Origin of the sequence: Pontibacter virosus, from assembly GCF_003096355.1 — a bacterium.
GTDB classification, from domain to species: domain Bacteria; phylum Bacteroidota; class Bacteroidia; order Cytophagales; family Hymenobacteraceae; genus Pontibacter; species Pontibacter virosus.
This window is the reverse complement of the sequence record NZ_QEKI01000004.1, coordinates 1-57,671: the sequence shown is the minus strand read 5'-3', so window position 1 is coordinate 57,671 and position 57,671 is coordinate 1. Positions and strand designations below refer to the sequence as shown.

Genomic DNA, 57,671 nt, shown 5'->3' with positions numbered 1-57,671 from the left:
GCACCCATGGTCCCATTACCAGCATGTTGGTCAGCTTTGGGTTGTTCTTTTCGATGTGCTGGTAGATCTTAAGCGGTCCGTAAAGGTCTTCGGCATCATACCAGCCACCAACCGTCATCACGGCGGTACCTTTCAGGTTTTTGAGGTGAGGCAGTATGTTGCGTTCCTGCCAGAACTTGTCGTAGTTGGGGTGTACGGCTATTTCGTTCCAGAACGCCACGTTGTCTTTGTAGTACTTTTCGTTTGCATTCTTCAGAGGACCCATGCGGATGAAGAACTCATAGCCATCCGGGGTGCCGTGGTCGAAGCGCGGGTTACGGTTCGGCGTGGGCTCCGGGCGAGGCAGACCGAAACTGGCCAGGAAGTTGAAGGCGTGCGGCAGAAAGAAAGCGCCGTTGTGGTGGAAATCGTCCCAGAACCAGTCGGCAATAGGGGCCTGTGGCGACACTGCCTTGAGGGCAGGGTGATTGCTCATCAGGCCGGCAGCGGCATAAAAGCCGGGGTAGGAGATGCCCCACTGGCCCACGCGCTTGTTGCTGTTCTTCAGGTTATTCGTGAGCCATTCCACCGTGTCGTAGGTGTCGGTACTCTCGTCTATGTCTTTCTTGCCTTTCTTGTTAGGCACATGCGGGGTCATGTTCACGAAAGTACCTTCCGACATATAAGCACCGCGCACATCCTGGTACACAAAAATGTAGCCGTCGCGCATCATTGTGGTGCTGGGACCGAGGGAAGTTTTAAAGCCTTCTTTGTACGGACCAGCTGAGTAGGGTGTGCGGTTGAGCATGATCGGGTATTTCTTGCTCTGGTCTTTGGGGGAGTAAACTACTGTATACAGCTTTTTGCCATCGCGCATCGGTATCTGGTACTCCTGCTTGGTATAATGCTCCCGGATATAGAGCGAGTCTTGGTTGACTCGCTGGGCCAGCGCCTCACCTGCATACAGCCAAAGGGCCATCAGCAGGAAAAACGCGCGTAAATAGAGGCTGTTTTGTCGCATTGGAAGATGTTAATGTTTAAGGGAAGTTATTTTCTGCCTGAATATAGACAATCCAGTGTATAAGTAATAAAGTGCGCTTTGAGATTTTGAGCACACCCATGATTAGGTATAGCCACCATCTACGCTGTTGATATTGCTGTAAACTGGGAGAACCACAAAACAGCCTTTAAAAAAGGAGTTGAAGACGCCACTGCTGATGCTGCTAAATCGATAGTAGGACTAAGTATAGAAGAGCGTAAATAGAAACTACTCGCGGACCTGCCGCATCACCACAAATGAAAAGGGAGCCCAAAGAGCGGCGCGGTGACCCATGGCTTTGAGTCCTCCGTTTACCCAACTGTTGCAGGTCTTAAAAAGGTGGAACTTGCCGTGCGCTTCGTAAAAGTTGTCACGGTCGTGGTAACCCCCGCCTTCAATCAGCAGAAACTCACCATTGAGCTGTTGCTGAAAACTTTCTAGTATATACTGCACCAGTGCCTGGTACTGCGCTTGGGTGATCAGCACGGGCTGCTGGTATTTATTTTGCCGTAGCGGCTTGGCGATATACTCCACATGCATGGCGGTGCGGGTGGGCCAGAAAAGGGAGGTGATGGCGGTGGTGAGGGTAAGGTCTTTCCACTCGGGCGTTTCCATGTAAAACTGCCGGTCGCCCCAGCCAAAACCCACGTGGGTAAAGGAACTGTCGGCGCCAGCGAAGTCCTGCACGTACAGCCTGTCTTGCCAATCTATGATATCGGTTTTAACAGGCAACACCAGATCCGTGTGCACGCCATTGTCGGTCACAAAAATCTCTATACCTTCCGTGGTTTGCGCATAGCTGCTGTTGACAGGTATACTGCCCAGTGTCAGGCCGGCCAGTACGTAGAGTACGGTCATCAGGGCCAGCCCTGCCAAAAATGCCAGGAAACCTTTGCCGGTCTTTCGCCAAAACAGATACATAGCTATAGGTACGCACATAAGTGGTTTGATGTCAGGTATAGAAAATAAACTGAAGCCTGCCTGCTAAAATTCCACCCTGACCCATCTCTTCTTCTCCAGATCATTGTATAGACAGTCTTTGCAGGTATAAAATTGTCAAATTCAGCTTTTTTGCGCAGATTGTACCTTTATTTCCTATACCTCTTACATACCCTCTTAAAAGAGATAAACCATGCAAAACACAATAAAGCGATTGTTCGCTTTTGCCTTCGTGTTGCTGAGTTTGCAAACGGCCATGGCACAGCAGGCCCTGCAGACACCAGCGCAATTTTTGGGCTATACCCTGGGCGAAGAATTCACAACGCATGCCCGCATCACCGACTACGTAAATTACCTGGCGCAGCAGGCCCCAAACCGCATTCGAGTGCAGGAGTATGGCAAAACCTACGAAGGAAGACCTCTGCTGCTAGCCTATGTGGCAAGCGACGAGAACCTGCCACGCCTGGAGCAGATACGCGAAAACAACCTGCGACAGGCAGGTATAGCCGACGGACAGGTGCAGGGCAAACAGCCGGCAATCCTCTGGATGAGCTACAACATCCACGGCAACGAGTCGGTGAGCAGCGAGGCGGTACTGCAGGTGCTCTACGACCTGGTAGACCCAAACAACCAACAGACCAAGAAGTGGCTGGAAAACACTGTGGTGATCCTGGACCCCTGCGTGAACCCGGACGGACGCGAGCGCTACGTGCAGTGGTACAAGCAAGTGCAGAACCGCGGCGGCAATGCGTCGCCTTACGCATGGGAGCACTACGAGCCATGGCCGGGTGGCAGACCCAACCACTACTACTTTGACCTGAACCGCGACTGGGCCTGGCAGACACAGATCGAGTCGAAGCAGCGTATGGCGCAGTACAACCAGTGGCTGCCGCAGGTGCACGCCGACTTCCACGAAATGGGACCGGAGCAACCTTACTACTTTTCGCCAGCCGCCAAGCCACTGCACGAGAGCATCACGCCCTGGCAGCGCGATTTCCAGTACACCATCGGCGATTACAACCGTCAGTATTTCGACCAGAACAACTGGCTCTACTTCACCCGCGAGAACTTTGACCTGTTCTACCCCAGCTACGGCGATACCTGGCCTACCTTTAACGGTGCCATCGGGATGACCTACGAACAAGGCGGCTCCGGCCGTGCTGGTTTGGCCTATAAGAAACAGGACGGCGACACCCTTACGTTGACTGACCGTATCGCCCACCACCACATCGCCAGTCTGGCCACGCTGCAGGCTACGGCCGAAAAAGCGGACCAGCTTACGCAGGAGTTTCGCAAGTACTACGACAACAACCTGAAAAAGCCGGGTGGGGCCTATAAGACATTTGTTTTTAAAGCAGATGATCGCAGCGTGGGCAACCTCAAAGCCCTGACGGACTACCTGGATCAGCAGCAGATCCGCTATGGGTATGCAGGCAAGAGCAGCTCAAGCAAAGGCTTTAATTATGCCACCGGCAAAGAAGAAAGCGTGCGGGTAAATCAGAATGACCTGGTGGTGAGCATGTACCAGCCAAAGTCCACACTGGTGAAAGTGCTGTTCGAGCCTTCATCTAATCTGGAAGACTCGCTTACCTACGATATCACCTCATGGGCCATGCCTTATGCCTTCGGTCTGCAGGCCTACGCTTTGAAAAGCCGTTTGGATGCAAATAACCAAAAGCCGGCTAAAGCAGCCAACCCAATCAAAGTAGAGCGCCCTTTTGCCTACTTGGCCCGTTGGAACAGTTTGCAGGACGTGAAATTCCTGACCGACCTGATGGCGCAGAAAGTGAAGGTACGTATGTCGGAGAAACCTTTTGAGATGGAAAACCGCCAGTACGAGGCAGGCACCCTGATCATTACCCGCACCGGCAACGAAGCGATGGGCGATAAGTTGGATGCTGTAGTACGTGCCACGGCAGAGAAACATGGCGTAACCCTACAAGCCTCCACGACAGGCTTCGTGAGCAGCGGCGCCGACTTCGGCTCGGGCAGTGTGCGCTTTCTGAAAACACCGAAAGTGGCTCTAATGTCAGGTGAGGGCGTGTCGCCTTACGCCTTTGGGGAGATCTGGCACTACTTTGAGCAGCAGATCGGCTACCCGGTGACAGTGCTCGGCACAAGCTATTTTGGTAACGTGCCGCTGCACGAGTTTGATGTGCTGATTTTGCCAGCCGGGTCTTATGGCCGTGTGCTGAACGAGCAGGCACTGGAGCAGGTGAAGAATTGGGTACGTGGCGGCGGTAAGCTGATCGCTTTGGAAAGTGCCGCAGGCTTCCTGGCAGGTAAAAAGGACTTCAATCTGCAAAAGAAAAACGGAGACGAGGCAACTGAGAAGGAGAAAGCCAAAGAAACAAAAGAAGACCCTTACCGGCTGCTGCGTGTTTACGGCGATCGCGAGCGTGATGCCATTTCTGAAGACGTGCAGGGCAGTGTGTTCCGTGTGAATTTAGACAAAACGCACCCCCTGGCCTTTGGTTACGGTGATACCTACTATGCCTTGGTGCGCACCTCCGATACTTTCAGCTTCATGAAAGACGGTTGGAACGTGGGTGTGCTCAAGAAAGACAACTATGCTACTGGTTTTGTGGGTGCCAAGGCAAAAGCACGACTGAAGGACGCCCTGATCCTGGGTGCTCAACCGATGGGTAGGGGACAGGTGATATACCTGGCCGACAACCCCCTGTTCCGCGGTTTCTGGCACAATGGCAAGCTGCTCTTCGGCAATGCCGTGTTCCTGGTAGGGCAGTAAGCTTACAACAGGACCATACGTTCATGCAAGTGCTAAGACAGCGTATTTTATAAAAAAAGCAGCGGCCTGGCTATCCGAAGTCAGGCCGTTGCTTTTTATAGTGAACCCTAACCTGTATACGCGTATAATTTGTACCTTCACGTATACCTATTATCCCACTACCAGAACTTAAAACTATGGATAAGATCATCAGTGCGCCCCATCCAGCTGAATACGACGAGTTTTTTAACAGCTACATCAGCAACGCCAAAACCGACGACCTGCTGCCTGCCCTGGCTGCAAGTGAGGAATACATCGTCAATTTCATGCTCTCACTCAAAGAGCAGCAACTGAAACACCGCTACCAGCCCGGCAAGTGGTCCATTAAGGAAATGCTGGTGCACATGGCCGACACAGAGCGTATCTTCGCCTACCGTGCGCTTTGCTTTGCCCGCAACGACAAAACTGAACTGCCTGGCTTTGATGAGAATGCCTATGCAGAGCATAGCAAAGCCGATATAAGACCCATCACGTCCATACTGGCTGAGTATGCTGCCGCCCGTCAGGCCACCATTGAACTGTACAAAGGATTTGATGACGAAATGCTTGGACACACAGGTATAGCCAGTGGCCGAAGTGTATCGGTCAGAGCACTGGGCTTTGCAATTCTGGGGCACGAGATCCATCACCTCAACATTATCCGGGAGCGCTATTTGGTTTAGCACAGACTCATAAAGTTTGCAACAGGTATAGGAGTCTCAAATTTTCTGGTACTAGGTTTTAGCTCAACGGTTTCTGCTGGTTTATAGCTATATTTATATCCATGACTTTTACCAGAAGAAACATTGGCTTGCTGTTGGCTCCCTTGCTGGCCGTGATGATGTGGTGGCTAACGGATGGACTTGAATCTCAGGCCCGCACGGTTGCGACCATCATGGTTTTCTGCCTCGTTTTTTGGATGACGGAGGTAATCCCGCTTTCGATGACAGCCTTCCTGGGCGTGATCATGGCGATACTGACAGGTATAGCCGATATCAATACGGCTTTCCAGAACCTTGGCCACCCGATCATCCTGCTCTTTATCGGTAGTTTCCTGCTGGCCCGCTCCATGACCCGCCATGGCCTCGATAAACGTCTTGCACTCTTTATTTTGTCACGCCCTATTTTTCAGAAGAGTCTGTTCAGCATGTTTCTGGGCTTCTCGCTGGTTTCGTATGTACTGTCGATGTGGGTGAGCAACTCTGTAACAGTAGCCATGCTGCTGCCGCTCACGATTGGTGTGTTACAGTTGATACAGGACCCAGCGGCAGGCAAAAGTTCTGCGCCATATTTTCTGTTGGGTATAGCGTATAGTGCTTCCATCGGGGGCGTTAGTACGATCATTGGTTCGCCTCCTAACCTGATCGGTGTAAATTACCTGGCTAAAGAAGGCATCAGCATTGATTTTCTGCAATGGATGATGATGGCCATGCCCATTTCGCTCAGCATCTATGCGTTTATGTTGGTTTACGTACGCTGGTACTTCAAAAAATTTAACTTTAGTTCTGCAGGTATAAGGGCCTACGTCGAAACGCAAAGTCGTCAGCAGCCCCCCATTTCGAAAGGTGAGCTGATCACGATGGGTGTGTTTATGGTGGCGGTGGTACTGTGGCTGACTCCGGGCGTGTTTAACCTGTTGGGCATGGAAGCGGCTTATACCTTTATGAGCACCTATTTTGCCGAGAGTACGGTGGCTGTGTTGGCTGCTCTGTTGCTGTTTGTGATACCGCCCGGCCAGGAGAATGGGGGAGAGGGGACGCTCACCGTATCTGATCTGGTTCGCATTGATTGGGATACGATTCTTTTGTTTGGAGGAGGGATGGCGCTGGGGCAACTGGTGGTCAGTTCCGGTCTGGCCGACGTAATAGGTGCCAGCATTACTTCTTTTGTTGATCCGGGCCAGCTGCTCATACTGGTGTTTGTGCTGGTCGCTGGAGTGGTCATGATAACTGAAGTGAGTTCCAATACAGCCATCGCGATCACGTTTGTACCGATCATCATCGGTATTCTCAATCAGCTGCAATTGCCGGAGCTATACCCCGTGCTGGGGGTCGTGATTGCCTGCAGCATGGCCTTTATGCTGCCCGTAGCAACACCACCCAATGCCATCGTGTATGGCAGCAAGCAGGTGCCCATCGGCACAATGGCACGCACAGGCATGCTTCTTAATCTGGTAAGTTCTGTCGTTATTACAGCCTGGGTTATTTTCTATATGTCCCGCTAATTTTAGACCTGTTAATTTGCACTCATAATTAGTTACTTATGCCTAATCAACGAATATTTAGAATTTTGCTCGCCATCGCCTGCTTTGTATTTGCAGGTGTAAAAGCCTGGCAGATCATGCAGGGGGAATACGAGTGGATAGATATTTTCTTCCTGATCGCTTTCCTGGGTTTCGGGATCATGTATGTGGTGCTGCTGAACAGAAACAAGCCGCAGGAGTAGGTTAAAAAGAGAAAAACCTGAAAGTTTAAAAATATCTTGTAGACATTCCAAACTTTCAGGCTTTCAACTTTTAGCCAAAGGTACTCTTTATACGCCCTGTTTTTGGCAGGGTTACAATTGCTCCAGAAAAGTGAAATAATTTTTCGAGTAGTTCGTTAGGCAAAGTTTTTCAAAAAGGAAATTGCACTCATTTTTCTAATATTTCAGGTGGAGCTTGAGAAAAGAGGAGGAGTAGCCAGTATATTTCTCTTGAAACTCATTTGTAGGTAAGTCTTACACCTGAAGGAGTTTAAGCCATTGTTGATTTTTAGTATAGCTTCGTACCGTTTGCAGTTAAGACTCCCTCTGATTTAACACACCCCTGACCCTTTCCCCCCAAGGGGGATTTTAGCTAAACCAGTTTCTCTTTGTCATCCTGAAAGGATCTTGGTTAAAGGGAGGACAGGCAGTTGCTATAACACACCCCTAACCCTCTCGAGAGGGAATTTTTTGCAGCTGCCATTTGGCAGGTAAGAGCTTTGTTATTGCAGCAGTTCCCTCGCGACACGGAGTCCAACCACCCCTGCCCCTCCTTATCCAAGGAGGAGAGCTTCTGCCGCTACTAGTTTACAAGTATAAGCTCTGTCGTTTCTGCCACAAACTACTGGTAGGTATAGGAAGACTAACTTGTCCCGGAAGCTATGAAACTGATCACCTGAGCCAGATGCACCTTTTGGCGCTCCACTGTTGGGGGTATAGGGGTACTCCTGTCAAGAGCGATCAGCGAGTGGGGTAGGGGCCCTCTGTTTGGAGCGTCTTGATTTTTTGCCCTAATAGGATTCGGGATGTTCCACTTAATTTTTATCAAGTCGAAGATCCCGAACTTGATTCGGGATAAAAAAGTGAGTGCCCGCCGCACAGGCGAAGCTATAGAACAATATCCTTGCTATACCTGCAACAGCTGTAGCTATACCTAAAAACGAGTCCCGTCGACTAGGCAAAACCCGCTATACCTACAAAAATCAAAATTGAGCTAAAACGAATTAAGCCGGATCCACATCCGCTACAACCCGCACCCCTTTAAAATCAGGCAACAGGTACAGCTGCTGTATCACCTTAGAAATAGCCTGCTTAGCGGCTCTGAGGTTCACATTCTCACGAGGCAGCTTCACGTGTATCTCGTTCAGAAAAAGGTTTCTGATCTTGAAAATGTAAGGCACTTCCGGCCCCAACACCAGTTGCGCCCCTAACTGATCGGTCAGATCCTTAGCAAGCACAATAGCAGCGTTTTCTGATACCTTCTCGTCAATGTGCTTCACGGTGATGCGGATCATGCGGGCGAAAGGAGGGTATCCGAAGCGCATGCGTTCCTCAATCTCGTGCTCGTACAGCGAGGTATAATCGTTGCTGTGCACCTTTCGGAAGATCGGCTGCAGCGGGTCCCGAGTCTGGATCAGTACCGTACCGGGCTTGCCTTTGCGGCCGGCACGACCGCTGACTTGCACAAATAGCTGATAGGCCCGCTCGTGCGCCCGGAAATCAGGGAAATGGATGATGCTGTCGGCGTTGAGTATACCTACCAGGCTTACGTTCTCGAAGTCCAGGCCCTTGGTCACCATCTGCGTGCCGATCAGCACATTGGTTTTGCCGCTCTCAAAGTCGGCGATGATCTGTTGGTAGCTGTTTTTCTTCTTGGTCGTGTCCAGGTCCATGCGCTGTACCTCAGCGTTGGGCAGCATCAGTTTCAGGTCGTCTTCCACCTTCTCGGTGCCGAAGCCCATGCTCCGGAGCGTGGTAGCGCCGCAAGCCGGGCAATCGTGTGGCATGCGCTCGTGGTAGCCGCAGTAGTGACAGCGCAGCTCATTGTTATACTTGTGGTAGGAGAGACTCACAGCACAGTGCTGGCACTTGGGAATCCAGGAGCACTCGTCGCAGCTGATAAAAGGCGCATAGCCGCGGCGGTTCTGAAAAAGGATCACCTGTTCCTGCCGCGCCAGTCGCTCCTCAATGGCTGTGACCAGCTTGCCCGAAAAGTGGTTGTGCATATTCTTGCGCTGTTGCTCCTCGCGCACGTTGATCAGCTCAATGGAAGGCATCTGCGCCTCCCCGAAGCGTTTGCTCATGGTCACCAAACCCCAGCGGTCGGTTTTGCAGTTGTAGTAGGTCTCGATGGAGGGCGTGGCGGAGCCGAGCAAGGTTTTGGCCCCCTGCAGATGCGCCATCATCAGGGCCGTTTCGCGGGCGTTATACCTCGGAGCAGGGTCGTACTGCTTGTAGCTGGGCTCATGCTCTTCATCTACTATCACCAGCGACAAGTTATGGAAAGGCAGAAACACCGCCGAGCGCACTCCCACTACCATCTGGAAGCGACCCGAGAGCACACCCTGCCATACCTCAGCCCGCTCATTGTCTGAGAACTTAGAGTGGTAAATGCCCAGCTTATCTCCAAACACCTTGATCAGGCGGGTTACGATCTGGGCGGTCAGCGCAATTTCAGGAAGCAGGTATAGCACCTGTCCGCCAGCCTCCAGCGCATGTTTGATCAGGTCGATGTATACCTCGGTTTTGCCGCTTCCCGTCACGCCATGCAACAGCACGGTGTCTTTCGCTTTGAAGAGGCCCAGTATTTCATCTTTGGCCTGTTCCTGGTGCTCCGACAGCTTCATGGGCTGCAGCGGCACGGTGTTGTCAACGGGGAAGCGCGAAATGATCTGGTCAAACTGCTCGAACACGCCTTTTTTGATCAGCGAGTCGATGGAGGACTTGGAAAGGTGCGGGTTATTGGCCAGCACACTCTTCTCTATACCTGCAGCGTTAAGGTAGATGTTCTGATGCACCGGCACCTTTTGCAGGTAGTTGAGCAGGATGTCGAGCTGCTTAGGCTTGGTGGCGAGTTGGTTGAAGAGCTCCTCCAGCATCCCTTCTTCCTGCACAAAGTGATCTGTCAGACGGATCTTCTTGACCACTTTAGGCGAAAAACGGTCGCTCACCTGCTCGAATATGATGATCGCCTCTTTCTGTATAAGCGATTTGATGTACTTGTGATAGCTCTTCACCTGTAGCAGATTGCCTACTTCTGTAAAGGTAAGGGCCGGGTTTTGCTGCAGGGCGTAGATGATCTTCACTTCCTGCGAAGCCAACGGAATGTCGTCTTCTTCCGGATTGAAATGCGGGTGCAGCTGTATGCGCGATTCGCTGCTGAGTTTGAGCGCCGATGGAAGCGCTGCATTGATTACCTCGCCGATGGTGCACATGTAGTAATCGGCGATCCAGCGGAAAAGTTTGAGCTGTGGGGCTGTTACGATGGGCTTGTCGTCCAGTACATCCAAAATATACTTGGCCTGGTAGTCAGCGGGCGCGTTTTCGTGGATGTCAGCCACAATGCAGCTGAGCACCCGCTTGGCACCAAACTGAACAATTACCCGGGCACCCACCAGCACCTCGTCGTTCATTTCGAAGGGAATGCGGTAGGTATACAGCTTTGGAAGCGGCAAAGGCAGAATCACGTCGGCAAAAAGCGTGACGCGGTCCACGGCCGGCTCCGGTGGGTAATTGAAATTGAGTAACTCAGACAAGGGCGCAGGTATAGGTTGTCTTGCAAATGTCGCAAAAAAGCATGTAAATCCCGAAGGCTTTCAGGAAGGTATAGTTATACCTTTCGCATGACTGCATGTCGAACCATAGCAGCACGTTGCTAATCTTTCAGCAAAATATAGCTATACCTACAGTGACGGGAATTTCGACTTTTCGCTATTACCGTTTTGAAGTTGATCCAACGCTTCCGCGGCAGTATGCACGGGTAGCTGGCAGGTCCTGTTATAGCACACATACACGGTAGTTTTCCCACTGATGGCGCTGCGATCTTTTAGCAACGGTAGCTCGCTTTGATTTTCTGTGCCAGCCAGCAGCATGTTGGGGATATAAAAAGAGCTGAGTTCAGAACGCATCTCAGGTGCCTGATGTCCCACAATGGCAACTTCGGCGGTAGGCTGCAGTTTGTGAAAATACAGACTGGCCCAATTGCCCATGTGGCCCGGTTCTTTTACAACCAGCTCCTTTACCTGCGCCAGCATTGCATCAGCGAGTTGCTGGTAACGCTCTTCGTTGAAGTAAAGCCCCAGCAGGTATAGGTTGGTGGCCATCACTGAGTTGGAAGAAGGAATCACGTTATCGAGCAGCTCTTTTTTGCGGGCCACCAGCTTTTCAGCGTTCTGGTCAGTGAAGAAAAACAGCTGCTCCCGGTCATCAAAAAAGTTGACTAAGGTATACTCTGTCAGTTGCTTAGCCTCCTGCAGGTATTTTTCGTCAAACGTAATTTCATATACCCGTATCAGCGCCCTTATCAGCAAAGCATAGTCTTCCAGGAATCCGTTAATAGAAGCTTTGCCATCTTTATAGTTATGGAGTAGTCTGTCGTCCTGCTTCAAATGCTTCAGAATAAAGTCTGCATTGCGGATGGCCATGTGCAGGAAGTGCTTGTTGCCAAAGGTATAGTAAGCATCCGCCAGGCCCTTGAGCATAATGGCGTTCCAGGAGCAGAGAATCTTGTCATCCAGTCCGGGGCGAACTCGCCGTGACCGGAGTTCCATCAACCTCTCTTTCCAGGTCTTCACCATCTCTTCCAGCACTTCCAGTTCCAGCTCATTTTCTTTGGCAAAATGCGCGTCGCTGATGCGGCGGTGCAATATGTTCTGCCCGTGCTCAAAATTACCGGTCGTGGTTACGTGGTAGTATTTAGAGAGGATGGGCTCCTCCGCTCCGAACAGGTCTTGCAGTTCCTGGCGGGTGAATACATAGAACTTTCCCTCCACACCTTCGCTGTCTGCATCGAGTGACGAGTAAAAGCCACCTTCTTCGCTCATCAGCTCACGCTCCGCAAAAGAAATCGTTTCGTACACCACATCCTTGTAGAGCGACTCCTTGGTGAGCAAATAGGCTTCGGCGTATACACTGATCAACTGTCCATTATCATAGAGCATCTTTTCAAAGTGGGGCACCAACCATTTCTCGTCAACGGAATAGCGGGCGAATCCACCGCCGATCTGATCGTAGATGCCGCCATAAGCCATCTCGTGCAATGTAAGATTGATGTGTTTCAGGGCAGCTGCATTTTCTGTGTGAGCGTGATAGCGCAGCAGGAACATCAGGTTGGCGGGCATCGGAAACTTTGGAGCAGGTCCAAAACCGCCGTGCTTTTTGTCGAATTGCCTGGCTAAGTTCTTGTACAGCTCTTCAAAGTCTTCTTCGTTCACTTCCGTCTGACTCTGCTGCAGCCCGAATCGTTGTAGCTCGCTCAGGTTGAGGTGCTGCACGAACTGCTCAGCTGACTTGTCGAGTCTCTGCCGGTTTTTTATGTAGGCCTCGGCGATGTTTAGGAGGAGCTTCACCCATTGCTGGGGCGTGAAATAGGTGCCGCCATAAAACGGCTTGGCTTCGGAATTCAGGAATACATTCAGGGGCCAGCCTCCCTGCACGCCCATGGCCTGCAAAGCGTCCATGTGCACGGCATCTACATCCGGACGTTCCTCACGGTCCACCTTGATGCATATAAAGTGCTCGTTCATGACGTTGGCAATCTTCTCGTTCTCGAAAGACTGGTGCTCCATGACGTGGCACCAATGGCAGGCAGCATACCCAATGCTTACCAGGATAGGCTTGTCTTCCTGCTTTGCCTTCTGCAACGCTTCTTCACCCCAAGGGTGCCAGGCTACTGGGTTATAGGCGTGCTGCAGCAGGTAAGGGCTACTTTCATTGATCAGTTTGTTCGGTATTTTCTTATGCTGGGCCATGGTCGTCGTATTGCAGGCTTCTGGAACTCTATACCTACGGACAAGGCCGGCAAAAGTATGCTAACGACCCGCTGATTGGTAGACGCAAAACAGTGATGAAGAACAAGGCATATACCCGGGCTTATGTAATAAGCTGTTGCTTCAGGGCCTTTTCTTCTTCTGAAATATCCAATTTATACATGTTGGAAAGGTCCTGCAATTGGCGGAGGGTGGTTTTCAAAAAGCTTTGATGCGCTTCAGATGCAGGGTGGAAAGGTCTGTGGGCAATGGCGCGGCGCATTTTCTCCCAAACCTTCAAAAAATCCCTGAAATCCTGGCTCAGGTATGCGTTGGCAAATTTATCCCAAATGTAATCTTCGGCAACTTCCGTCGGGTGCACCATGTCGCGGCCATAGAAGCGGTAGTCACGCAGATCGTCCATCATAAGCTCGAAGGCAGGGAAGTAGTGCGCCTGCTCGGAGCTTGTCGTGATGTCGTGGCAAAGCATCCGCAAAATGGATTTGCTGACGCTGTTCACTTCAATCGTCTCCTTGATGTGGCGTACGGGGCTAACGGTGAACAACACCTGCAAGGAAGGGTTGAATTGCCAAAGCTCTTCCAAGCACTGTTTCGTGTCAGAAAACAATGTGCTCAGAGGCAATAGTTCGCGACTAAACTGCCGGGCGGGTAATTTATGGCAATTCGCCACTACTTCGCTAGAACTCTGCAAACGATAGCCCACCGCCGTTCCAAGTGTAATGATCAGTAGGTTGGCTTGCTGTAAGGCATTTCGTGTCAAGGCAAGTCGCTCCCTGATGTGTTGCAGCAGCGTGTCGCGGGAAGGGGAGGAGAGGGAAGAGTGCAGGTCGTAGGCATACCAGATGCCGTTGTGCTGCACCAGATTGTCAGCTATTGGATTTGAGTCGTCGAGAGAAGCCCGCAGTAGCTTGTTTACGGATAATGGGTTAAAGATCGTTCCGAAAGGGTTTACCAGTACCTGCGCTTTATTTTCCTGCAGCTTACGGCCAATGACTTCAGCGAAACAGGAGCCAATGGTCAAAATGCCACTCGACAAATTCAGGTCGAGGCCACCGGCGGGTATATGAAGTTCAGTCCGGAACATAGGTATAGGTATAGGTATAGGTATAGCGCAAATTAACCGGAAGCTGCAAATAAAAAAAGCGTCCTGCTTTTAGGGCAGGACGCTTTCTATGCTTGGTAGTGGCTAAAATTACTCAGCTACTACATTGAAGCGGATCTGGTGCTTCACTTCTTTGTGCAGGTTCAGCGTAGCAGTGTACTCACCGGCTGTTTTCACATCCTGATCAAAAGAAATACGCTTGCGGTCTACATCGTGACCTTTAGCCTTAAGGGCTTCAGCAAGCTGGTTTGTTGTAACAGAACCGAAGATCTTGCCAGTCTCGCCTACTTTTGCAGGGATTTCCAGCGTGATATCGCCGATCTTGTTTGCCAATTCCTGCGCATCGTTCTGGATTTTCTCCAGTTTGTGAGCAGCCTGACGTACGTTCTCAGCTACGATTTTCTTGTTCGTCTTGTCAGCCAAAACAGCCAATCCTTGTGGGATCAGGTAGTTACGGCCATATCCTGGCTTTACAGTAACGATATCGTTCTTGTAACCAAGGTTCTTAACGTCATCTTTAAGTATTACTTCCATGTTCGTTACCTCCTTATTTTAAAGAATCAGTTACATAAGGTAAGATAGCCAGGTGACGTGCGCGGGCAACGGCCTGAGCAACTTTACGCTGGAACTTCAGGCTAGTGCCTGTCAGTCTTCTTGGAAGGATCTTGCCCTGCTCGTTTACAAACTTAAGCAGGAAGTTGCCATCCTTATAGTCGATATACTTGATACCGCTCTTTTTGAAGCGGCAGTATTTCTGACGATTTTCTTGCTTGTGTACTCTTTCGTTAACTAGGCTCATTATGCTTTAACCTCCTCTTTTTTAGCCTGTGATTTGAATTCACCTTTTCTTCTGCGCTCGTTGTAAGCAACTGCGTGCTTATCAAGTGCTGTTGTCAGGAAGCGAACAACTTTTTCGTCGCGGCGATAAGCCAGCTCAAGCACATCAATTACAGTAGATGGAGCCTTAAACTCGATGAGGTGGTAGAAACCAGTAGATTTCTTCTGGATTGGGTAAGCAAGCTTACGCAGACCCCAGTTCTCTTCGTGGATAATGTCGGCGCTATTTTCCTTAAGCACCTGTCTGAACTTCTCGACCGTTTCCTGCATCTGCGTCTCGTTCAACAGAGGCGTCAGAATGAAGACCGTTTCGTAATTTTTTAATTCCATTTGGTTATGAGAATTTTTTGTTTTAGGGTGCAAATATACGGCAATGATTCTGTATTACAAAAACTTGCCTCAAAATAAAATGCTTGGCAGGGTAGTGTGTTACCTCCATCAATCGCGAACCGGAAGTGTCGCTGCAAATGATAACACCAGATATCGATGGCGCTTCAGCATCTTGCTTATACTATATATATAATAAAGAGTGCAAAAATGCAGGACGTGCAGATGAAAATTAACAGCGGAAATAAATAAAGGCTAACGACAACAAAGTCAGCCATTTATAAGTTCAAGAGTGGGTGTGCTTGACTTTCGGCATAAAGCAAGAAAAAACTGGACAATTTTATGCTGAAACTATTGCTATAGATTCAGCTTATTTAGAATAATTTTAAATAAAAATGTGGATTCTGCTAAAGCAACGCAGAAAATGGTCTGTAAGTGATTGTACTTAAGGGGTTATGTCGCATAGGGGCAAAAATAACCATATAATATTTGATTAATGGGTTTCGAGTAGTAGATTTGTGCCCGTAAAGTAAATTCACCATTATACTAAACACAAGCGTCCTGGCTATGATTAGCTGTATACAAAGAGCAAAAACCAAATTCTTGATTGCCTTCTTGTTTGCCTTGGCGGCCTCTTTCGGGGTGTCGACCAAAGGGTACGCGCAAGGCGCAAGTCTGCCTGTAGATGATGCAGGTATTGTAAGTGCAGGCGAGTCCCTGTACAAGAACAACTGCGTGGTTTGCCACTCTGTGGGAAGCGATGTAGTGGTTGGTCCAGGTATGAAAGGCATCAATGAGCGTAGAACGCAGCCATGGCTGATCAGTTGGATCAAAAATTCGCAGGCTTTGATTGCTTCTGGCGACAAAGACGCGGTTGCCGTTTACAACCAGTTTAACAAGCAGGCAATGCCATCGTTCGCTTTCTCTGACGATGAGATTGTGTCTATTCTAACGTATATCAAGTCTGCTGAATCTGCAGCTGCTGAGACCACCGGTCCTGCAGGTGGCACAGAGGCTGCTCCAGGTGCGAATGTGGGAACTGACGCCGTTGGCGCAGTTGGAGGCTACCTGGATATTGTATTGGTGGTGCTTATTATTGTGTTGATCGTGCTGGTAGTGACGCTTCTTTTGATCACATCGGTACTGAAAAACTACCTGAACAAAAACAAGCAACTGGATGAGTACGATGCTGAAATTGTAAACCAGCGTTTCGATTTCTCTAAGATATACAAGTCTAAAGCGGTGCGTACGCTGGTTGTGCTGATCTTTGTGGTCGTGCTGATAGATCTTACGCTGGAAAAAGCGATGGGTATTGGCATACAGCAGGGATATGCTCCAACGCAGCCGATCGCTTTCTCTCACAAACTACACGCTGGTGAGCATCAGATTGACTGTAACTACTGCCACACAACAGTATACGAAAGCAAGAGCGCCAGCATCCCTTCAGCTAACATCTGTATGAACTGCCACAGCCAGATCAAAGCAGAGTCCCCTGAAATTCAGAAAATTTACAAAGCAATTGAGCGTAACAAGCCAATTGAATGGGTGCGTATCCACAACCTGCCTGACCTGGCCTACTTTAACCACGCACAGCACACGCAAGTGGGTGGCGTAGAGTGCCAGACCTGCCACGGTCCTATCCAGGAAATGGAAGTAGTGTACCAGTACTCACCACTCACAATGGGCTGGTGTATCGACTGTCACCGCGAAACTCCTCTTAACACAGAAGGAAACGCATACTATGACAACCTGGTGAAACTGCACGAGTCTACTACGAAGAGTGCTTTCACAGTGTCATCAAATGGTGGTGCAGAGTGTTCCAAGTGTCACTACTAATCAGTTATAATTAAGGATTCGAGTTTTCTAGATATAACATGCAAGACAGAATAAAATACTGGAAAGGAATAGAGGAGCTTGAAAATACTCCTGAATTCGCGAAACACGCTCATAATGAGTTTCCAGAATACCTGCCAATCAATGAAGCAAAAGGTGAAGGGGAGTCTGCAGGCATGACTGCCCCACGCAGAGACTTCCTGAAACTGTTAGGCTTTGGTCTGGCTGCCGCTACATTGGCTTCTTGTGAGGCTCCTGTAAGAAAGGCAATTCCATACCTGAACAAACCAGTGGATGTGGAGCCAGGCGTGGCGAACTGGTATGCATCTACTTACTTCAACAACGGTGACTTCAACAGTATTCTTGTTAAGACACGTGAAGGTCGTCCGATTAAAGTAGAGCCAAACCCTAGCTCCACGCTTACGCCAATGGGTACAAGCCCTAAGGCGCAGGCTTCTGTGCTGAGTCTGTATGATAATAACAGACTTCGTACGCCACTCATCAAAGGCAAAGAAGCGAAGTGGGAGCAGGTTGACAGCGAAATCCGCGCAGCACTTGCCAGAGTAAACGGCAAAGTAGCTTTCGTTTCTTCTACTGTTATCAGCCCATCCACCAAACAACTGATTAATGAGTTTGGCGCGGGACTTGGCAGTTTTGAGCACGTAACATACGATCCAAACTCGGCTTCGGCCCTGATTGGTGCCAATGGTGGCGTTGTACCTGGGTACGATTTCAGCAAAGCCAACATCATTGTAGGTATTGGCGCTGACTTTCTGGGAACATGGGTTGCCCCAATTCCATTTGCGAAGCAGTACATCCAAAACAGAAAGATTACGGCCGAGAACTCGAATATGTCGCGTCACTACCAGTTTGAGACAATCATGTCGCTTACCGGTGCCAACGCTGACGTACGTGTTCCTATTAAGCCATCCGAAGAACTGGCAATCGTTACAGCACTGTACAATGGCCTGTCAGGTCAGGGCGTAAATGCTCCTGCCAACATTGACAAGAAGGCTTTGGAAAACGCGATCAGAGACCTGCGCGCCAACAACGGCCGTGCCCTGGTAGTGTCTGGCTCAAACGATCCAGCTGTACAAACGCTTGTAACAGCAATAAACAAATCGATCGGCGCAGAAGGCACGACCATTGATACTGCCTCTCCATACCTGGTGAAGCAGGGTAATGATGCCCAGATGCTACGTCTGATCGAGGAAATGAACAATGGTGGCGTAGGAGCAGTGTTCTTCTACAATGCCAACCCTGTTTATGATCATCCGCTTGCAGACCGCGTTAAAACTGGTCTAGCGAAAGTAGCTCTGAAAGTTTCTTTTGCCGATAGAGTAGAAGAGACGGCCGCTCTTGTTGACTACGTAGCACCAGACAGCCACTACCTGGAGTCTTGGAACGACTACGAGCCGAAGAGAGGCTTCCTGAGCCTGGCACAGCCAGTGATCAGCCCAATCTTTATGACGCGTCAGGCACAGGACAGCTTGTTAGCCTGGAGCGGTAACAAAACGACTTTCTACGATTACATCCGCAATAACTGGAGAAAAGGTGCCGCCGGCACTGATGCGCAGTGGGAGAAAGCTGTGCACGACGGTGTATTGGAGAACGGAACCAGCATGCTGGCTCTGAACCCGGCATCTGCCAGCGCAATGACTGCTTCAGACGCGGCAGGTAGAGCGCCAAGAGCGGTTGCAGGTGGTAGCGTAGAAGCTGTAGTGTATGAAAAAGTAGGTATCGGTACAGGTTCAGAATCCAACAACCCTTGGTTGCAGGAAATGGCTGACCCGATCACAAAAGCAACCTGGGATAACTATATCACGATGCCACGCAAAATGGCAGAAGAGATGGGTGTTGCACAAGGTAATGTACTGAAAGTAACTTATGCAAATGGCAAGACACTGGAGCTTCCAGCTTTGATTCAGCCAGGACAGGCACAAGGTACAGTAGGTATAGCCATGGGCTATGGCCGTGAGCTGGACTCTATGCCGACTGCTAAAGGACGTGGTGCTAATGCCTTCCCGGTAGCTACTGTGGCTGACAATAGTATCCTGTTCACAGGAGCTGTGCAGTTAGAGAAAACTGGTTCTACGATTGAGATTGCCCAGACACAAACGCACCATACTATTATGGATCGTATTGTGGTACAAGAAAACACATTGGCGAACTATAAAGCCAACCCGAAAGAGGTAACGAAGTATGTGCGCATTGCTACGCACGAAGGTCCTGCAAAACCAGCTGCCATCTCTCTTTGGGACGACTATGAGTACAAGAACCACCATTGGGGTATGGTCATTGACCTGAACTCCTGCATTGGTTGCGGTGCTTGTACTGTAAGCTGCCAGGCTGAAAACAACATTCCGGTTGTAGGCAAGGAAGAAGTACTGATGCGTCGTGAGATGCACTGGATGCGTATCGACCGTTACTACAGCGCCGTGGAACACGAGGCGAAAGATTACAAGACAATGGAAGATCCGGCGGAGAATCCAAGTGTAATCTTCCAGCCAATGTTGTGCCAGCACTGTAACCACGCTCCATGCGAGACAGTGTGCCCGGTAGCTGCTACCATGCACAGCTCAGAAGGTCTGAACCAGATGGCTTATAACCGTTGCGTTGGTACTCGTTACTGCGCTAACAACTGCCCATATAAGGTTCGTCGTTTCAACTGGTTCGCTTATTCAAACAACGATAAGTTCGACTTCAACATGAACAACGACCTGGGTAAGATGGTGTTGAACCCAGATGTGACTGTTCGTTCACGAGGTGTGATGGAGAAATGCTCTTTCTGCGTACAGCGTATTCAGTTGGGCAAACTCGAAGCCAAGCGTGAAAGCAGAAGACCAGTTGATGGTGAGATCGTGACAGCCTGTGCGCAGTCGTGCCCTACCGAAGCGATCATCTTCGGTGACATGCTGGATCCGGAAAGCCGTATCACTAAGATGCTAGCCCGTGAAAAAGGTGAGCGTGCCTTCCACGTACTGGAAGAACTGAACGTACAGCCGAACGTGACATACCTGACAAAAATTAGAAACTTAGCTTAATTTATAAACTAGATAGCGCTATGCAGCACGTATCTCCGATAAGAGAGCCTCTGGTAACGGGGGGTAAAACATACCACGATATCACCGAAGATGTCTGCAGACAGGTGGAGGCCAAGCCCAACATACGTTGGGCCGCTGCCCTTGCTGTAGCTCTTGTGGGCCTTGCTATTTTTATCTATTCGACATACCGTACCCTTTGGTATGGTATCGGTGAGTGGGGGCTTAACAAAACTGTAGGCTGGGCATGGGATATCACCAACTTCGTATGGTGGGTAGGTATCGGTCACGCCGGTACGCTTATCTCAGCTATCCTTCTTTTGTTCCGTCAGAAGTGGAGAACCTCTATTAACCGTGCAGCTGAAGCGATGACGATCTTCGCCGTAATCTGCGCCGCGATGTTCCCGGTTCTGCACATGGGCCGTCCTTGGTTAGCATACTGGGTACTTCCATTGCCAAACACATTCGGTTCGCTTTGGGTTAACTTTAACTCGCCACTACTTTGGGACGTATTCGCGATCTCTACTTACTTCTCTGTTTCGCTTGTTTTCTGGTACATCGGTCTGATTCCTGACTTTGCTACCATCCGCGACAGAGCAACCGGCCCAATCGCCCGTAGAGCGTATTCTTTCCTTTCATTCGGCTGGACTGGTTCCGCCAAAGCCTGGTCTCGCTACGAGACTGTATCACTGATTCTTGCTGGTCTTGCAACACCACTGGTACTTTCTGTACACACGATCGTATCCATGGACTTTGCAACATCCGTTATCCCGGGATGGCACACGACTATCTTCCCTCCATACTTCGTGGCAGGTGCGATCTTCTCTGGTTTCGCGATGGTACTCACACTGATGATCATCACGCGTAAAGTATTCAAGCTGGAAGATTACATCACGCTGGAGCACGTGGAATCCATGAACAAGGTAATTATCCTGACAGGTTCTATCGTAGGTGTGGCTTATATCACAGAGTTCTTCATCGCATGGTACTCAGGTGTGGAATACGAGCAATACGCATTCATTAACCGTGCAACGGGTCCTTACTGGTGGGCATACTGGGCTATGATGACGTGTAACGTAATTACACCGCAGCTATTCTGGTTCAGAAGCATCAGAAGAAGTCTGACTGCTACCTTCATCATCACCATTTTCGTGAACATTGGTATGTGGTTCGAGCGTTTCGTAATTATCGTGACCTCTCTGCACAGAGACTTCCTGCCTTCTTCATGGGCAATGTTCTCACCAACCATCATCGACATTGGTATCTATGTAGGAACAATCGGTCTGTTCTTCACCCTGTTCCTGTTGTTTGCCAAGTTTTTCCCTGTAATAAACATGGCGGAGGTGAAGGCAATTCTGAAGTCTTCTTCAGAAGTGAAGCACCACCCACATGGCACTATGCACGGTACTGATAAGGATTCGCACACTAATACACATCCATAGCAATGACTAAAAAATTCGTTCTAGGTATCTACGATGATGAGGATGTCCTGCTGCAGGCCATCGAGAACGTCCGGGCTGCCGGTACTAATATTTACGAAGTTTTTTCGCCGTACCCGATCCACGGAATCGATGATGTATTAGGTATAAAGCGTTCAAGACTCCCAATCGTAGCATTCTTCTGCGGTCTGTTCGGAACATCATTTGCACTCTGGATGCAAATCTGGATGCTTGGTTTTGACTGGCCAATGATCATCGGTGGTAAGCCGCACATCGCCTTGCCAGCATTTATTCCTGTAACTTTCGAACTTACCGTTCTATGCGCTGCATTCGGTATGGTGATCACCTTCTTTATTGTCACGAAGCTGAAGCCTTCATTCAAGGTGAACGTTTTCGACAAGCGCTCAACAGACGACAAGTTTGTAATGGCGATTGAAGTTAAAGAAGGTGTGACAGACATGCCTGCCCTGAACGATCTGCTTCGTTCTAATGGTGCAATCGAAGTAAACGAGAAGGAGGTAATCAAATAATGAAAGGTCTACTAAATTTAGGTTTCAAAGCCTCTGCCATACTATTCTCAGGTGCCATGCTGGTAGCTTGTAGCAATGAGAAGGATCCAGGTCTTGAATTCGCTCCAGACATGTATCACTCTATACCTTTGGATCCATATTCTCAGGTAAAAGAGAACCTATACAACCCAGGTGGCATGAACATGCGTGAGCCAGCACAGGGTACCGTAGCTCGCGGCAAAATGGGTTACAACATGTACCTGTCCAAAGACGAGGCTGAAGTAGCAGGTGTTGAGCTAAAAAATCCACTGGAAAAAAATGAGCTTAACCTGGCAGAAGGCCAGGTGCTTTACACAAGATTCTGCGCTCCTTGCCACGGAGATCAGGGAGATGGTCAAGGTCTGGTAGGACAGAAGTTTAAGGGTGTTCCCTCTTACTCAGCTGGTCGCGTTGCAACACTTCCGGAAGGCCACATTTACCATGTGATTGCAAACGGACGCGGCCGTATGTTGCCGCATGGCTCACAGGTTAACCCAACAGAGCGTTGGAAAATTGTGATGTATGTGCAGCAACTGCAGGGTGGCGAAGTGCCAGCTCCGGCAGCGGACGAAGCTGAGAATACGGAAGATTCAGGTACTACACCTACTAACTAAGTCTAAGGCATAATATCAAAAGGATAATGACAGAAGAAAGACTCATCATTTCCAGAAAAACGAACAACAAGTTTTTCTTGATGATAGCTATAGGTGTTGTATTGCTTATAGCTGGTATAATCATAGCTGCACTCAGCGGAGGTGGCCACCACGCCGAAGGGCATGGTGAAGCGGCCGCCGCAGGCCACGAGGCAGCTCATTGGTCCAAAAGGCTCTACATGAACCTTTGGTTAAATAACGTTTACTTTACAGGTATAGCGCTGGTAGGCGTTTTCTTCGTAGCCGTTCAATATGTAGCGTATGCAGGATGGTCAGTATTGATCAAGCGTATACCTGAAGCGATGGGTTACTACCTGCCAATTGGTGGTGTCGTTATGCTGATTACTTTCCTATTAGGTGGTCACGACATCTTCCACTGGACGCACGATTATCTGTACAACCAGTTCCTGGAAGACGGTGTTACACCAAATCCTCAGTATGACCCAATTATCGCAGGCAAGGCGCCATACCTGAACTTCTGGTTCTTCCTGATCAGAATGATAGCTTACTTCGTTCTGTGGATTCTTTTCTTTAACTGGTTAAGAAGAAACTCAATTGGAGAAGACCTGCACGGAGGCACAAACTACTATCACAAGAGCATCAGAATATCTGCCATGTTCCTGGTAGTATTCGGTGTAACTTCTTCTACTTCCGCATGGGACTGGGTGCTTTCAATTGACACGCACTGGTTCTCTACCATGTTTGGTTGGTACGTGTTCGCTAGCTGGTGGGTATCTGGCCTGTCTGTAATTACGCTTACTGTAATTATACTAAAGCAGAATGGCTACCTCAAATTGGTAAACGCAAACCACATCCACGATCTGGGTAAGTTTGTATTCGCTTTCTCCATCTTCTGGACATACATCTGGTTCTCTCAGTTCATGCTAATCTGGTATGCAAACATTCCGGAGGAATCTATTTACTTCATTGAACGCTTGGGTGGAAACGGCGGACATTTCAAGTGGATTTTCTTTACTAATCTTTTGATAAACTTTGCATTCCCTTTCCTTGTTTTGATGACAAGAGATGCAAAGCGTCAGATGATCATGTTGAAAATCGTTACGATCGCGATCCTTATTGGCCACTGGCTGGACTTCTACCTGATGATGATGCCGGGCACAATGCGTACAGATGCCGGTATCGGATTTATTGAGATAGGCACTACACTGATTTTCCTGGGAGTATTCCTGATTACATTCACAAAAGGTTTAACAAAAGCCTCTCTTGTGCCGGTAAATCACCCGTTCCTGGAAGAAAGTGTTCACCATCATGTTTAGAGATCATACTAAAAGCATTATACAATGATTACGTTAGCCATAGGTTTATCCATCGTACTGTTACTAGTAATCCTGTTCCTATTATTCCGGATCGGGACCCTAGCCTCCATCTTTAGAGGATCGACACAGCGCGCAGTTGGAACCACTAAAACAAGTAACAAAGTAAACAGTCTTTTGATGCTCCTCTTCCTGATTGTTGGAGGTGCAGCGTTTGCCTGGTCCTTTGCTGATGCATGGGACGACATGAACCAGCCACTTGCCTCTGTGCACGGTGGATGGACGGACAGTCTTTTCTGGACTACCATGATTGTGATCGGTATTGTGTTTGTGATCACGCAAATCCTGCTTTTCTGGTATTCTTATAAATACCAGCATAAAGATGAAAAGCGTGCTTACTACTACCCTCACAACAACAAACTGGAGATTGTGTGGACTATGATTCCAGCGGTTGTTATGGCGCTGCTTGTATTTGCAGGCTGGAAAACATGGGCTAACATTACCAGTGCAGCCCCAGCTGACGCAGTAGTAATAGAGGTTATGGGCAAGCAGTTCAGCTGGCTTGTTCGCTACCCAGGTCCTGATGGCAAACTGGGAGAAGCCAATGTACATCTGATTGATGCTACAAACGAAATAGGTGTGGACTTCAGCGATCCGAATTCGATGGATGACTTTATGCCACGCGAGATACACGTTCCTAAAGGCAAGCCTGTCCTGCTGAAAATCAGATCACGTGATGTGATTCACAGTGTGTTCCTGCCTCACTTTAGAGTGAAGATGGATGCTGTGCCCGGTATGCCAACTAAGTTTTGGTTCGTGCCTACTAAAACAACAGCAGAGGTGCGTACTGAAATCGGAAACCCAGATTTTAACTTTGAACTGGCCTGTACTGAGATCTGTGGACGTGGTCACTTTGCGATGCGTTTTATCTTAGTTGTTGACGAGCCTGAGGAATATGAGGAGTGGTTAGCTTCACAAACACCTTTCATCGAGCAGAACCCACAGCTTCTAACTAAGTTTACCCACGATGCGAAAGAGCAAGTGGTTCTTGAGAAGAGTGCAGAAGAAGTAAAAACAGAGTTGTAGCATTAAATAAAATCAACAATGGCGAGTACAGATATCTCTCTAAATAAGGATGTGCATCACGCTCACGACGAGCATGATCATCATCACGACCAAAACTTCTTTGAGAAGTACATCTTCAGCCAGGACCATAAAGTAATTGCCAAGCAGTTTTTGTTTGCCGGTATCTTCTGGGGCTTTATAGGTGGCTTCCTGTCTATTATTTTCCGTCTACAACTTGGCTGGCCTGAAGCTACGTTTACTTTCTTAGAGCCAATTCTGGGTAACTGGATCGTAAACGGCAAACTTGACCCAGAATTCTACCTGGCGCTGGTTACCATGCACGGTACGATCATGGTGTTCTTCGTGCTGACAGCTGGTCTTAGCGGTACATTCAGTAACTTCCTAATTCCACTGCAGATTGGTGCGCGTGATATGGCGTCTGGTTTCATGAATATGCTTTCCTTCTGGATATTCTTCCTGGCAAGTGTGATCATGTTCTGGTCTCTTTTCATTGAAACAGGTCCTGCAGGTGGTGGTTGGACAGTATACCCTCCGCTAAGTGCGCTGCCACAAGCCATCTCAGGCTCAGGCCTAGGTATGACGCTTTGGTTGATAAGCATGGCGTTGTTCATCGTATCGCAGCTGCTAGGTGGTGTAAACTACATTACAACTGTGATAAACCTGAGAACAAAGGGTATGTCGATGACGAAGCTTCCTTTGACTATCTGGTCATTCTTCCTGACTGCCATTCTGGGTCTTCTTTCTTTTCCAGTACTGTTTTCAGCTGCATTGCTTCTTATTTTCGATCGCAGTTTCGGTACGAGCTTCTTCCTTTCTGACATCTATATTGCAGGAGAGGCGCTGGCAAATACTGGAGGTAGTGCCATCCTGTTCCAGCACTTATTCTGGTTCCTGGGTCACCCAGAGGTATACATCGTAATCCTTCCAACTTTCGGTATCGTTTCGGAAGTAATTGCAACCAACTCGCGTAAGCCAATTTTCGGTTACAGAGCGATGATCGGTTCAATGCTAGGTATCTCATTGCTGTCTTTCGTAGTATGGGCACACCACATGTTCGTGACAGGTATGAACCCGTTCCTGGGATCTGTCTTCATGTTCCTGACACTTATTATTGCTGTACCATCTGCGGTAAAAGTGTTTAACTGGATTGCAACACTATGGAGAGGTAACATCCGTTTCACAACGGCTATGATGTTTGCGGTAGCTTTCGTATCGCTTTTCATCTCTGGTGGTTTAACAGGTATTATCCTGGGTAACTCGGCGCTGGATATCCAATTGCATGATACCTACTTTGTAATTGCTCACTTCCACCTTGTGATGGGTGCTGCTGCCTTCTTTGGTATGTTCTGCGGTATCTATCATTGGTTCCCGAAGATGTTCGGTCGCATGATGGATGAGAAACTAGGATTCGTTCACTTCTGGTTGACATTCCTCTCTGCTTACCTGGTGTTCATGCCAATGCACTACATCGGTATCGCCGGTTTCCCTAGAAGATATTACTCATGGACAGGCTTTGATGCGTTCAATACCTTCACAGACCTGAACAGCTTCATCAGTTTAGCGGCAATCCTGGGCTTTGGTGCACAGTTGATCTTCTTGTTCAACTTCATCTACAGCATCTTCAAAGGACGTCGTGCAACTGCTAACCCATGGCACTCCAACACGCTTGAGTGGACAACTCCTGTGAACCCAGGACACGGTAACTGGCCGGGTGAGATTCCAACTGTTTACAGATGGCCTTACGATTACAGCAAACCAGGTGCTGCAGAGGATTATATCCCTCAAAACGTACCGTTCTCTCAAACGCAGTCTTCAAACCTGCCTTACGAGAGAGATTTAGAATAGCTTAAATGATAGATAAATCTTTTCCTTACAAAAGGTTTAGAAATATTGGAGTACTTACAGTATTAGCTGTATACTTTCTAATATTAGTTGGAGGAATCGTGCGGAGCACGGGCTCAGGAATGGGATGTCCGGACTGGCCCAAGTGTTTTGGCAGTTGGGTTCCTCCAACTGATGTTAGCCAATTACCAGATGATTATCTGGAAGTCTACAAGGAGCAACGTGTAGATAAAAATAAGAGACTAGCAGGGTTTCTGGACAAGATAGGTTTTGATAAAGTAGCAGGTCAGTTACGCGATCACCCACTGCAACACATAGAAACAGATTTCAATGTGACTAAGACATGGATTGAATATATCAATCGTCTGGTAGGTGTAGTGATCGGTATACTGATTTTCCTGACAGTGCTTTATGCTATACCTTATCTTAAAACCGATAAGTCTGTTTTTTATCTCTCGCTACTTAGTTTTGTGTTAGTGGGGTTTCAGGGATGGTTAGGTTCTATTGTAGTCTCTACAAACTTACTTCCTGTAACTATTACAATACACATGGCGCTGGCTCTGGTGATTGTAGCCTTACTGCAGTATGCGGTTATTCGTTCGCAAGCTGCTTTTATTACCCCACGGTTTGAGGCTTCTAAGCACCTGTTAACGGTCATCGGATTGGTGGCAGCAGCTACCTTTGTACAGATCCTGATCGGAACACAGGTTCGTGAGGAAGTCGATATCGTGGCATTTGAAATGAATGGAAGTAATAGAGACCTTTGGGTGGATCAGCTAGGATTAAGCTTTAATATCCATCGCTCTTTCTCTATTTTGTTACTGGCGCTACACCTATACATGGCTTATTTAATTTATAAGCTCAAGGATCGTCAGTTGAATATGATGGTAAACTGGATGATGGTGCTGCTTGTTGCTGAAATCGCATTTGGGGTAATCATGGCATACTTTGCTATACCTGCTTTTCTGCAACCGTTGCACCTGACAATAGCTACTTTGCTATTTGGTGTTCAGTTTCTGATTTTGATTTTTTATTACTACGCCTCTAAAAAGGCGGTCGAAAAGCCGGTAGTGGTTCTTAACTAATGATTACAGATAGGTCAGAATCGGTAGTGTCCCTCGCTAGTACAGCAGAAAAGGCATCAGCATACTTTAAGCTCCTGAAGTTTAGACTGAGTTTTACAGTTGCTTTCTCAAGTGCCATAGGCTATATACTGGGACATCCGGGTGGAAGTTGGATTCAGATTGCATTAGTGATGCTGGGTGGGTTAATGGTTACAGGTGCGGCTAACATTGTGAACCAGATCCTGGAGAAGGACCTTGACAAATTAATGAGGCGCACCGCAAACAGGCCGCTTCCAACTAACACGCTTAGCGTGACAGAGGCTGCCATTTATGGTGTGCTGTTAGGGGTTGGTGGTTTGTTAATCCTGGGCAGTTTCTTTAACATGTTGACAGCTGCTATAGCATTGTTGTCACTTATTCTATACGGATTCATTTACACGCCACTGAAGCGTATCAGCCCAATTAATGTTTTTGTTGGTGCTATACCTGGTGCGTTACCTCCGCTTATTGGTTGGGTGGCAGCAACAGGAGTAGTGGGTGTAGAAGCCTGGATTCTTTTTGGGATACAGTTTATCTGGCAGTTCCCACATTTCTGGGCGATTGCCTGGGTGTTGGATGATGATTATAAAAGAGCTGGATTCAAAATGCTTCCAATGGAAGGAGGTAAGAACCTGAAGACTGCCATACAGATCATGATCTATACCTTAGTGCTAATTCCGCTTAGCCTACTGCCTTTGCAATTTGGAATGACAGGTACTACCTCAGCACTAATTGCGGTTATCTGTGGAGTTTTGTTTTTAGCTCAGACTTTTCATTTGATGCGCACTTGTACAAACAAGGCGGCTATGAACATTATGTTCGGGTCTTTTTTGTATCTGCCTATTGTGCAGATAGCTTTTGTTTTAGATAAAATTTAAGATATGGATATGGTTGCCAAATCATTGGGGGAAGAGAACAACACAGGAGGTATACATCCATTAAAGTTTACACTGTGGTTGCTTATTATTAGTATAATTATGATGTTTGCAGCCTTTACGAGCGCATATTTAGTGCGTCGCGCAGAAGGCAACTGGTTAGAATTCGACCTGCCAAATATCCTGTTGATTAACACAGTTCTGATTGCTTTGAGTAGTGTGACCATGCAACTTGCGCACAATGCTGCAGCTCAGGACAACATTGGCAGACTGCGCCTCATGCTGTACCTGACATTCGGATTAGGCATCGCCTTTCTGATTGGTCAGTGGAACGGATGGGCAGAACTGGTGAACAATAATGTGTACTTCGGGGGTGAAGCTAGTAACCCTTCAGGTTCATTCATGTATGTATTAACAGGTGTACACGGTTTTCACCTGATTACCGGCCTCATTTATGTGGCAGTGGTAATAATGTCAAGTTTACGTTACAAAGTTCACTCGAAGAGCATGCTGCGAATTCAGTTATGCACCATTTATTGGCACTTCCTGGGTGGTCTTTGGCTATACTTGTATATATTTTTGAGATTAAATCACTAAACACGTTTTTTTCAATACTAAACTATGTCTACATCAACTACGCTGGAAGAACCTAAAACAGGTACATGGGATGGTGGTAACGAACCACTAAAAGCGAGCTATGGGAAACTCATGATGTGGTTTTTCCTGCTTTCTGATGCTTTTACTTTTGGTGCATTCCTGATAGTTTACGGTCTGTCCCGTCACAGCCACCTGCCTTACAACGGTCGTCCAGAAGACTTTCAGTTCTCTACCGAATGGTGGCCTATACCTGAGAAGGTGTTCAATGCTTTCCCTGGTTTCCATGGTGTAGATCTGCCGCTTGCATTCGTGGCCTTGATGACCATGATCCTCATTTTGAGTTCCGTAACGATGGTACTGGCTGTGGAAGCCGGTCACCGTATGGATAAAAATGATGTTCAAAAGTGGATGCTGTGGACGATCCTGTTTGGCTCTATCTTCTTAGGTTGCCAGGCATGGGAGTGGGCTCACTTTATTACCGGTACTGATGAAGGTATGCTGTTAGCTGACGGTTCACGTATTTATGGGGCGAACATGACGATGAACCAATACGGTCCACCTTTGTTTGCTAACCTTTTCTTCTTCATCACGGGTTTCCACGGTACGCACGTTTTCACAGGGGTAATCCTTTTAATCATGGCGTTCATCAACACTGTGAATGGCGTATACCACAAACGTGGCCATTATGAAATGGTAGAGAAAGTTGGTCTTTACTGGCACTTTGTAGACCTGGTATGGGTATTCGTATTTACCTTCTTCTATCTGATCTAATTCATAAACTATAAACTAACACTGCTGCAGCCCTCGCTTAAGGCGGGGTTGCCTCTTAAAAAATAAAGCATACTATGGCAGCTCACTCGGATCACTCCAACGATTTTCACCAGGCAGGTGAAATACCTAAAGCGCAGACAAAGGTTATCTGGAAAACGTTTTTTATCCTGGTAGCATTAACAGCGGTTGAGTTCCTTTTCGCCTTTACAATGGATGCAGGTACGCTACGTAATGCGATCTTCATTATCTTAACCATCTTTAAGGCGTTCTACATTGTGGCTGAGTTCATGCACTTAAAGCATGAAACGAAGGCTTTGATTTGGGCTATACTTATACCTATGGCCCTTATTATATGGCTTATGGTAGCACTAATTTCGGAAGGAAGCTACTACTTCGATTCGGTAAGAAATTACTTCAACTAAGTACACTGATTATGAGTAATTTAAAGGCACTAATATTAGGGATCCTACTATTAGTGCCTCTTCTTATTTTTATATTTATCGGCAGCTTTGGTGAACACCACTACACACTCCGTAAATATTTTCCTCAGGTAACTGCCACTGGCGAAGTCATACGCGATGCCCAGGGCGATACACTTTTTAACCAGGTGCCTGCTTTTGAGTTTACTTCGCAGCAGGGTCAAACAATCTCTCAGAACGAGTTGGATGGTAACATCTATGTAGCTGACTTTTTCTTCGCGACTTGTCCTGATATTTGCAAAGCCATGTCCTCGCAGATGGTGCGTGTTCAGGAGGCATTTCATGACGAAGAGCAGGTCAAACTGGTTTCCTTTACAGTTAACCCGGAACATGACACACCAGAAGTGTTGCGAGAGTACGGAGATCGGTATAATGCCGATCCTGCGAAGTGGTATTTTCTGACTGGTGATCGCGATCGTATCTACAACTTAGCTCAAAAAGGCTTCTATTTGCCAGTCATGAAAGTAGAGGGCCAGCAGGATTTCATACACAGCGAGAAATTCATGCTCGTGGATAAAGACAGGTATGTAAGAGGTATTTATGATGGTACCGATAAAGAGGACGTAGATCGCCTGATACTGGAAATTAAAGTTCTTTTAGATGAATACAGCAAATCAAAATAGTCCAGCTACTGGCAAAGACAGAAAATTCTTGGTGGTAATAGCTATTTTGTCTGTTGCCATACCTGTGGTGGTGGCGATGCTGTTCTTCATGCCAAAGGAAGGGTCAAGCACAGCTGATGTATCTTTTCTGCCAACCTTGCACGCCATTTTGAATTCTATTACAGCCTTTGCCCTGGTAATCGGTTATTATAACATCCGCAAAGGCAATATAAAGGTGCATCGTGCGGCCATGGCAACAGCCTTTGGCTTATCTGCTATTTTTCTAGTATCCTACGTCACTTATCATTTTCTCGGAGAGCGAACTATATATGGTGGCGACGGCTATTTGAAGCTCTTCTACTATTTCATTCTCCTGACACATATTGTGTTAGCTGTGGTGATTGTGCCGCTGGTACTTCTGTCCATGTACTTTGCCTTGTCTAATCAGTTTGCACGTCACCGTCGTATATCAAAGTGGACCTTTCCGATCTGGCTTTATGTAGCCGTGACGGGAGTGCTTGTTTACATTATGATATCTCCGTACTATTCTTAGAACCAGGAACAGTAAATGCTTGTTTTATGATCATGAAGAGCCAACTATTAAGAATATTTTTTGCAGGCCTGCTGATGCTTACCCTTAGTTTAGTATCTACAGAGGCCTACAGCCAGTGTGCGATGTGCCGCGCCACGGTAGAGTCTAACGTCGGAACCGGGAGTACTGACTCCGACTCACAGGTAGGAGCAGGCTTGAATACAGGTATACTTTATCTCATGTTAATTCCTTATGTGCTGGTAGGTACAGTAGGTTTCTTGTGGTACAAGAGCAGCCGACAGAAAAAAGCTAAAATGGCTTAATCGAAAAGCTCTTTTGGAACTGCCTGGTTAACCAGGCTACCTATTAAGATTTGAGCATGTGACTCAACATTAAAACCACTTGCAGGCTTTGTAACCTGTATGTGGTTTTATTTTTTAATTGTCTTCTGAATTCTGGAGTGAATTTTGATCCGTTTTGTTCATGTAATTCGCTGTGGTTCCAGAATTAATAATGACTTGGGGCTGTTGCTTACATTTTAGCTGCTTATAAGTCATGCTCTTATAACGCGAATTGCTTAAATTCGTGGATAATCCTTGCTGCATTGAACCGGAATATTGCCCCAATAGTCTTATTTGTCCTTGCTGTGCTGTGCTTTGCGGCAACAGCTTTTTTGCATTATAGGGTGCCGGCCTCCTGGCTTCAGGCAGATAAGGAGCAAACTCAGCAGCAGATAGCGCAACGTGTGCAGGCGCTGTTATTAGATGCACAGGAGGAGGCAACCCAACTGAGTGGTCAACTGCAGAAAGACCAGATAAGCTTTTCAGAGCTACTCTCCAAAACGCATTATCCTACTTTTGTATACAAGAATGGCCGCCTGGTGTACTGGTCAGACCACACGGTTATACCTGACCTGGATCTGCCGCCAACACTTCGTTCCATTTCCACCATCCGAAACAGTTACGGCATTTTTGTGGTCATGCCACATCGTGTTGGTGACTATCATATTTTCACCTACATACCATTGCATATTGACTATGGTCTAACCAATGACTACCTGTCATCAGGTTTGCAGAAAAGCATTTTTGGTAAGGCAGAGGTGCGTCTGGTATTAGACAATCCCGGGCAATTGCCACAAGTGAAGACCGCTAAGGGAGAGTTTCTTTTCGCCGTGGACCATGGATCAGATAGGATAGACGCAGGTTTTGACAACCTGCAACTTATTCTACTCACCTTAGGGATCATTTTTTTTGTCTGGTTTAGCATTTCATTCAGCAGGATCTTTTTAGAGCGTCAGCGCTATACGGAAGGTATTGTGCTCCTGTTACTGCTACTGGTAGGTTTCCGGTTTACGCTTTTATTCCTCAACCTCCCGTTTCTGATCGTAGAGACGGAGTTGTTTGATCCGCGCCTCTATGCTGCCTCTTTCTGGTCTCCCTCGGTGGGTGATCTCGCACTGAATGTATTACTGCTCGTCGTAGTAGCCTGGGCTGCTTATTACTTATTCCATAAGAACGAAGTTTTATCCACTGTCAAGTCCTACTCGCCGCAAAAGAGCAAACTTGTGCTTGGGATTGCCATGCTTGCCTTCTTTGTCTTGCTGGCTATTCTGTTCCGCTTCTACTATGGTATCTACCACAACTCGCCCTTGGCACTCGACATCAACCAGTCTATTGCGCTGGAGCGGTATAAGCTGGTGATGTATAGCCTCATGTTTTTGCATACTGTGGCGCTAAGCTTCTTTGCCTTCATGCTGGCCTCGGTAGTCAATGTACTGTTGCGGAAGTCAAGTGGCTGGTGGCCTTATAAAGTTTTGCTGGGTATAGCAGTTGTACTGACGCTGCTGGCACTTGTATGGGGTGTGCGTTGGATTCCTGTGTTGCTCATCGGTACTGTGTTCTGGATCATCATTCTGCTGGCAGCGCAGCATCGGCAGGCGATTAGTTTGCCTTACCGCACCTACCTCTTTTTCTTTTTGATCATCGCCGTCAGTAGCCTGACGGGTGCTGCCTCGCTTTACACACACTTCCAAAGTGAGTTGTTGGCTTATAAGCAGAAATTTGCCTTCGACCTGATGCAAGGCAACGATGTGTTGGCTGAGTACCTGCTGGAAGAAGATGTGGCAGTGCGGGTGTCAGAGGACGTGTTGATCCAATCGAAAATGAAGGGCCCCTATGTCGATGCTTTCTTTATCAAACGTAAGATATCGCGCCAGTTTCTGCCAGACTATTTTGATAAGTATGAAGCCAACATTCTTTTGTTTGACAGCCAGGGCCGCACACTCGAGAGCGCCGATACGACAGCAGCCACACTGGATGAACTTCGGCAGAAATACGCAACCGCCCGTAACAAGACAGAATACGAGAACCTATACCTGGTTAATGACCCGGCACGTCCGCACACCCGTTTTTATTTAAAGCTGATCGAAGTGCCGCTGGGTACGCAGTTGTATGGTACCATCGTGCTTCAGTTGAGTCTGAAAGAGCTGCTCCCAAACAGCTTGGTGCCGGAGCTACTGGCAGGACAACAGCATCAGCAGCCGTTTAGAGCAGATATTCTGAGCTACGGCATTTATGAAGAGGGCAGGCTGACTTACAGCGAGGGGGAGTTCGACTATGCGACTAATTTCGACCGAAATCAACTAGATCAGAATGAGCTGTATCGTCAAGGGGCAACCGAGGAGGGCTTTCATCATTTGGGTGTAAGCACCGATTCCGGTCCCACCGTGATCATCACAACAAGTAAGTACGGAGCCCGCGAAGTGCTTTCGAATTTTTCATTTCTGTTTCTATACTTTACCGCCTGTCTGATCGTGGTGGCCTTGCTGTACATTTTGCTGAACAGGGAACGCCTGCGTGATTTTCAACCGAACTTCAGTACCAAGATTCAACTTTTCCTGAACTTCGGTATACTGCTCCCTTTGATGCTGGTGAGTATCGTGACGGCCAGTTTGGTAACGGGCTCTTACAAGAAAGACTTGCTTTCGTCTTACGAGAAAAAGGGAGAGGCCATTCAGGACCATTTGAGCAGGCCAACAACGCTGGAAGTGTTGCCAGATCGTAACCGCCTGCTTCGGCGTGTGGCCTCTATCGCGGCATTGTCCGAGGCCGATGTCAGCCTCTATGATCGTAACGGGCGCCTACTGGTAACCAGCCAGCCACTCATTTTTGAGTCGGGTCTACTTTCTAAGCTGATTAATCCATATGCTTACGCAGCTATATCAGAGCGGCAGGCCTTGCGGGTGCTGTTCGATGAGCATGCTGGTAATCTGAGCTTCAACGCGCTATACCTGCCACTGCGCCCGGACAACGATCCTGAAAAGCTGATCGGCTTTATTGGTATACCTTTCTTCGATTCGGAGCGACAGCTTGATCTCAAACTGATTGAACTGATTACGACGACGATGAACATCTTCACCGTGATGTTCATCGTGTTCATCATCCTGACCTTCTTTGCCTCCAGAGCCCTGACGGTACCGCTGCGCATGCTGGCCGACAAGCTGAAGCACACCTCCCTGACGGGCAAGAACGAGATGCTGGCTTATGAAGGGGCCGATGAGATCGGAATGCTGGTGAATGAGTACAACCGCATGCTGCTAACGCTGGAGCAGAACAAGGTAGAGCTGGCGATGCGCGAGAAGGAAGCCGCCTGGCGGGAAATGGCACGTCAGGTCGCACACGAGATCAAAAATCCGCTCACGCCGATGAAGCTTTCGCTGCAGTACCTTCAGAAGGCCATTGCAGAGAAGAACCCGAACACGGAGCAGATGATCAACAAGATCTCGCATACGCTGATCACGCAGATCAACATCCTTAGCGACATTGCAACGTCATTCTCCAACTTCACTTCTATGCCCGAGCCAAAAGCCGAGCTCATGGATTTGGGAGCTGCGTTACACAAAGCCGCTGACCTGCACACAAATCCAGCTTCCGTGAAAACGAAACTGCGTATGCCGGAGGAGCCGGTAATGGTGATGGCCGACGAGGCGCTGATGGTGCGGACCTTCAACAATTTGCTGCTGAACGCCATTCAGGCGGTACCTGCCGACCGGAAGCCTATGATCAAAATAGACTTGAAGGTGGATGGGAATAATACGGCGCTGGTGTCCATCGCCGATAACGGGAGCGGTATACCTGCCGAAATTCAGCACAAAGTATTTATACCTAACTTCAGTACCAAGTATACGGGTTCAGGTATAGGATTGGCTGTTGCCAAAAAAGGAATTGAAAACGCTGGCGGTCGCATTTGGTTTGTGACAGAAGAAGGAGAGGGGACGACGTTTTACATTTCTTTACCGTTGGCCACCGCATGATCCGGTGTCTGGTTACCGGCATCCTGCTGTTGCTGCTGTGCCTGCCTGTGCTAGCCCTGGCCCAGGCCCCCATGAATAACCGACACTGTAAGTGGCTATACCTGACTGACTACCCGCAGCAGCTTGATACCCTGACCATTGACGTTAACACCATTACGCTGGTGGGCCCTTACAAAGATCAGATCAAATTTGACTACAACTATTATACGCACGAGTTCAAGCTAACTGAGTTTCCGGCTCCCACTTACCAGATCATCGATACACTGGGGACCATGGTTCCCATACCTGACTCGGTGCTCGTGTGCTACAGAACGCTGCCGCTGAGCCTGGCCAAACCCGCATACCGACGCGACATCATGAAACTGGACCGGAGCGGTTCGCCTAAAGAGCTGTACAAAGAGGACTTTGCGCAGCGTGAAGAAATCTTCAAGACTCCCGGGCTGAACAAAACGGGCAGCATATCACGCGGTATTTCCTTCGGTAACACACAAAACGTGTTTGTAAACTCAGCCCTGAACCTGCAACTCGATGGTAAACTGACTGACGACATTGAAATTACGGCAGCTATTACCGACCAAAATATACCTTTTCAGCCGGAGGGCAACACGCAGCAGTTAAACGAGTTTGACCGGGTATACATCACGCTCAAGCACAAGCAGTGGCAGCTGTCGGCGGGGGACGTGGTACTGCGTAGCAAGCCGTCTTACTTTATGCAGTTTTACAAAAACGTACAGGGCGGTGCCTTTGAAACTACTTTTGGAAAATCACCGGAAAAACTGGGCACTACCACAGTCGCAGCCTCAGTCTCGAAAGGAAAGTTTGCCTCGCAGGCCGTGGAGGCATTGGAAGGCGTGCAGGGACCCTACCGACTGCGAGGGCCAAATAACGAGCGATTCATCATCGTGCTGGCCAATTCGGAACGTGTCTTTCTGGACGGCCGTCTGCTGACCCGCGGCTTCGACTTTGATTATGTGATCGACTATAACCAGGCTGAGATCACCTTCACGACACGCCACGTCATCACCAAAAACTCCCGTATTCGGGTAGACTTTGAGTATTCTGACCTGAACTACAGCCGTAGCATTTACCACGCCAGCCACTACCAGCAACTGGGCAAGATGCAGGTATACGCCAACTACTACAACGAGTCCGACAATCCGAACAACCTCCTGCACCTCGACTTACGGGACGATGAAAAACGCCTGCTCGCAGGTATAGGCGACAGCCTGAACATGGCCGTTACTCCGGGAGCGACACAAGTGCCTTTCGATCCGGCGCAGGTGCTGTACGCGCAGCGCGACACTTTGGTGGATGGTATACCGCAGCAGATGTATATGTTCTCCAGCCATCCGGATTCAGCCATATATAATGTGCGGTTTTCGGAAGTGGGGACGAACAGAGGCAACTATGTAGCGGCCAATAATGCAGTGAATGGCAGGGTATACCGCTGGGTGGCGCCGGTCAATGGCGTGGCGCAGGGTAACTACGCGCCCGTGCGTATTTTGCCTACGCCTCGCAAGAAACAGCTGATCACGCTGGGTGGTAACTATGAACTGGAGAAAGGCGTGAATTTCTTCCTGGAAGGTGCCGCTTCGCAGAATGACCTCAATCGCTTCTCCCGACTTGATGCCATGGATGATAATGGGGCCGCCATGCGGGTAGGGTACGCTGTGCAGGACCGGCAGCTTTCGCTCCTGGGTAAGTACCGCCTCAACAGCACGCTCAACTACGAGTATACGGATGTGAACTTTGAGCCCATTGACCGCTATCGTCCCATTGAGTTCGACCGCGACTGGAGTCTGGGCAACCCGAATCAGAAAGCCGAAGACCATATCTTTCATTTTTCGGTAGGAGCGGTGCGGGATCCGCAAAATCTGATCAACTACCGCATCGGCCGCCGCTACCGGCACCAGCAGGTGGATGGTACCCAGCACCAGCTGGATCTGAACCGTGCGTTTGGCAAGCTGGAATTGCGCAACAGCTTCTTCATGCTTAACAGTGACCAGGCCACCCGTGAGTCGGAGTGGTATAGGGGCGATGTGGGGGCCAGGTATAAACTCGGCAAAATTGAGCCCGGCTACGTGTACCGCTTCGATAAAAACAAGCTCACTGCCCTTGGCACCGATTCGGTGACGGGTTCCGCCATGTACTTTGACGAGCATGTGTTTTTTGTGGAGAGCCCTGATACTGCCAAAACCCGCTTTCGGGTAGACTACAGCTACCGTACCGACCTGCGCCCGACGGTGCAAGGAGAGATGGGTACGCCGGAAGTAGGCCAGACCTACAACGCCATGCTCCAGCGCAAATATGGCCGCGACAGCGACATCGCCCTGCAGGCCACTTACAGAAATCTGGAACTCGAGCAGGGGCAGGATGAAGAAACCGTGCAGTCGCGCATAGACTGGAACACCTCTTTTCTGGATGGCAGCTTCCGATCCGAAATGAGTTACTCAGTAGGCACAGGTCGTGAACTGAAGCGCATCTTTGTTTTCCGGGAAACCATGCCGGGGCAGGGCACGCACTACCTCCGCGATGAGGGCAACCCGAATGACCTGAACGACTACCTGGAGGCCCAAACAGTAGATCAGCGCCGATTCGTTAAAGTGTTTTTGCCAACAGATGAGTACATCAATGCCTATACCAACCGCTTCACCTACCGCCTGAACAGCAACGTGCCCCGCAGCTGGCGTAGCGCCGAAGGCTTCAAGGGCTTCATGGCTAAATTCTCAGCTCTGAGTTTTGTAAGCATCGACAAAAAGACGACGGATGATGAAGTGATGAATCGCTTTAATCCGTTCAGCGAAGATTTCGAGGATGAGTTTCTGATCTCCCTGATCAAGTCATTGCGCAATACATTCTACTTTAACCGGAGTAACCCTAAGTATGGCCTGGAATATACGGTGCAGCAGAATCAGCAGAAGTCGCTGTTGGCGAACGGTGCCGAAACCCGAAGCGTGGGCAACCACCAGCTAATCGCTCGCTTGAACCTGAACGAAGTGCTGAGCTCCAAGATCAGCCTGGCCCAGAACGTGCGCGATAACCGGTCTAATTTCCTGAGCTCGAAAAATTTCAGTATTGTATCAAATGAGCTTACGCCGGAGCTGGCGTATCAGCCCAATGTCAAGTTGCGTTTCACGGGCACCTACCAACTGGCCCTGCGCGAAGACAAGCTATCTCCCGCAGATGCGGAGCAGCAGGCTACCTTCCATGAACTGGGAATGGAGACAAAACTAAGCCAGGTGAGCAAGCGCACCGTATCCGGTCTCGTGCGCTGGGTGAATATCGAGTTCGACGGTGATATGAATTCCTATGTCGGGTATGAGATTCTCAATGCCCTGCGTCCAGGTAACAACCTGACCTGGTCCTTTAACGTGCAGCAGCGACTGAGCAACGGCCTCAATATCTCACTCAACTACGACGGTCGTAAAGCCAACAGTGTAGGAGCGGTACACACGGGGCGCACACAGGTGTCGGTGCTGTTCTAGTTTACCCGCTTACTTTTAAGTAGCCTGGCATTGATCAGATCCATCAAAGTAGCCCGGTAGCTTGACCCCATCGGCACTACGCAGCCATTACTTAGCATAATCTGGTTTCCCTCAACGGTCTTGACTTTGGGTAGATGCACAATGAAGGATTTGTGTACCCGGACAAAATCTGTAGCGGGCAGGTGCTCTTCTACTTCCTTCATGCTCAGGTAGGTGGTCAGCTTTTCGGTTGCCGTTTGAATACGCACGTAATTTTGCATCGCCTCCACATAGCTGATCTCTTCAAAATTCACCCGCACAAACTTGCCTTTCACATCCGTTTTGATGAAAAAGTAGCCATTACTCTGTTCTGCTGCAGGTATAGCCTGCTTTGGCTGCTGGTTTTCCTTCACCTTGGACACAGCTTTGAGAAAGCGCTCGTAGGAAATGGGCTTGAGCAGAAAATCAACCGCATTCTTTTCGAAAGCCTGGTAAGCATAATCCGGGTAGGCGGTGGTGAAGACAACTGTGGTGCGGCTGTTGATCAGGCCGGCCAGGTCCACACCCGAGAGTTGGGGCATGTCGACATCCAGAAACGTGATGTCGGCTGTCAGTTGTCCTGAAATAATGGCATCGAGGGCGAGTAGCGGGTTCTCCTCGGCGCCTAACAGTTGCAGACCGGGTGTGTTTTGAATATACCTCGACAGTACCTCAAGCGCATGGCGCTCATCGTCTACTACATAGCATGTAATCATGTCAGCTTTATTTTAAGGTGCACAGCATGTCGATGCTCGTCTTCGTCTATGGTCAGGGTATAGTCCTGTTCATCGTAAAACTCACTGAGGCGGGTTTTAGCATTTTGTATACCGATGCCATACCCACGTCCGCCGTGGTGTTTGCGCTTTTTGTTGCTGGTGTTGAAGTGGAGCATATCCTGTTGATGCGCAACCGAAATGCAGGCAGCCTGACTAGGGTCAGTGAGATCGCCGTGCTTGAAGGTGTTTTCTACGAAAGTGAGCAGGAGCAACGGAGGAATCTTGCCTTGCAGCCTGCCACTACACTTCATTTGCAGGTGAAGTGGGTAGCTGAAGCGAAGCTGGTTGAGCGCAATGTATTTCTCGATATGCTCCACTTCATGCTGCAGGTCGGTTTTCCCGTCATCGTGTACACGCTGCAAGGCATAGTGCATCACCTCTGAGAGCAGCAGTACCCCTTCCGAAGCCTTAGGCGAAACATCCTGCACCGAATTGTAAATAAAGTTGAGCGTATTGAAGAGCAGATGTGGACTGATTTGAGCCTGCAGCAAAGCGTTTTGGGAGCGAATAAGTCCTTTTTCAAGTTCGGCTTTTTCACGCTCAGCCTGCAAACGCTCCAGCTCCATCTGATTAATGCGCTTTTGGTTTTTGATTGTCTGGCGCAAAAACCAGTAGGCTGTGCTGAAACTCAGGAAATAAAAGCAACGCCAGGTAACCCGAAGGTACCAGATTTTGTCAGGGCTAAAGCCCCGGGGAGTTTCACGTAAGGGGTTAACAAGTTTCTCTATACCAAACTGCATGAGGAGGTAGGCGCCTATAATGGCAGGTACCAACTCAAGTAACAGAAGAAGCTTGTTGTGCCTGAGTGTATAATGTAGGACAACGTGTGCGAAAAAATAAAAGAGGCCAATATTGAGCGTATACCAAATCATCCACTCCCACAAAGCCGTGATGTTAGGATTGATGAGCGTGACCAGCGATACCTCATAAAAAATGAAGACGGCCCAACCTAGGACGTGGTATAAGATGTGGCGGTATTTTACCCTTTTAAGCATCCCTAAAACAACGCATTACTTTGCTAACACACAACACGATTCATCTACAGCAAATGTCTATTCGTATAATATTCTTCCATCCCGATATATTAATTTATAAATTAGTAGAGAAGATATTAAAGTGAGTCTGATCATCTGGGAATGTTTGGACCTCAATACTGACTTTCGCTTATACACATAATCTCTCGACGCAAACAAACATATGAAGAAGCTATTGCTCGTTTTATTTATTATGCCCCTCTTTATCGCCTGTAAGAAAGAGGATGTTGCAGAGCCATTGTCACAGTTTCACTTCATCAATTTCGTAGATGCTTCCGGCGAAAATGTGTTTGCAACAAGTAAGATCGATACCGCTGAATTCTTTTATATGTTTGGGCAGACCAGCATCCCGTGGGAAGGTATGATGGAGGACAAAAATTACATTCTCTCCCGCTCAGGTACCTTGCTTGGAGATACAGCCATACAAGTATCGGAAATAAATCCTTTTCTACTATTAGAGGATTTCCAGGGAAACCGGGAGCGAACTTTTTTAATTAGTGGACAGACGCATCATTTTAGATTTTCACCTTTGCAGGATGGCTTCTTTCAGAATGGTGTGAAACTGGCCGCAACAACCGAGGTGATAGAGGAAGGGAAACTATACCTGCACCACATCATTATCGTGGATTAACCTGCCTTACCTTCACAGACAATCCAATTATTCAATAAATCCTGCTATAACTGTCTTACCTATGAAACAGCTTTTAGCCCTTAGGTATATTTTGCCTTTACTTTGCTTTTTCATACTGTTTTCTTCCTGCAAAAAAGAGCTGGAGGAGATTGAGATAGAACCTGTTGTTGCCTGGGAAGCGCACAATAAGTTCCTATACAACCAGCGGTTCATTGTAAACCTCCATGCTGCTCAGGCTGAAGACAGGCTCCAGGTTTTAGGGATGTACTTATTTTCCAAAATATCTCATGCAAGGAAAGGGGCAAAGGTGAGCAACTATGTACACCCTTTCAAAAACCTGTCGCATAACAAGTATCCCATGAACTCCAGCATATTTGCCGGTACAGAGGACGATGTTCTATATTTCAGGACAGTCAGTGATCCGGTGACTAGCGGGGCCGGGCTTAGGCTTGATGCAAAGGAGATTGACCCTAGCTTCCTTGGTTTTGAGTTGATCATGTCCAACACGCTGGAAAGCATGGCTATCTCTGAGAACAATGTTGTTTTGGTGCCATACAAGTACCTTAATGAGGAAAGCGGAAGAGCAGAGTTGCGCTATTTTTTGTTCAAGCTAGGGATTGACAAAGCCAATCAGAGTTTTGCTAAGATCGTATTGGAAGAGACAAAAATACTTACACCAGTGCAGGTAGGCGGTTATGTCCGGTACATACGCTCACATCACAATAATTTTTACGTTGCCACCGACTGGGGCTTTTATAAAATCACAGAAGAGGGTGAGATTGATTTCCAGATGCCTGACCAAGTGGCTTATGCTACCTTTGAGCACAAAGGCGATCTCTATACCATTGCCAGACATGGAAGGCGTCAAACGCATGCTTTGTTCCGGGCTGTTTCAGGACAAACCTGGTCGCTGGACGCGCATGTGGGAGGTACAGCTGAGTGGTTATCCTATCATGCCATCAGCGATGAAATATTGTTAGCCAGTTACAACAGCCAAATTTTCGAAGTGGAGCCAGGTATAGACAAGCTGCAATTAAGAGAGCTTGACAATACAGGCCTGGAAGGCCATAGCATTACTTCCATCGCAAAGGTAAGTGACAAGGTATACATTGGTACCCAATCTGGTTTATTTAGCAAAGCGGCAGAGCATTTGCTGACTTATAAGGAAGAAGAAAGCAAATAGCAATTGAAACTACTTGAAAGCACAAGGCCCCGCCTATGGAATCATAAGCGGGGCCTTGCTATACCTGCTGAACCATTCATCATTCAGCATTATTCATTCCTCGTTAATAATACTTTCCCTCCATCAGGTAATTCTGGACATAGTCTTTCACACCTTCCTCTAAGGTATAGAACGCTCGATCGTAACCAATAGAGCGGAGCTTGTTCATATTGGCTTCGGTAAAGTATTGGTAGTTGTCGCGCAGGTTCTCCGGCGTATCCATAAAATCGATGTTGGGCGTTACACCCATGGCTTCGAATGTGTTGAGCGCCAGTGCCATAAAGGTGCGGGCCTTGCCGGAGCCGAGGTTGTAAATACCGGAGTTTTTTCGGTGCTGCATCAGGAACATGCACACTTCTACCACATCCTTCACATACACGAAGTCACGCATCTGCTCGCCGTCAGCATAGTCGGGATTGTGCGAGCGGAAAAGCTTCATGCTGCCCTTATCTTTGATCTGGTTGTAGGCATGGAAAATAACAGAAGCCATTTTGCCTTTATGGTACTCGTTGGGACCATATACATTAAAGAACTTGAGACCCGCCCAGAAGAAAGGCTTTGCCGTTTGCTCCAGCGCCCACTTGTCGAAATCGTTTTTGGAGTCGCCGTATGGGTTGAGCGGCTGCAGCAACGGGATGGTGGCTTCTTCGTCGTCATAGCCGAGGGTGCCGGAGCCGTAGGTAGCCGCTGACGAAGCGTATACCAGCGGAATTTGGTACTCGCAGCAGGCGTTCCATACCTGCTTGGAATAGTTCAGGTTGAGCAGGTCGAACACGTCCTTGTTAAACTCGGTGGTATCAGTGCGGGCACCCAGGTGGAAAATGAATTCTACTTCTTCGTAGTTATCGTCCAGCCACGCAAAGAAACCATCACGGTCTACATACTCCTTTATCTTTTTCCCTTTCAGGTTTCCTTCTTTTTTGGCGACAGAGAAATTGTCCACCACCACGATATCATTAAAGTTAGCTGCGTTGAGCCTGCTTACAAGGCAACTCGCAATAAAGCCGGCAGCACCAGTTACAACGATCATAATTCAGATTTGTAGGCTGTAAAGTTATATTGCGTTAAATTTACGAAAATAAACGGAGCCGAAGCGCACATCGCCCTGTCGCTCCTTCAATCAGAAACCGAGCTATACCTTGCACCCATACCTGAACAAGTTTTTGGCAGTATGCCTGCTGATCTTTTGCTGCGCCTGCGGTTCCGGGAAAGAAGAAAAGACAGGGGAGGAACTGGTGCTGCAGGACGACCTGGGGCGTGCAATAAAGTTAAAGGGACAGCCTGAACGGGTAATGGCCTTTGCCTCATCCATGACCGAAATGCTCTTTGCCGTTTGCGACACGGCTTCTATTGTCGGGCGCACCCCCCAGTGTGACTACCCGGCTGCCGTATACAGTAAACCTGTGGTGAGTAACTACCCGGTTGATCTGGAGCAGGTGCTGGCCCTGAAGCCTGACCTGATCTTTACCGTGGAAGGTATAACCCCTCTGGATATGGCCGCCCGATTGGAGGAACTGGGTATACCTGTTTACTACCAGAAGTATCGCAGTGTAGCGGATATTCTGAAAGGTATAGAAGACCTCGGTCGCATCATGGGCCGGGAGCAGCAGGCAAACCACTTGGCCGACTCGTTGCGCCAACAGGTGCAGGCGATCGAGCGCAGGTATAGCGGACAGACACAACAGCAGCGCGTACTGGCTATTACCTGGAGTGACCCGATCTACGTTTATGGACAGAACACTATCCTGACAGACCAGCTTCGTATACTCGGTGCCCAAAATGCCGTGCAGGAGGTGTTTGACCAGCCATACCCGGCACTCACCCGCGAATATATTCTCAAAATGAACCCGGATGTGCTGCTTGGTGGAAGTATAGAGCGACTGGAGCGGGAGTTCTTCAGTCTATACCCGGAGCTGCGCAAAATTGCCGCTTACCGGAATAAGCGCATCTACCAACCTACTGGCAACCTCATCGAGCGGCCTAGCCCTCGGGTAGTAGAGTCGATCCGTGAACTTGAAAGCTTCCTATACCCATGAGAAGCACTTTATACTTTATGGGGGCGATCCTGCTGATCCTGGTCACGCTGGTGCTCGGGTTACAGGTAGGTACTTTCGAAGTGGATTTGTCAACCATCTGGCAGGCCATTTTCCATTATGACCCTGATAATACCACTCACTTTGCCATTACACACCTTCGTTTGCCCAGGCTGCTTTTAGCACTGGTGGTAGGGGCTTCGCTGGCTTTTTGCGGTTACCTCATGCAGGCCATGGTCAACAACGGACTGGCTGACCCCTACCTGTTGGGTACGGCCTCGGGTGCTTCATTGGGAGCTGTGATCGTGTTCTTTGGTTTTGTTGAAGTATCGATCGGAGGCTTTTATATGCCGCCTGTGTTTGCACTGATAGGAGCCTTTGTGGTGACGCTTGTCGTCGTGATACTCGGCTACCGAAAACGTCAGCTTATACCTGCGCAACTGCTGTTGGCAGGTATAGCCATCAGTTCACTGGTAACGGCCATGGTCGGACTGCTCACTTTTCTGTCTGATTCCGAAGGGAAACTTAAGTCGGTTATATTCTGGTCGATGGGGAGTTTTGAGCGGGCGAGCTGGTCGCTGCTGCCATACCCGGCCACGGCATTGTTGGTGGCGCTTTTGCTTTTCGCTTTCCTACAGAAGCAGCTCAACATCTTGCTACTCGGGGCCGACCGGGCACAGGCGCTAGGCGTGAATGTGGCGCGAACCCGTTGGGCGATTCTGGGTACGGTTTCTGTCGTAACCGGCTTTGCTGTGGCCACCTCCGGGCCTATTGGCTTCGTGGGACTGATCATTCCGCATGTCACTCGTGGGTTAATGGGAGCGACGGGCAGGAGCAACCTGCTTTTCTGCGCTTTTGTGGGCGGTCTGTTCATGCTGCTCTGCGATCTCCTTTCCCGGATTTTATATCCGCCAGCCGGGCTTCCAATTGGAATCATTACATCGTTCTTTGGTGTTCCTTTCTTCGTATATTTGCTGTCTCAAAAGAATTATAAGTTTAGCAGTTAAATGATTTACGTAAGCAGATTAGAGCATTTCAATGCAGCCCACAAGCTGCACAACCCGAACTGGTCGTTGGCGAAGAATAAGGAGGTTTTCGGGCCGTGTGCGAACACCAACTGGCATGGGCACAATTATGAGCTAATCGTGACCGTAAAAGGAAAGCCGGACCCGGATACCGGTTTTGTAATTGACCTCAAAAAGCTGAGCACACTCATCCGCAAGAATATCATCGAGAAGGTAGACCACAAAAACCTTAACCTTGATGTAGCCTTTATGGAAGACAAACTGGCCAGCACGGAGAACCTGGTAGTGGAATTTTGGAAAATTCTGGAGCCTAAAATCGCTGAAATTTCCCAGGCCAGGCTGCATAGCCTCAAATTATATGAAACCCCACGTAACTACGTGGAGTATTTTGGCGAATAAGCAATTATAGCTATCTGGCTATACCTATTCCATTGCTTTCTTCGTTCCTGCCATATCAGGCAGGCCCAAACGCATACACATTAAATGAAATATTACATTATAGCCGGCGAACGCTCAGGCGATCTGCACGCTTCTAACCTCATCAAGCAACTACGGAAGCAAGACCCGGAGGCTGAGATTAGGGGTTGGGGGGGCGATATGATGCATGAGGCCGGCATGCACCTGGTCAAGCACTACCAGGAAATGGCCTTTATGGGCTTTGCGGAGGCTGCAACCAATTTCTTTAAGATTCTGGGCTTTTTGCGTGAATGCAAAGAGGATATCACGGCCTTCAAGCCGGATGTGATCATCCTGGTGGATTATGCCGGTTTCAACATGCGGATTGCCAAGTTTGCAAAAGAGCATGGCCTGAAAGTTTTCTATTACATTTCCCCTAAAATCTGGGCCTGGAACCAGGGCCGCGTGCACAAGATCAAGCGCCTCGTGGACCGCATGTTTGTGATCATGCCATTTGAGGAAGAGTTCTACGGCCGTTTTGACTACAAAGTAGACTATATCGGCAATCCGGTAGCTGACTCAGTGAACGACCATGTTGTGGCGCCTGATTTCAGAGTGCGGAACCATATTCAGAACAACAAGCCCATTATAGCATTGTTGCCTGGCAGTCGCAAGCAGGAGATCGAAAATATGCTGGAAGTAATGCTCAGCGTGCTGCCTTCTTTCCGTGATTACCAGTTTATTGTAGCCGGCGTATCGAACTTCTCAAAAGAGTATTACGAGCAGTACAACAAAGACCCGAACATCAAGATTGTCTACGACCAGACCTATGATTTGCTTTCGTATGCGAAAGCTGCGCTCGTTACGTCAGGTACAGCCACACTCGAAACCGCACTATTTGACGTGCCGCAAGTTGTGTGCTACAAGACCAGCGCCATCTCTTATGCTATTGGCAAGCGTGTGATCAAGGTGCCTTATATCTCGCTCGTGAATCTGATTGCCGACAAACCTATCGTGACAGAGCTGATTCAGGATGATTTCACAGCCAAAAAGATTGTAGCTGAGCTGAAAAACATTCTGTTTGATAAGTATGCCATGCAGAAGCAGCAGGAGGGGTATGCACTCGTAAAGAAAAAGATAGGGGAGCACCGTACTGCCGAGCGTGCGGCAGAACTGATGGTAGGCTATCTGAAAGAGACAGTATAAAGGCAGATAGTTTAGCGTAGTAGCTATACCTATAAAGGAGAAGGCCTCAGCTTTATGCAGCTGAGGCCTTCTACTTTTAGCGTCTATACCTTAAGCAACACGTAGCTGCTTTAAGGGTGATTTGTCAAATTTATCGCGGGCATACTCACCAGTGATCACCAATTCTTTAGCACCTTCCTCAGACGGCAGTTCAAACATGGCATCCGTCATAATGCCTTCGCAGATAGAGCGCAAACCACGTGCACCTAATTTATACTCTGCTGCTTTCTCTACAATGTAGTCCAGCGCATCGTCATCAAAGCTGAGGCTGATGTTCTCCATCTCGAACAGACGTTTGTACTGTTTTACGATAGAGTTCTTAGGCTCCAACAGGATCAGGCGAAGTGTATCTTTATCGAGTGGGTTCAGGTGCGTTAGTACTGGCAGACGACCGATCAACTCAGGTATAAGTCCGAAGTTTTTCAGGTCTTGCGCAGTCAGGTAACGCAGGAAGTTCTCTTTCTCCTCTTCATCGTCCTGCTTGGACTTAGAGAAACCAATCGGGCGGGTATTCAAACGGTTTTTGATCAGACGGTCTATACCTACGAAGGCACCACCGCAAATGAACAGGATATTCTCTGTGTTCACCGTGATCATTTTCTGCTCCGGGTGCTTACGACCACCTTGTGGCGGTACGTTTACTACCGTGCCTTCCAGCAGTTTCAAAAGTGCCTGCTGTACACCCTCGCCACTCACGTCGCGGGTAATGGATGGGTTATCGCTCTTACGGGCAATCTTGTCGATCTCGTCAATGTATACAATACCGCGCTCTGCAGACTCTACATTATAATCAGCTGCCTGCAGCAAACGGGTCAGAATACTTTCCACGTCTTCGCCCACATAACCAGCCTCTGTCAGCACAGTCGCATCAGCAATACAGAAAGGCACCTGCAGGATACCAGCCATCATACGTGCCAGGTAGGTCTTGCCTGTACCTGTTTCGCCTACCATGATGATGTTTGACTTTTCGATCACCACATCATCTTCGTTGGTGCGCTGCATCAAGCGCTTATAGTGGTTGTATACCGCTACTGACATCACTTTCTTCGCCTCGTCCTGGCCCACCACAAACTGATCAAGGTATTCCTTCATCTGTCGCGGTTTCATCAGGTTAAATTTCGGCGTGCGGCTGTTGGCGCGTATCTTGTTTTCCTCATTCAGGATTTGCTGTGCCTGCCCGATACAACGGTCGCAAATGTGCGCGTTGATTCCGGATATCATCACAGATACGTCTTTTTTGTTCTTGCCACAAAATGAGCAGGTAATTTCAGCCATAAAAAAGTTTGTTCAGAAGATTTTATTGGCCCTCGCGGGTGTAATACAAAAGCAAAGGTACAAAATTGAAACCTTACTAAGGTAGTATTTTAATTCCTAAAATGTTGATATGGTTATAAAAAGTAACCATAAATTAAAAAATTGCTATTACTGTATCTTGGATTAAAACGCTGATATTCACCTTTTTGAGGGCTTTTGATGTCCACATCTGCCTGTTGATAAATTTTTGGACACAGACCGACTTTTGTGGAGTTATATGATAATGGTGCAATTCTTTCTTGCTAAATAAAATAGCAAAGCCCATGCCTAGGTATAGGATGGGCTTTGCTATCTAGTTTAAAATGAAATGCCTGCTTAGTCTTTCTTGCGGTGCAATACTTCGTCAATCAAGCCATACTCTTTCGCTTCTTCGGCTTTCATCCAGTAGTCACGATCAGAGTTATCGTATACCTCCTGATAAGTTTTGCCTGAGTGCTCTGCTAGGATTTCATACAGTTCTTTCTTCAGCTTCAGGATTTCACGTGCTGTGATCTCGATATCAGAAGCCTGACCCTGTGCGCCACCCATCGGCTGGTGAATCATAACGCGGGCATGCGGTAGGGCAGAGCGCTTGTTCTTAGCACCACCTGCCAACAGCACAGCACCCATCGAAGCGGCCAGACCGGTACAGATCGTCGCTACATCGGGGTTCACATACTGCATGGTGTCGTAGATGCCAAGGCCGGCGTATACCGAGCCACCCGGGCTGTTGATGTACAGCAAAATGTCCTTCTTGGCATCAGCTGACTCCAGGAACAGCAATTGGGCGGTAATAATGTTGGCAATAAAATCGTCTACCTGTGTGCCCAGGAAAATAATGCGGTCCATGATCAGGCGAGAGAACACGTCGATCTCACGGAAGTTCGTCGGACGTTCCTCAATTACAGAGCGGGTCATACTTTCAATGGTATGCATAGCCCGTCCTTCTACGTGACTAATATATTGATCTACGCCCAGGCCACTCATGCCCTGGCCCTTTACGGCAAATTTCCGGAACTCGTCTTTGTTAAACATCATCTTGTTTAGATTTACGGTTTGGTCAAAAATAAAAAAGTCCTTTAAATAATAAAGGACTTTTTAAGTTAAATATTATTAATCGTTCTGATTACGACAGGTTCTTGAAGTCCTCTGTAGAGATTGTCTTCTCTACAACAGTCATCTTTTCTTTTAGTTTAGCGAGCACCTTCTCGGCCAGCAGTTGCTCGTACTCATTAATGTAGTTACGGCCATTGTCCTGCTGCAGATACTGGTTAGCATAGTTATTCATGCTCTCTACCAATTCCTCTGGAACTTCTGGCATGTTGAACTGAGCCAACATCTTCTCTTTCGTGCTGCTTACCACCTCTTCGTTGGATACTTTCAGCTCGTTTTCCTCCACCACTTTGTTTTTGATCATCGACCACTTCAGCTCCTTCAGGTACTTATCGAAGTTCTCTTCGATCTGCTCCGTAGTCAGGCGACCTTCGTTAGTCACTTGCAGCCAGCGCTTGAAGAACTCTGTAGGAAGTTCTGCCTCTACGTTGTCTACTAATGTATCGATGATATTGCGGTACAGCAGGTTGTCTGCCTCACGCTCGTAGTTTTCTTTGATGGTCTCACGGATCTTAGCGTCGAACTCTTCTTCTGTCTTCACCTCGTCCTTACCGAACAGCTTGTCAAACAGCTCCTGGTTTAGCTCAGCAGCCTCTGTGCGGTTGATTTTCTCTACCGTAAATTCAAACTCACCGTTCAGGTCAGCTACAACGTCTTTGCTCAGGCCAGTTACGTGAGCCAGCGCGCTGTTGTCATCACCAAATGCTTTACGGATATCGAAACGAATGGTATCACCGGCTTTTACGCCCATGAACTGCTCTTTGCCTTCTACTACACGGCTTGTAGGGATTAGCGTCTTAGACTCGAACTCACCATCCACTTGCTTCAGGTCACCGTAGATAAAGTCACCTTCTTCAGAAGTCTCTGGATTTGTTGTTTTGCCGAACTGGCGCTTCAGGTTTTCGTAAGCCTCGTCCACCGTAGTCTGGTCCAGCTCTACAGTGTAACCCTCTACGCTTTTATCCAGCGGAAGGTTAAAGTCTGGCAGCAGACCAACTGCGTACGTAAATTCAAAATCTTTCTGGTTGTCCCAGTCGATGTTCTCCTGGCTTGGCTCCGGAAGCGGCTCACCCAGCAGTTTTACATCGTTGTCCTTGATATACTTAGAGATCTCCTCCTGAAGAAGTTTGTTGATTGCCTCCACCAGTATGCTCTTGCCATACATCTTCTTGATAAGTCCTGCAGGCACTTTACCAGGTCTGAAGCCTTTGATCTGGGCTTTCTTGCTGAATTCTTTTACTTGCTGGTCAACTTTAGGAGCATAGTCTGATTCTTCCAGAACTACCTTGAGTTGCGCGTTAGTGCCGTCGGTTTGATTTAATGTAATATTCAAGGCTTACAAAAATTTTAGTGATGATACATCTAGTAAAAACAAACCCCCAACATGGGCTGTTGAGGGTTTCGTTTGTGTGCGGATGGAGGGACTCGAACCCCCATGCCTCGCAGCGCTAGATCCTAAGTCTAGTGCGTCTACCAATTTCGCCACATCCGCATGTGTGCTTGTTTGTAATGATGGTGCAAATTTACGAACGCTATTTTTAAATGCAAGAGTCACGCCTAAAAAAAGCTAATATTTTTTCTCCTTTTTCTCGGGTAATGCTGCAATTAAGTGCTTAACTACTCAGCATCAACAAATTGCACGATTCGTATGGCATTGTGTGTATGAAAGCGGATATTCGTGTATATTTGAAACTTAAAACGCCACTGCCTCACTTATACCTATAGATAGTAGCATAAGTATGGCTGCAGGCTTGCCCAGCCTGAGCACCCAATACTTTCTAGCTTTAGCATGAACATGATCGATCCAGAAGCAGAACGCAAAGAGATCCTTAGACACTACCGCAGATTACTTAAGCACGCCAAACCTTTCCTGAAGGACAACGATGCTAAGATCATCAAGAAGGCATTTAATACATCTGTAGAGGCCCATAAAGACATGCGCCGCAAATCAGGGGAGCCTTACATTCTGCATCCACTGGCTGTGGCACAGATCGCCGTAGAAGAGATTGGGCTGGGTACTACTTCTATCGTAGCCGCTTTGCTGCATGATGTGGTAGAGGACACCGATATGGAGGTGGACGAAGTCGAGCGTGAGTTCGGCCCAAGTGTAGCGCGGATCATCGAAGGACTGACCAAGATATCTGGCGTGTTTGACTATGGCACTTCGCAGCAGGCCGAGAACTTCCGCAAGATGCTTCTGACCTTGTCAGATGACGTGCGGGTGATCCTGATTAAACTGGCCGACCGTCTGCACAACATGCGTACGCTCGACAGCATGCCGCGCCACAAGCAGCTCAAGATCGCTTCCGAAACCATGTACTTGTACGCACCGCTGGCGCACCGCCTAGGGCTTTATGCGATCAAGTCAGAGCTGGAAGACCTATACCTGAAGTACACTGATACCGATACCTATAAAGACATCTCAACGAAGATACGGCAGACCCGTAGCGCTCGTGGTAAGTTCATCAAGGACTTTATCTCTCCGATAGAAGAAGAGCTGCGTCGGCATGGATTTAAATTCAACATCAAAGGCAGGCCGAAGTCAATCTATTCTATCTTAAAGAAGATCAAGAAACAGAACATCACATTTGAAGAGATCTACGACCTGTTCGCCATCCGCATCACGCTGGATGTGCCCCTTGAGCATGAAAAGGCGGCCTGCTGGCAGGTATACTCTATTATAACGGACTTCTACCAGCCAAACCCTGACCGTCTGCGTGATTGGGTGAACACACCAAAGGCCAATGGATATGAGTCATTGCATACTACTGTGATGAGTAAATCCGGCCAGTGGGTGGAGGTGCAGATCCGTACCAAGCGTATGGATGAGATTGCAGAACGCGGTTATGCGGCGCACTGGAAGTACAAGAGCGATGGTAGCGGAGGCGAGTCCGGCCTGGAAATGTGGATAAACAAAGTGCGCGATATGCTGGAAAACAATACAGCTAACGCACTGGAGTTCATGGACGAGTTCCGCAAGAACCTGTTTGTAGAGGAGGTATTTGTCTTTACTCCCAAAGGGGAACTGCTTATACTTCCTGATCGGGCTACTGCCCTTGACTTCGCGTTTGAGATTCACTCCGAGATTGGCTTGCACTGCCTCGGGGCCAAGGTGAACCAAAAACTGGTACCGCTCAGCTTCCGGTTACGCAACGGTGACCAGGTAGAAATTCTGACGTCGCAGAAGCAAAAACCGAACGAAGAATGGCTGGACTATGTGGTGACTTCCAAAGCACGCTCCCGTATTAAGGAGTACCTGCGCGAAGACCGCAAAAACAAATCGGAGCAGGGAAAAGCGATGCTGGAGCGCCGCCTGGTTTATCTGAAAGTGCCCGAAACGCAAGGGAACCTGAACAAACTGATGGCCTTCTTCAACGTGCCATCGGTGCAAGACCTGCATTACCGCATCGCAACCGGTCATATAGATATCAAGAATATTAAGGAGGTTATCTTTTCTGCACAGGCAGAGCGGGGTGCCTCTATGCTCGAGCCTAAGTCCTTTGACCGGGAGGTGCAGAAGATACGTGGTGTCACTTCCGACATGCTGGTGATAGGGGAGAACACCTTTAACATGAATTACAAGGTAGCGACATGCTGCAATCCTATACCTGGCGACGAGGTGTTTGGCTTTGAGTCGGAGGAGGACGGCATTGAGATTCATCGCACCAACTGCAAGAAAGGTATAGAACTGATGTCGAACTATGGCAACCGCATTATCAAGGCCAAGTGGACTGATCAGAAAGAACTGGCTTTCCTGGCAGGTATACGCATTAAGGGAACAGACCGTGTTGGTCTGGTGAATGACCTGACCCGCATTATCTCAAATAGTTTGCGGGTAAACATGCGCTCGATCACAATAGATTCGCATGATGGAATCTTTGAGGGGAACATTATGGTTTTTGTTAATGACACCGGCCACCTGGATAAGTTAATTCAGCGCATGGGTAAGGTAACAGGCGTGTTGACAGTTGAGCGTTTCGACTAAGTCTCTACACCTATTATATATAAGAGAGGAAAGACATGGTAACAGACCTGCAGAGTAGAATAGAACAAGTAAAGAAGATTTTCACGGCTTACCTGGAAAGCAAGGGCCTTCGCAAAACGCCGGAGCGCTATGCCATCTTAGAAGAGATATACTCTCGTTCTGGCCACTTTGATGTGGAGTCACTCTACATCAGCATGAAGAATAAGAACTACCGCGTGAGCCGGGCAACTGTGTATAATACCCTGGATCTGTTGGTGGAGAACGATTTGGTGAGCAAACACCAGTTTGGCCGCAACCTGGCGCAGTACGAGAAATCGTACGGCTACCGACAGCACGACCACGTGATCTGTACGGAGTGCCACAAGGTGGTAGAGTTTTGCGACCCTCGTATCCATAATATACAGACCATGGTGGGGGACCTTCTAAATTTTCATATCTTGCATCATTCCCTAAATCTTTACGGGGTATGCGGCGATTGCCGCGCCAAAAAAGCAACCGAACAACCGCATGAAGTATCAGACAGAGCTAAAAGATGATATCCTGTTCATCAGGCTGGAGGGAGACCTGATTGCAGGGCCGGATACACAGCAGTTGATGAACGTTGCCGAAGAGCAAGTTGAAAATAAAGTCATGCTGTGCGCTGTGGACCTCTCCAATGTTCGTTTCATGGACAGCAGTGGCATGGGCGTGCTTGTTTCGCTTCTTACAAAGTTTCGGAACAGGGGAGGAGAGTTGGTTTTGATCAAGCCATCCGATCATATTCGCAAACTTTTGATCGTTACAAAGCTCAATGCCATTTTTACCATCGCAGAAAATGATAACTTCGCAGCTCAATTCTTAAAGGAATCAATTTACTAACTTATAAATGGCAGTTGACATACTTATAGGTCTGCAGTGGGGCGACGAAGGCAAAGGCAAAATCGTCGACGTACTGGCTCCTACCTATGACATTGTGGCCCGTTTCCAGGGAGGCCCTAATGCAGGACACACACTCGAATTTGAAGGCACAAAGCATGTGCTTCACCAAATACCTTCCGGTATATTCCACCCGCATATTCAGAACATCATTGGCAATGGCGTAGTACTTGACCCGATCGTGTTCCGCACCGAGATGCAGAAACTGCAGGATCGGGGTGTAGATGCATCCCAGAACCTTTTTATTTCTAAAAAAGCCTCGCTTATCCTGCCATCGCACAAAGTACTCGACAGAGTATCGGAAGAAGCGCTGGGCACTGGCAAGATCGGTTCCACACTGAAAGGTATAGGACCAACTTATCAGGATAAAATAGGCAGAGTGGGCCTTCGTATCGGCGACATCCTGGCAGACGATTTCCAGGACCGTTATACTAGACTAGTAGACCGCCACCGCAAAACGGTGGAGTTTTATGGTCAGACGCTGGACCTCGGAGATCAGGAGCAAATTTTCTTTGAAGCAGTTGAATACTTGCGCACCCTCAAGTTGGTGGATAGCGAGTATATGATCAACGATGCTTTGAATAGTGGAAAGCGTGTACTGGCTGAAGGAGCGCAAGGCTCATTGCTGGATGTAGACTTTGGTACGTATCCATTTGTAACGTCTTCCACTACGTTGGTAGCAGGAGCCTGCACAGGGCTAGGAGTGGCGCCGCGTCACATTGGCGAGGTATACGGCATTTTCAAAGCATACTGCACTCGGGTAGGTAGTGGACCCTTCCCAACTGAGCTACTGGATGAAGTAGGCGATCAGATTCGTAAAGCAGGTAATGAGTTTGGTTCTACAACTGGCCGTCCGCGTCGCTGTGGATGGGTAGACCTCCCAAGCCTAAAGTATTCCATTATGCTCAATGGAGTGACGCAGCTTAATATGATGAAAGCTGACGTACTGACTGAGTTCGATACGATCAAGGTATGCACACACTATAAGTTAGCGTCAGGGGAAGTGACGGATCAATTGCCACACTCATTTGATACAGAAACAGTAGAACCGATTTACGAAGAATTGCTAGGTTGGAAAGTAGATCTGAATCAGATTGACACAGTAGAGGCATTGCCGGAAGCATTCAATAATTACATGACTTTCCTGGAGCAGCATCTGGAGGTGCCGATTACGATTGCATCAGTAGGACCTGACCGAAAGAGTACACTAAGAAGAGAAAAGGCAAGCGTATAGCAAAGCAACCTAATAAAGAAGAAGGCTTCACTCCATAAGAGTGAGGCCTTTTTCATGTTAGGGAAAAAGGAATAGCTGCAGAACTACAGAGGAATGTCGATAGTTAATGCCTGAAATATAATCTAAGAGACAAGCGCTAGAAAGAATTAAAAAAATTAAACGGTGTAGGAACTTCTGAAAGCAAGAAGGGTGTTACACTTAAGCCGCCGGTCGAAAGACCCATAAAATTGTGGAGATCACCACGGGCAAATGCACATGCAGCCCCTTCACAAGGCAGGCATAAACAAGCATTCACGTGATGAGTGCAAAAACCCGGAATTATTTTTCAAAGTATTCCCTGTGCGCTTCAGGCACTTAGGCGGAACCGCCGGGGAAGCGGGGCCGAAGTTGACCCAGGGTGCTTGCGGTTCCGGAAAATTTGTGGACCTTTGCACTCCCGACACGGTAACGCGGATAGGGGAAACGAAGTAGAGAGGGGCAGCCGGCAGGGCGGCCGTCGGATGCAGGAAGGAAAGCTCGAAGCATCTGATCGATTACTAAAAAAAACTTTTGCCTTAGGTATTGCAAGTTGGAAAAAGCTTGCTACCTTTGCAGCCCGCTTCAGCCGGGAGCTTTCGAAAAAGACCTTGGTAACAGGGGCTGACAGAAAAAGGAAAAAAAGTTTTGGCAGGTGTTTGGAGATTGAAAAAGTCTTCTTACCTTTGCAACCCGCTCCGAAACGAAGGTTTCTGAGTAGAAAACGAAAGAGTGCTGATCGGCTGAACGGGCCGAAAAGAGAGAAAAAAAGATTGATAGATTGCTTGCGAATCCGGAATTATTTCCGACCTTTGCACACCGAAAACGAGCAACGCTCGGACGGGAAGCGCAAGCAAGCACCCGCCTTCAGATGGAAGGCGCTAACCTGAGGGGGTAGCCCGACGGGAAAGTTCTTTGAGAGATTGTTGAGACAGAAAAAAGAAAAACAAGATAGGTACATCCGCGCGGGTGTGGAGCAATCCACCCACCGCGTCAATTCAAGCACGTGACTTGTTCACGGGAATTAAAAGGAAAAGGCCACG

At 48.3% G+C, this 57,671-nt stretch carries 47 protein-coding genes and 1 tRNA gene (1 of these 48 running past the window's edge); 33 read left to right on the top strand and 15 right to left on the bottom strand.

Going from position 1 to position 57,671, the window contains the following annotated elements:
- On the bottom strand, nt 1-1,000 hold the 5' portion of the coding sequence (locus C8E01_RS07420) for a CocE/NonD family hydrolase (RefSeq protein ID WP_116542739.1). Its footprint begins 890 nt before the window's first position; 1,000 of the gene's 1,890 nt are visible here — the first part of the coding sequence; its start codon is at nt 998-1,000; the stop codon falls past the left edge of the window.
- A gap of 246 nt (nt 1,001-1,246) precedes the next feature.
- Complete coding sequence (locus C8E01_RS07415; RefSeq protein WP_165820588.1) at nt 1,247-1,939, bottom strand: TIGR02117 family protein; 693 nt, start codon at nt 1,937-1,939, stop codon at nt 1,247-1,249.
- A 211-nt stretch (nt 1,940-2,150) separates the two neighbouring features.
- Between C8E01_RS07415 and C8E01_RS07410 the strand changes: the two genes are divergently transcribed.
- From C8E01_RS07410 to C8E01_RS21440, 4 genes are all read left to right on the top strand, one after another.
- Nucleotides 2,151-4,706 carry a M14 family metallopeptidase gene (locus C8E01_RS07410; RefSeq protein WP_116542737.1) on the top strand — a complete coding sequence of 852 codons (2,556 nt, stop codon included), beginning with the start codon at nt 2,151-2,153 and terminating at the stop codon, nt 4,704-4,706.
- A 176-nt stretch (nt 4,707-4,882) separates the two neighbouring features.
- Nucleotides 4,883-5,407 (top strand): DinB family protein, encoded by a 525-nt coding sequence (locus C8E01_RS07405; RefSeq protein WP_116542736.1) that lies wholly within the window; start codon nt 4,883-4,885, stop codon nt 5,405-5,407.
- Between the two features lie 101 nt (nt 5,408-5,508).
- Nucleotides 5,509-6,948, top strand: a complete 1,440-nt coding sequence (locus C8E01_RS07400; protein ID WP_116542735.1) for an SLC13 family permease — start codon at nt 5,509-5,511, stop codon at nt 6,946-6,948.
- A gap of 38 nt (nt 6,949-6,986) precedes the next feature.
- On the top strand, nt 6,987-7,169 hold the full coding sequence (locus tag C8E01_RS21440; RefSeq protein WP_133242739.1) for a hypothetical protein: 183 nt from the start codon (nt 6,987-6,989) through the stop codon (nt 7,167-7,169).
- 1,022 nt (nt 7,170-8,191) lie between these two features.
- On the opposite strand, the gene priA is transcribed toward C8E01_RS21440, so the two are convergent.
- From priA to rpsF, 6 genes are all read right to left on the bottom strand, one after another.
- A complete protein-coding gene (gene priA, locus C8E01_RS07390) occupies nt 8,192-10,723 on the bottom strand; it encodes a replication restart helicase PriA (RefSeq protein WP_116542733.1) in 2,532 nt (843 codons plus the stop codon).
- Nucleotides 10,724-10,870: 147 nt separating this feature from the next.
- Nucleotides 10,871-12,937 (bottom strand): thioredoxin domain-containing protein, encoded by a 2,067-nt coding sequence (locus C8E01_RS07385; protein ID WP_116542732.1) that lies wholly within the window; start codon nt 12,935-12,937, stop codon nt 10,871-10,873.
- Between the two features lie 121 nt (nt 12,938-13,058).
- Nucleotides 13,059-14,039, bottom strand: coding sequence for a GSCFA domain-containing protein (locus tag C8E01_RS07380; RefSeq protein ID WP_165820587.1), 981 nt, complete (start codon nt 14,037-14,039; stop codon nt 13,059-13,061).
- A gap of 108 nt (nt 14,040-14,147) precedes the next feature.
- A complete protein-coding gene (gene rplI, locus C8E01_RS07375; RefSeq protein WP_116542731.1) occupies nt 14,148-14,591 on the bottom strand; it encodes a 50S ribosomal protein L9 in 444 nt (147 codons plus the stop codon).
- Nucleotides 14,592-14,604: 13 nt separating this feature from the next.
- Nucleotides 14,605-14,856, bottom strand: coding sequence for a 30S ribosomal protein S18 (rpsR, locus tag C8E01_RS07370; RefSeq protein WP_068838643.1), 252 nt, complete (start codon nt 14,854-14,856; stop codon nt 14,605-14,607).
- Nucleotides 14,856-15,224, bottom strand: coding sequence for a 30S ribosomal protein S6 (gene rpsF, locus C8E01_RS07365; RefSeq protein ID WP_076670074.1), 369 nt, complete (start codon nt 15,222-15,224; stop codon nt 14,856-14,858). The genes rpsR and rpsF overlap by 1 nt, the downstream gene beginning before the upstream one ends.
- A 600-nt stretch (nt 15,225-15,824) precedes the next feature.
- Between rpsF and C8E01_RS07360 the strand changes: the two genes are divergently transcribed.
- The 18 genes from C8E01_RS07360 to C8E01_RS07275 all read left to right on the top strand — a co-directional run bounded on the left by C8E01_RS07360 (nt 15,825) and on the right by C8E01_RS07275 (nt 39,693).
- Nucleotides 15,825-17,057 (top strand): c-type cytochrome, encoded by a 1,233-nt coding sequence (locus tag C8E01_RS07360; RefSeq protein ID WP_116542730.1) that lies wholly within the window; start codon nt 15,825-15,827, stop codon nt 17,055-17,057.
- Nucleotides 17,058-17,095: 38 nt separating this feature from the next.
- Nucleotides 17,096-20,098 carry a TAT-variant-translocated molybdopterin oxidoreductase gene (locus tag C8E01_RS07355; RefSeq protein WP_116542729.1) on the top strand — a complete coding sequence of 1,001 codons (3,003 nt, stop codon included), beginning with the start codon at nt 17,096-17,098 and terminating at the stop codon, nt 20,096-20,098.
- 20 nt (nt 20,099-20,118) lie between these two features.
- Nucleotides 20,119-21,537: an NrfD/PsrC family molybdoenzyme membrane anchor subunit gene (gene nrfD, locus C8E01_RS07350; RefSeq protein WP_116542728.1), complete on the top strand. Its 1,419-nt coding sequence runs from the start codon at nt 20,119-20,121 to the stop codon at nt 21,535-21,537.
- Between the two features lie 2 nt (nt 21,538-21,539).
- The gene (locus C8E01_RS07345) at nt 21,540-22,064 is read left to right on the top strand and encodes a DUF3341 domain-containing protein (RefSeq protein WP_101443694.1); all 525 of its coding nucleotides are present in this window, start codon (nt 21,540-21,542) and stop codon (nt 22,062-22,064) included.
- Nucleotides 22,064-22,696, top strand: a complete 633-nt coding sequence (locus C8E01_RS07340; protein WP_116542727.1) for a c-type cytochrome — start codon at nt 22,064-22,066, stop codon at nt 22,694-22,696. Before C8E01_RS07345 ends, C8E01_RS07340 begins: the two co-directional genes overlap by 1 nt.
- A gap of 26 nt (nt 22,697-22,722) precedes the next feature.
- Nucleotides 22,723-24,012, top strand: coding sequence for a quinol:cytochrome C oxidoreductase (locus C8E01_RS07335; RefSeq protein ID WP_116542726.1), 1,290 nt, complete (start codon nt 22,723-22,725; stop codon nt 24,010-24,012).
- A gap of 24 nt (nt 24,013-24,036) precedes the next feature.
- Entirely contained in the window at nt 24,037-25,095 is a 1,059-nt protein-coding gene (locus tag C8E01_RS07330; RefSeq protein ID WP_116542725.1) for a cytochrome c oxidase subunit II, read from the top strand.
- Between the two features lie 18 nt (nt 25,096-25,113).
- Entirely contained in the window at nt 25,114-26,940 is a 1,827-nt protein-coding gene (locus tag C8E01_RS07325) for a cytochrome c oxidase subunit I (RefSeq protein WP_116542724.1), read from the top strand.
- A 5-nt stretch (nt 26,941-26,945) separates the two neighbouring features.
- Complete coding sequence (locus C8E01_RS07320) at nt 26,946-28,022, top strand: COX15/CtaA family protein (protein WP_116542723.1); 1,077 nt, start codon at nt 26,946-26,948, stop codon at nt 28,020-28,022.
- Nucleotides 28,022-28,918: a heme o synthase gene (cyoE, locus tag C8E01_RS07315; protein ID WP_116542722.1), complete on the top strand. Its 897-nt coding sequence runs from the start codon at nt 28,022-28,024 to the stop codon at nt 28,916-28,918. Before C8E01_RS07320 ends, cyoE begins: the two co-directional genes overlap by 1 nt.
- Nucleotides 28,919-28,921: 3 nt before the next feature.
- Nucleotides 28,922-29,512 (top strand): cytochrome c oxidase subunit 3, encoded by a 591-nt coding sequence (locus C8E01_RS07310; RefSeq protein WP_116542721.1) that lies wholly within the window; start codon nt 28,922-28,924, stop codon nt 29,510-29,512.
- Between the two features lie 24 nt (nt 29,513-29,536).
- Entirely contained in the window at nt 29,537-30,283 is a 747-nt protein-coding gene (locus tag C8E01_RS07305; RefSeq protein ID WP_116542720.1) for a cytochrome c oxidase subunit 3, read from the top strand.
- A 74-nt stretch (nt 30,284-30,357) separates the two neighbouring features.
- Nucleotides 30,358-30,705, top strand: coding sequence for a cytochrome C oxidase subunit IV family protein (locus C8E01_RS07300; RefSeq protein WP_116542719.1), 348 nt, complete (start codon nt 30,358-30,360; stop codon nt 30,703-30,705).
- Nucleotides 30,706-30,716: 11 nt separating this feature from the next.
- A complete protein-coding gene (locus C8E01_RS07295; protein WP_116542718.1) occupies nt 30,717-31,385 on the top strand; it encodes an SCO family protein in 669 nt (222 codons plus the stop codon).
- On the top strand, nt 31,363-31,917 hold the full coding sequence (locus tag C8E01_RS07290; protein ID WP_116542717.1) for a DUF420 domain-containing protein: 555 nt from the start codon (nt 31,363-31,365) through the stop codon (nt 31,915-31,917). Before C8E01_RS07295 ends, C8E01_RS07290 begins: the two co-directional genes overlap by 23 nt.
- 32 nt (nt 31,918-31,949) lie before the next feature.
- Entirely contained in the window at nt 31,950-32,219 is a 270-nt protein-coding gene (locus C8E01_RS07285; protein ID WP_317046898.1) for a hypothetical protein, read from the top strand.
- Between the two features lie 350 nt (nt 32,220-32,569).
- Nucleotides 32,570-36,208 (top strand): sensor histidine kinase, encoded by a 3,639-nt coding sequence (locus C8E01_RS07280; RefSeq protein ID WP_243409470.1) that lies wholly within the window; start codon nt 32,570-32,572, stop codon nt 36,206-36,208.
- Nucleotides 36,205-39,693 (top strand): hypothetical protein, encoded by a 3,489-nt coding sequence (locus tag C8E01_RS07275; protein WP_116542715.1) that lies wholly within the window; start codon nt 36,205-36,207, stop codon nt 39,691-39,693. The genes C8E01_RS07280 and C8E01_RS07275 overlap by 4 nt, the downstream gene beginning before the upstream one ends.
- Here C8E01_RS07275 and C8E01_RS07270 read toward each other — a convergent pair.
- Together C8E01_RS07270 and C8E01_RS07265 are read right to left on the bottom strand one after the other, a co-directional pair.
- Complete coding sequence (locus C8E01_RS07270) at nt 39,690-40,427, bottom strand: LytR/AlgR family response regulator transcription factor (RefSeq protein ID WP_116542714.1); 738 nt, start codon at nt 40,425-40,427, stop codon at nt 39,690-39,692. The genes C8E01_RS07275 and C8E01_RS07270 overlap by 4 nt on opposite strands.
- Nucleotides 40,424-41,482: a sensor histidine kinase gene (locus C8E01_RS07265; protein WP_116542713.1), complete on the bottom strand. Its 1,059-nt coding sequence runs from the start codon at nt 41,480-41,482 to the stop codon at nt 40,424-40,426. Before C8E01_RS07265 ends, C8E01_RS07270 begins: the two co-directional genes overlap by 4 nt.
- A 202-nt stretch (nt 41,483-41,684) precedes the next feature.
- Here C8E01_RS07265 and C8E01_RS07260 point away from each other — a divergent pair, with 202 nt between their 5' ends.
- Together C8E01_RS07260 and C8E01_RS07255 are read left to right on the top strand one after the other, a co-directional pair.
- Nucleotides 41,685-42,152: a hypothetical protein gene (locus C8E01_RS07260; protein WP_116542712.1), complete on the top strand. Its 468-nt coding sequence runs from the start codon at nt 41,685-41,687 to the stop codon at nt 42,150-42,152.
- A gap of 61 nt (nt 42,153-42,213) precedes the next feature.
- Nucleotides 42,214-43,335: a hypothetical protein gene (locus tag C8E01_RS07255; protein WP_116542711.1), complete on the top strand. Its 1,122-nt coding sequence runs from the start codon at nt 42,214-42,216 to the stop codon at nt 43,333-43,335.
- 103 nt (nt 43,336-43,438) lie between these two features.
- Here the strand turns inward: C8E01_RS07255 and rfaD are convergent, their stop codons facing one another.
- The gene (gene rfaD, locus C8E01_RS07250; RefSeq protein ID WP_116542710.1) at nt 43,439-44,404 is read right to left on the bottom strand and encodes an ADP-glyceromanno-heptose 6-epimerase; all 966 of its coding nucleotides are present in this window, start codon (nt 44,402-44,404) and stop codon (nt 43,439-43,441) included.
- 109 nt (nt 44,405-44,513) lie between these two features.
- Here rfaD and C8E01_RS07245 point away from each other — a divergent pair, with 109 nt between their 5' ends.
- From C8E01_RS07245 to lpxB, 4 genes are all read left to right on the top strand, one after another.
- The gene (locus tag C8E01_RS07245) at nt 44,514-45,410 is read left to right on the top strand and encodes an ABC transporter substrate-binding protein (RefSeq protein ID WP_116542709.1); all 897 of its coding nucleotides are present in this window, start codon (nt 44,514-44,516) and stop codon (nt 45,408-45,410) included.
- A complete protein-coding gene (locus tag C8E01_RS07240; protein WP_116542708.1) occupies nt 45,407-46,414 on the top strand; it encodes a FecCD family ABC transporter permease in 1,008 nt (335 codons plus the stop codon). The genes C8E01_RS07245 and C8E01_RS07240 overlap by 4 nt, the downstream gene beginning before the upstream one ends.
- On the top strand, nt 46,415-46,831 hold the full coding sequence (locus C8E01_RS07235) for a 6-pyruvoyl trahydropterin synthase family protein (protein ID WP_076670122.1): 417 nt from the start codon (nt 46,415-46,417) through the stop codon (nt 46,829-46,831).
- An 84-nt stretch (nt 46,832-46,915) separates the two neighbouring features.
- On the top strand, nt 46,916-48,034 hold the full coding sequence (gene lpxB / locus C8E01_RS07230; protein ID WP_116542707.1) for a lipid-A-disaccharide synthase: 1,119 nt from the start codon (nt 46,916-46,918) through the stop codon (nt 48,032-48,034).
- Between the two features lie 90 nt (nt 48,035-48,124).
- Here the strand turns inward: lpxB and clpX are convergent, their stop codons facing one another.
- The 4 genes from clpX to C8E01_RS07210 form a co-directional block, all read right to left on the bottom strand.
- Nucleotides 48,125-49,348 carry an ATP-dependent Clp protease ATP-binding subunit ClpX gene (clpX, locus tag C8E01_RS07225; protein WP_116542706.1) on the bottom strand — a complete coding sequence of 408 codons (1,224 nt, stop codon included), beginning with the start codon at nt 49,346-49,348 and terminating at the stop codon, nt 48,125-48,127.
- Nucleotides 49,349-49,702: 354 nt separating this feature from the next.
- On the bottom strand, nt 49,703-50,401 hold the full coding sequence (locus C8E01_RS07220) for a ClpP family protease (protein ID WP_317046900.1): 699 nt from the start codon (nt 50,399-50,401) through the stop codon (nt 49,703-49,705).
- Between the two features lie 91 nt (nt 50,402-50,492).
- Complete coding sequence (tig, locus tag C8E01_RS07215; RefSeq protein ID WP_116542704.1) at nt 50,493-51,812, bottom strand: trigger factor; 1,320 nt, start codon at nt 51,810-51,812, stop codon at nt 50,493-50,495.
- Nucleotides 51,813-51,889: 77 nt separating this feature from the next.
- Nucleotides 51,890-51,971, bottom strand: a tRNA-Leu gene (locus C8E01_RS07210).
- Between the two features lie 297 nt (nt 51,972-52,268).
- On the opposite strand from C8E01_RS07210, the gene C8E01_RS07205 reads away from it, so the two are divergent.
- From C8E01_RS07205 to C8E01_RS07185, 5 genes are all read left to right on the top strand, one after another.
- Nucleotides 52,269-54,464 carry a RelA/SpoT family protein gene (locus C8E01_RS07205; RefSeq protein ID WP_116542703.1) on the top strand — a complete coding sequence of 732 codons (2,196 nt, stop codon included), beginning with the start codon at nt 52,269-52,271 and terminating at the stop codon, nt 54,462-54,464.
- A 35-nt stretch (nt 54,465-54,499) separates the two neighbouring features.
- Nucleotides 54,500-55,000, top strand: coding sequence for a Fur family transcriptional regulator (locus tag C8E01_RS07200; RefSeq protein ID WP_116542702.1), 501 nt, complete (start codon nt 54,500-54,502; stop codon nt 54,998-55,000).
- Nucleotides 54,972-55,322: an STAS domain-containing protein gene (locus C8E01_RS07195; RefSeq protein WP_116542701.1), complete on the top strand. Its 351-nt coding sequence runs from the start codon at nt 54,972-54,974 to the stop codon at nt 55,320-55,322. The genes C8E01_RS07200 and C8E01_RS07195 overlap by 29 nt, the downstream gene beginning before the upstream one ends.
- Nucleotides 55,323-55,329: 7 nt before the next feature.
- Complete coding sequence (locus C8E01_RS07190) at nt 55,330-56,613, top strand: adenylosuccinate synthase (protein ID WP_116542700.1); 1,284 nt, start codon at nt 55,330-55,332, stop codon at nt 56,611-56,613.
- 500 nt (nt 56,614-57,113) lie between these two features.
- The gene (locus tag C8E01_RS07185; RefSeq protein WP_133242738.1) at nt 57,114-57,518 is read left to right on the top strand and encodes a hypothetical protein; all 405 of its coding nucleotides are present in this window, start codon (nt 57,114-57,116) and stop codon (nt 57,516-57,518) included.
- Nucleotides 57,519-57,671 lie beyond the last annotated feature (153 nt).

Bases quoted from the DNA above. Each gene is read 5' to 3' on its own strand.
- C8E01_RS07415 (WP_165820588.1), bottom strand. From the start codon at position 1,939: ATGTATCTGTTTTGGCGAAAGACCGGCAAAGGTTTCCTGGCATTTTTG.
- C8E01_RS07410 (WP_116542737.1), top strand. From the start codon at position 2,151: ATGCAAAACACAATAAAGCGATTGTTCGCTTTTGCCTTCGTGTTGCTG.
- C8E01_RS07405 (WP_116542736.1), top strand. From the start codon at position 4,883: ATGGATAAGATCATCAGTGCGCCCCATCCAGCTGAATACGACGAGTTT.
- C8E01_RS07400 (WP_116542735.1), top strand. From the start codon at position 5,509: ATGACTTTTACCAGAAGAAACATTGGCTTGCTGTTGGCTCCCTTGCTG.
- C8E01_RS21440 (WP_133242739.1), top strand. From the start codon at position 6,987: ATGCCTAATCAACGAATATTTAGAATTTTGCTCGCCATCGCCTGCTTT.
- C8E01_RS07385 (WP_116542732.1), bottom strand. From the start codon at position 12,937: ATGGCCCAGCATAAGAAAATACCGAACAAACTGATCAATGAAAGTAGC.
- C8E01_RS07380 (WP_165820587.1), bottom strand. From the start codon at position 14,039: ATGTTCCGGACTGAACTTCATATACCCGCCGGTGGCCTCGACCTGAAT.
- rplI (WP_116542731.1), bottom strand. From the start codon at position 14,591: ATGGAAGTAATACTTAAAGATGACGTTAAGAACCTTGGTTACAAGAAC.
- rpsR (WP_068838643.1), bottom strand. From the start codon at position 14,856: ATGAGCCTAGTTAACGAAAGAGTACACAAGCAAGAAAATCGTCAGAAA.
- rpsF (WP_076670074.1), bottom strand. From the start codon at position 15,224: ATGGAATTAAAAAATTACGAAACGGTCTTCATTCTGACGCCTCTGTTG.
- C8E01_RS07355 (WP_116542729.1), top strand. From the start codon at position 17,096: ATGCAAGACAGAATAAAATACTGGAAAGGAATAGAGGAGCTTGAAAAT.
- nrfD (WP_116542728.1), top strand. From the start codon at position 20,119: ATGCAGCACGTATCTCCGATAAGAGAGCCTCTGGTAACGGGGGGTAAA.
- C8E01_RS07345 (WP_101443694.1), top strand. From the start codon at position 21,540: ATGACTAAAAAATTCGTTCTAGGTATCTACGATGATGAGGATGTCCTG.
- C8E01_RS07340 (WP_116542727.1), top strand. From the start codon at position 22,064: ATGAAAGGTCTACTAAATTTAGGTTTCAAAGCCTCTGCCATACTATTC.
- C8E01_RS07335 (WP_116542726.1), top strand. From the start codon at position 22,723: ATGACAGAAGAAAGACTCATCATTTCCAGAAAAACGAACAACAAGTTT.
- C8E01_RS07330 (WP_116542725.1), top strand. From the start codon at position 24,037: ATGATTACGTTAGCCATAGGTTTATCCATCGTACTGTTACTAGTAATC.
- C8E01_RS07325 (WP_116542724.1), top strand. From the start codon at position 25,114: ATGGCGAGTACAGATATCTCTCTAAATAAGGATGTGCATCACGCTCAC.
- C8E01_RS07320 (WP_116542723.1), top strand. From the start codon at position 26,946: ATGATAGATAAATCTTTTCCTTACAAAAGGTTTAGAAATATTGGAGTA.
- cyoE (WP_116542722.1), top strand. From the start codon at position 28,022: ATGATTACAGATAGGTCAGAATCGGTAGTGTCCCTCGCTAGTACAGCA.
- C8E01_RS07310 (WP_116542721.1), top strand. From the start codon at position 28,922: ATGGATATGGTTGCCAAATCATTGGGGGAAGAGAACAACACAGGAGGT.
- C8E01_RS07305 (WP_116542720.1), top strand. From the start codon at position 29,537: ATGTCTACATCAACTACGCTGGAAGAACCTAAAACAGGTACATGGGAT.
- C8E01_RS07300 (WP_116542719.1), top strand. From the start codon at position 30,358: ATGGCAGCTCACTCGGATCACTCCAACGATTTTCACCAGGCAGGTGAA.
- C8E01_RS07295 (WP_116542718.1), top strand. From the start codon at position 30,717: ATGAGTAATTTAAAGGCACTAATATTAGGGATCCTACTATTAGTGCCT.
- C8E01_RS07290 (WP_116542717.1), top strand. From the start codon at position 31,363: ATGAATACAGCAAATCAAAATAGTCCAGCTACTGGCAAAGACAGAAAA.
- C8E01_RS07285 (WP_317046898.1), top strand. From the start codon at position 31,950: ATGAAGAGCCAACTATTAAGAATATTTTTTGCAGGCCTGCTGATGCTT.
- C8E01_RS07275 (WP_116542715.1), top strand. From the start codon at position 36,205: ATGATCCGGTGTCTGGTTACCGGCATCCTGCTGTTGCTGCTGTGCCTG.
- C8E01_RS07270 (WP_116542714.1), bottom strand. From the start codon at position 40,427: ATGATTACATGCTATGTAGTAGACGATGAGCGCCATGCGCTTGAGGTA.
- C8E01_RS07265 (WP_116542713.1), bottom strand. From the start codon at position 41,482: ATGCTTAAAAGGGTAAAATACCGCCACATCTTATACCACGTCCTAGGT.
- C8E01_RS07260 (WP_116542712.1), top strand. From the start codon at position 41,685: ATGAAGAAGCTATTGCTCGTTTTATTTATTATGCCCCTCTTTATCGCC.
- C8E01_RS07255 (WP_116542711.1), top strand. From the start codon at position 42,214: ATGAAACAGCTTTTAGCCCTTAGGTATATTTTGCCTTTACTTTGCTTT.
- rfaD (WP_116542710.1), bottom strand. From the start codon at position 44,404: ATGATCGTTGTAACTGGTGCTGCCGGCTTTATTGCGAGTTGCCTTGTA.
- C8E01_RS07240 (WP_116542708.1), top strand. From the start codon at position 45,407: ATGAGAAGCACTTTATACTTTATGGGGGCGATCCTGCTGATCCTGGTC.
- C8E01_RS07235 (WP_076670122.1), top strand. From the start codon at position 46,415: ATGATTTACGTAAGCAGATTAGAGCATTTCAATGCAGCCCACAAGCTG.
- lpxB (WP_116542707.1), top strand. From the start codon at position 46,916: ATGAAATATTACATTATAGCCGGCGAACGCTCAGGCGATCTGCACGCT.
- clpX (WP_116542706.1), bottom strand. From the start codon at position 49,348: ATGGCTGAAATTACCTGCTCATTTTGTGGCAAGAACAAAAAAGACGTA.
- C8E01_RS07220 (WP_317046900.1), bottom strand. From the start codon at position 50,401: ATGTTTAACAAAGACGAGTTCCGGAAATTTGCCGTAAAGGGCCAGGGC.
- C8E01_RS07205 (WP_116542703.1), top strand. From the start codon at position 52,269: ATGAACATGATCGATCCAGAAGCAGAACGCAAAGAGATCCTTAGACAC.
- C8E01_RS07200 (WP_116542702.1), top strand. From the start codon at position 54,500: ATGGTAACAGACCTGCAGAGTAGAATAGAACAAGTAAAGAAGATTTTC.
- C8E01_RS07195 (WP_116542701.1), top strand. From the start codon at position 54,972: ATGAAGTATCAGACAGAGCTAAAAGATGATATCCTGTTCATCAGGCTG.
- C8E01_RS07190 (WP_116542700.1), top strand. From the start codon at position 55,330: ATGGCAGTTGACATACTTATAGGTCTGCAGTGGGGCGACGAAGGCAAA.
- C8E01_RS07185 (WP_133242738.1), top strand. From the start codon at position 57,114: ATGCAGGAAGGAAAGCTCGAAGCATCTGATCGATTACTAAAAAAAACT.